This window comes from Spirosoma arboris, assembly GCF_009754945.1.
GTDB lineage: Bacteria > Bacteroidota > Bacteroidia > Cytophagales > Spirosomataceae > Spirosoma > Spirosoma arboris.
Map to the genome: position 1 here is coordinate 115,344 of NZ_WPIN01000019.1, position 41,376 is coordinate 156,719.

Sequence of the window (41,376 nt, forward strand, 5' to 3'; positions counted from 1 at the left end):
CTGGGAAAAATTGAGCGATGCGTTATAGCCAATCTGATTGTTGATAATTCGATTATCATTCAGCCGCATCGCCGGGTAATCCGTGGTCAGTGTTTCCGCAAAAAAACTATTCCCGATGAGGGTTGAATTTTGGAGGCCACAACCCGTCGCATCGATGCCGGGAGCCAACGCCTGTCCAGGGAAAAATACGCTGTTGGAATTGATGACGGCCCCATACAATACACCACCCCCGGTCAACTGAACCAGTTGATGCGTTTGGCGAAAGCAACCATTGCCCGTTATCGTAACGCCCCGCGCTGAGGTACTCAGCCGACAAAACAGCGGCACGTTCCGGGTTGTATTGCCCACAACCGTTAGGCCCTGTATCGATCCATCCCCCGCGTCGATAAACGTCGTGGATAAATTGTTGCCATCATTATCCCATACGTTGTTATCGGCGATGACCAAGCCTTCGACGCCCAGCACTTGAATGCAGTTCAAGGCAACCTGAAAAAAGGTGCACCCCCGGATAAGGGCATGGGTCAATCTGGTGGTCAGGGTGCCCAGCTTGATGGCGTTGAAGGGGATCACGTCGAACGTACAGTCCAGAATCTTGATGTCGCCACCCCGCCGAATGTTAATGGCGTAGTTTTCGGGCGTCCGAAACCAGACCCCTTCGATATAGGTGGATTGATTGTTGGCATCGCCCTGGGCATCATCATCACCTGCATAGATCAAGGCAATCTCCGGGTGCTGCACGGACGAGCCCTGAATGAGAATACCTCCCCAGAAAAACACGCCCGACGACGTACCATCCGTATCTTTCTTGATGTGAAATAGATGTTTACCCTCCATTTGCTGAATAATTCGCGTTCCCCCGTAGGCTGTGGCCCGATCCATTCGGATGGTTACTGAACCTGGCACAATCAATTCATCGGTAACGAGGTAGGTGCCATGGGGAATGTACACGGTATTGCTGTGGCCATTGGCGGGTGAAAAGGCCCCAAACTCAGATGGATTGTTGGCTTTACAGGCGAAATTGATGAGTTGCTGTAAGGCTACCGTATCGTCGGTTTGGCCATCTCCGGTAGCCTTGCCATGCTCCCGAGCATTCAGCTCGCCCTGATGATCCAGCATCCATCGCCCCGGCCCTTTCCCCGTGGCCGGGAAAAAGAACACGTTATCAACCACATCGGTGATAGAGGGTCCATACTTCAGCAGTTTACCCCCAACCGCTAATCGATTGGGAGCATCTGAATAGGAAGCAAGCTGGCTTACATCAGCGAGGATAAGTCGATTTTCGAGTTGCTTTTCTTTCATACTAGTAGGCTAGTTCCAATACATCGTCCGTTTCCAGGGGTACAGATGAGAGGTAGGTAAGGGTAGGCGGAAGCAGCGTATAGTCACTGGCTTGCAGCTTTAACCCATTCAAGAATACTTTCCGGCGCGTTTCGTTCGCGTCGACGGTAAAGGCTGTTTGGCCATTGGTGGTAATGGGAATAACGATATCCGGTCCATTGCTGGTGGGAACGGGCACATACACGTATTGGGTGAGCGGGGCAGGCGGTTCGGTAGGACGCTCACTAATTAGACTAGAGCCTGAAAGTGCGTTGGCTGCCTCCGGTAATCCAGCCGACGAAGTGGCTATTTTGTTGCTTACGGGTCTGAATAGCCAGTAAGCAACACCTGCCAAGCCAGCAAGCGCCAGGGCGATGAGAAGCCAACGGATAGGAGTCATAGGAAGATTAGTAAGGTATGGTTGACGTAGGCTAATTGGGTTGTTCCAGTTCGGCTAACAATTTTTCAGTGTAGCGAATGGGTGTGTATGCCGTTTTATCCTCGTCGATAAATAGGGCTAACGTATATTGAGTATTGTCAAGACTCCATCCATGTTCATTAGCTACGTTTTCTTGTCGTGCTAGCTGACGTGCGTAATTTTGCGGGAAAACCGGGCGAGTATTCCAGTATTTATGGAGTTTTTTGCCGAACATATTCTCCACAGCCTCATCTCCCTCGGTGAAGTCTCGATTGAAGCGAAACGTTATTTCTCGCCTTTCCTTTACGATAGCTTCCGTGTTGGTCACTTCAGTTATTATTACCGATAATGTACCCTCGGGCCCTTCTGAAAATAATGTATCGCCTATTTCGAGTCTCTTATTCATAATTTTATTTGTTTGAATTGTTCAGGAGTTAAGCAGCTTATGCGCTCTCCGGTCAATAATTCTCCAAATAATATTCGACGGTTTTGGTCTACAACTACCCAACTCCAATCTTCCGGCTTTGGCGTTAATGGAGTTGTTTTAATGGGTTCAATTAGTTTTACTCCATTACGCAATGGACCTATAGCCGTAAATACGGATGTTGCGAGTACGGATAAGCCAAATTTTCTACGATCCATAAACTTGATGTTTATTTACGCCAGCGTCGAAGGAGCCGTGAACGTATCTCCCGTGAACCGTCCACCAGCAACGAGCAGACTGTTATAGTAAGCCAGTTCAATCGTATCCATCTGGGTGTATGTCAAACCCGCGACGGTCAGATCGACTATGTGACCCCAACCTAATGCCCAACTTGGGGCTTGATTCGCTACAAATTCCCCCCAGTTGTTATTCGACCCCCATTTAATCAGGTTCGTCGGCGAAGCCAGGCTACCCGTTACGCCTTTGCCCGCGACATTTCGGAAGAAATAGCCCTGAGCCATAGGTAACGAAGGGCTATTTCGTACACCGGTTTGACCCGCTGCCGTCGTACCTGTCTGCTGAAACCGAACGATATTATTCACTGAATACTGCGAGTTGGTCAACCCCATATAAATATGATTGGCATTAAGGGGAGCCCGGCTTATATAACCGGCATGTGAATAATAAAAATCATGGGTAGGATTGGCCACTATATAGGCCGCAATAGCCGCTTGTGCGATTTGGTAAACCGCCGTCGCCGTGTTAGCGGTTTGACTGACAATTCCGTGAAGTAGCTTTTTGGGTGACAGCTCAAAAAGTGACACGTTCGCGCCAAAGTTGTTCGTGACAGTCGCCGATAAAGAAACTTGTGTCCCTGAGCCTAGAATAGCGGCTGCTTCTTCCCAGGCAATATTCGGAATTATACCCCCACTCGCAGGGACGGCACTCAGTCCTAAAAGACTGTGAGAAGGATCAATAAGGAGTAAAGAGCCTGCGGTTAAACGAGAGTCTTTACGAATAACGGGCCAGTTTGGATCGGGATTTTGAATCTCCGCCTGAGTCTGCATGAATAATCCAGAATTATTAGCCATTGTATGAAATAATTGGAGTTAAAATTTTTGAATGGTAAGCCAGTTTTGAACGGCAGTTGCATACAGGGTGCGAACGGTGGACAACGTGTGGATTCGGTCATAGGTGTAGGTCGTCCAAGTGCCCGACACGTTGACCACTAGATTGCCTGTTGTCGTCAGGTAATAATCGAAGTTGGAGCCTCCTGTTGGAGTCGCGTCCGAATAGCCTAGGAAATTAAGTTGCGCGGCTGTGAAGGGTGCGGCTGTCCAATCGAACCAGTACGAAAACGGAAGAACCCCATATGTACTTGCGACGGCTGCTTCGGTCATACCAGGGAATGTCGGGTCAATGGTTGTGCGGCCTACTGCACTAGATAAGAGCACCTGATAGGTACTAATCCAGCTACCCGAAACAACACTGTCCAGGTAGGTTTCAATGTTGTAAATGGCATTGGTTGAACTCTTCTGAAACCGGCCTTCCTGGGCATCAATCACGAGCCGAGTGCCGTTGTAGAGCGCATTTCGCTGACCCAAGACACCTAAGAATAGGAACCGCCGATCCCGTGCGCCGGTCATATTGATTCCTTCCTCGACGGCCTTTTTGTATTGAGCTAAATCACTCGTGTTATTCTGGCCATGATACCACAGGTGAATCCAGCCTTTATAAGGATCGCCATTGAGGATGTGGTATTTTTGCATCGAAAGAATTTGTTCCGATGTCCCGCCACCAAAGGCATTTAAAGCAAATACTCTTGGAGTGACTAACGCAGCCAATGACAGCAGATTAGCCCCCATACTGTCTGTATAGGCGACCAGCGATCCGGCACTCGCTTTCTGACTATAGGCACTCCGCCCCTGGGCCGTTACCTGAACACGAGTGGCCGAAACGTCTGCCCGGCGAACCTCATATTCATCCGCGAAGGCCGCGCAGTTAAAGCTAAAGAAAGAACCCGCAGCAATACTAGTAATTACCTCAGAGCCTACCTTATGCCAGGCACCTGCTTGGCGCACTAAAATATCCCCCCGAACGAACGATTTTCCATCATACGAGCCTGCGGTAGATGCGATGTAATAAACGTAATCCGAGGTGATTGGGCCACTTAAGGTAGCCGGGTTGAACTCCCCCGCACAGGCGTATTCCCCCGCTTTTAGCTTCGTAAAATAACGGGTGTACGGCCCTCCCTGCGAAGCGATGGCAACGCAATAAATAATGTCGCCAACGGCATACGAAATTTTGTCGAATGTTCCAGCGGTATCAACCACCCACCAATGGCCAATTAGCGCCGTTTCGGTTGGTGCCGGTGCGGCCTTTTTGACAAATTGGGTTCCATCCCAGATCGTGATATCGCCACCGACGTAGGATTGCGAATTAATAACTACCGGCGTCCCAACCAAAGCACGAATGGCATAATAATCGCCAGCAACCAGACCCGTCGAAACGGGTGAGCTGCCCGTGGTTCCTTTGTAGACTAATTCCTGAAGGGTAGCGGCTGGCGTAAATGTGCCGATAGACTTCTCTGCCTTCGTTAAAAGGCCAGACGACTTCCGAAACTCAAGCGTCTGGCCTGATGTGTTTATGCCCTGCAAAACAGGGGTACGAAACCGGGGGAACCGCATAAAGTTCGCGCCACCAATACCCGAATTGGTGGAGATATCGACAACCTTTCCTCTCAGAAGATTATCATCTTCGACCACAACGCGTTCGTTGACATTCGTACTACCCCCTGCAAGCAGTGCGTTTTGGACGTCAGTCGTCAGGTTTGCCATCCCGACGACGTTGTTACCTAACGTAAATTCGAACTTAGGGGCATAAAAGGTGCCGTCGAGTCGAACGGCCCACAGAATGCGCTTTTTAGCATCCAAAAAGCCGCCCATATAGCCCGTTTCTACAGGTAAGTCCTGCCAGATATACCCCTTCGCATCGGCCCCTAACTTGGCTAATGTGATCGTACCATCTACCAGCGCTGTACCGCCGATACTATTGACGGCATACTTGGTCGCCACGAACGAACCATCTGTTTTCGTGCCGAAATAGATCCGTTTTTTCGCATCGACCATCGCTAGATTGTAGCCTGATTCGGGCGGCATGACCTGCCAGAATAGCGATGTTGCATCGGTCCCTAACTTCGCTAGGGGTATGGATGCATCGACCAGGGCAGCCCCACCAATCGAGCCTAACCCAAACTTGGTAACAGCGAATGATCCATCGAGCTTAAAGCCAAATAGAATCCGTTTTTTTGCATCCAAAAGACCAACCAAATAGCCAGACTCAGGGGGTAGTTCCTGCCAGACGAGGGTACTAACCTTCGCATCTAATTGAGCCACTCCCACGGATAATGGACCCGGCTTGGCAGCATTGGGAATCTGAACCAGCCCGGCGGTGGTTTTCTTGATTTTATCCAGCGCTGCCCAAACAACCGGAACGCCTGTCACGCTATTGGTACCCCCAACGGTCACATCCAGTGTATCGCCAATAGTGGTCAACGTAGCAACCGCATCGGGGGTATTGGTGGCGGCATTCCAGACTCCTTTGGGGTTTTCAGTTGTGCTTTTAGCATCCCAAACGGCTCTGTCGTCTGGAGCAACCAGCGTTTTACCGGATTCCGCCGTAATTCTTTGTTCGAGTGTAGCCATGTTATTTGAAGATGAAAACTTTGTAGCGTCCGACGCGAGGGGAATAATAATAGAGTTCAGCGTCGGCACTACTCCCGTTATCGAGTTCGATGAATAATCGCCTGGGGCCCGTGGCGGCTGCGTTTACCTCATCCATCGAACTGGTTGATAGAAAGGAAATTTTACCACTGAGTAGGTTATCGGTTTGAGTGGTTGAATAGGCTCCTACATCACTGGCTACTGCCGGAATGAATGGCTTATTAGCCAGGTCCGCATAACTTCCAGATGTAGCCACCAACGAAATGCCCGCCAGTTTTTCTTTCTCGTCGGTAGTATAGTCATTGACCGATAAGCCTTTACCCGGTTCTTTATCGACTTTATTACCCGACATGGTAGATCCACTCACGGCAATCTGGGCGATCAGGCTCAATACGTTCTCCTGTCCCGACTGAGCCGCTAGTAACGGCGTTTGACTCTGGCTACCTTTCCGGTTGAGCCAAAGCCAAATAGCAAGGCCAACGCCGATTAAGGCAAAGCCAATAAATACTTTTAGCCAGGGCTTCATAATGCAGATTGTTTTTCAATGCCGACGTTTAGAAATGGCAAAATCACCAAATTATTGTTGGCGTTCGAGCGGACGGCCGACGAGTTTTTTAGATTATTAGCGGGAAAGTGCCCCGTTTCGGGGCACCCGCTTAGATGCCCCGAACGGGATTATTTCTTGCTGCGAATGGCCCAGATCAATCCGGCTACGACCACGATCCCGGCCAGGGCAATCCCACCCCAGGTCAGAATTTTACCCCAATCGGTACTAGCACTAGTACTGGTGGCTTCGGACTTGGTACCCAGCACACTGGCCGCTACAACAGGGATCGTCAGATCAATAGCGGCAGGGGTGGTAGCGGCTTTGTCGGTGGAGACCTCAATCGACTGGTCCAGTTTAAGGGCCGTCTGCGCGCCTTCCTGATTGTAGAAGGATAGGGTATAGCTGCCCGCCACGCTGCCGATGGTTAGATCGACCGTATTGCCAAACGTATAGGGAGCTGTGGCCGATAAGACGCCCAGATCAGCACTCGACAGAACTGCCGTCCAGGTGCGGGCTTTGCTCCAGACCGATGTTCCGTTAACGAGTAATTCGATGGTCGAGGCTGTCACGTGGTAAGCTACCGTATCGGTCGAAATGATGGTGTGACCAAACGCATAGGTACCCACTAAATCCCAACTGCTCTCATTGCGTACATACAGCTTGACCGAATTGGCTGACTGAATGACGAAGTTATACAGATCACGCGTCCCGCCCAGCGAGAGGGTGAAGTTGTTGGTTTTGCCCGACAGGACCGATAGATCACTCACTTCATAAGTAAAGCCACCCACTAATGGATTGGTGTTATCCCCACCGGAGGTCAGTGTAGCCGTCCCCGTTCCATCGTAGGTCATCACACCCCCATCGGCAATGGTAATGCCGGTCGTACTTCTAGCCAGCATGTGAGCCGCCGTAATGGCCGCGCCATTGACTTTGGCTTTGAAGGTGTAGCCCGAACCACCGGCCATCGTGGCAATGATGGCGAAGGATTCCAGGTAGGAAAGTGTCAGCTTGTCGAGCTGGTTGACCCGGAAGGGAACCGGGGCTGTTTGGGCGTTGGAGGGGGCAAACTGATTAGCGTAGATGCCGTTCAGGATCGTGCCGCCTTTTGAAATGCTAGGGTGTAACATGGTTAGTCTTTATTTACGAATTGATGAAGAAGAAAGGCGGTAAAGCCCACGGCCAGTACGGCCAGACCGAGTAAGGCGTAATTGCTGAGTTGGCTCAAATCGGGCAGCACCGAGGCCGATAAAATGCCACCGGTACTGCTGGTCGCTGGGGTAGTTGGCATGTTGGTCGTTACGGGCAGAGCTTCCACAACGGGCGTTACCGGATCGAGCGTCGAGGTGCTCGTAACCACTGCCAGCGGTAAGTCCGTAACCACTCGGGTCGGATCAATCGGGGTCGTAACCGCTTCGGTTAGATGCGGGTCGGATGCCAGGAAAAACGAGTTCGTCAGCGCATCGGCCCAGAGCTTGGCGGCTTTGGTTTGACCCGAATCCGACAGGTGAATATTGTCATAGCGGTCGGTAACGGCTAAACCGGTATCGTAATCAGGACCCACAAAACAATTGGGCGTAGCCGCCATTTTTTCCTGAACTCGCCGGATATGCCGCATGGGTGGATCACCCTGATAGTTGCTATCGACGGTCAGAAAAGGCGTTTGGCGATTAATGACTGCGGCCAGCGTGGCCTGGCCAATATCGGTCCGCGCCTGGTTGACCCAGATCAGGTACCGATTCAAGAGCAAGTCTTCATCGAGTTCCCGGTAATCGTTCTGGCCGTGGTCGATCAAAACAGCCCGGAGTCCCGTCACCGGCACATACTTTTGAATGACGTGCTTGAGGTTGATGTAGGGCATGTGAAAACTGGGCGGCACTGAGAACAACGCAAACTCTTCCCCCTGGGATGATTTAGCCCAGTGTTCCAGATTCGTACCGCCAAAGGCGGTTTGGTAGATGAGCACCGGCACATTAAGCCGTTGCGCGACCAGTTCCCCGAAGCGGGACCAGAAATAACAGTTGTAGCCGAAGGGAGCCGGGGAAATACCCGTACCGAACTGTACAAACTTGGTGGTGGGCATATCGGCCAGACTGCCCGTTTTGGCTCGGGGGGAATCTTCATAGCCTATTTCCATCGGGATGGTGATGACCCGATCATCAGAAGCCCCGTTAATGTAACTGACCCCACCGGCAGCCACCGAATGCCCGGCAATGACAAACACTTCGCCAATGCCTAGATGATCGACCGTTCCGACTTCCTGCGCCACGCCAATGCTGTTCAAGGCTTCTGCTTCCAGTCGGTACCAGCCCCCGCGCGCGGTCATCTTGCCCGAAAATTTCCCGGCACTAAACGTCATATCCTGCCAGTCCGTAGCCACACCCTGCCCGTCTTTGATGGGCACTAACCGGCAGTGGATTTTGACGGGGGTGGGGGTCGAGGTATAACTACCCGAAATGGCCACCACGGCAGCATTGGAATTGTTGCGCTGAATGACCTGGCGATTGAGCGGGGTAAGAAAAAGCATGGTTTTGGGTAAAATAAGTGGCTGACAGGCAAACAGGAACAGGCCCACACCGGCCCAGAATTGAGCGAGTGTGGGACGAGCCCGGAGCACCATTAGACTTTGAGTCGAACGTTTTTAACGTTCTTGGTTTTGCTGGTCGTTCTCAGGGCGTTGAAGGCTTTTTTCTTCGCTTCGGAGCGACTGACTTTGTAGACCGGTACCTGAACGAACTCACCGGTAGCTGACTTTTCGTGAATCCGATCCGCCAGTTTATCCACTTCTTTGATGAAGTTTTTACCTGTCTGCTCCTTGCCCGTTTTGACCCGAACGGACCCCGCTTTCTTTTTGGCTGTCGTCTTCCGAGCGGCCTTTTTGCCCTTTAAGCCAGTGGCCTTTTTACGGGTGGTAGCTGCCTTTTTTTTCTTGGTAGCTTTCTTCTTAGCGGTGCCCGTTCCGGTTTTCTTTTTGGTGGCTTTCTTCTTCGAAGTAGTAGCCGTTTCGGTTTTCTTCTTAGCGGCCTTCTTCTTAGCAGGTGTAGTCGATTTGGTTTTCGTACCCGTCTCTTTCTTCTTACTCGTTGTAGTCGATGTACGTTTTTTGGCGGCTTTCGCCCGACCATCAGCCATCCGTTTTGTGAAGGCTTCCTTTTCGGCAGTAGTCATTATGGTATCTGAGTTTATTGATGAAGATGCTGTGATTGGTGGGGTTGATCGCCGTGGAGGTAATGTTCGTTTTCGACTCGTTTTTAGGGCACGGCTAGCGCGTCGGCCTGGCTCAATTCGGGTCTTGTCGGGCACCGCTTTGGCTCCAAAGACGGACTTGACGGCTACCCATTTGTATTCACCGGGTGAAGCCGATTCAAACATGGTACCGGGCCGGGCATTGACTTTGGTGGCATACTGGCGAAACCGGCTGACGACTTCTTTTTGCGTACTGGATTTATGAAACAACTCCGCAATGGCCAGCTCCACCGGGGCATAGCGACTGGCGGGACTTTGGCCTTGTAAATCCAGTTGATTCTTCCAGCCAGCAAAGGACGATTGGCCCGATGCCAGATACTCCCGGTAGGCCAGAATAGCGTTACTGACTTCTTTGTTGAGCGATTTGGAACCCGTACACTTGAGCAGGTAAATCGTGCTTTTCTTGACCGCATTCTGGGTCGATACCGGCAGGAGCGTAAACACGTCGGGCGTGTTGATATCGCCTTGTCGAAACAAGGCATTCAGCAGTAGCGAGGAGACAAACTCAACCCCGGCTTCATTGATATTCCCATGTCGGGTGTAGTTTTCCAGATCATCGGGACGAATGATGTCTTCCCGAATCAACACCTTGAGCACGTTGCTTTCCCGGATCAATTCGGCCATCGATTTCTCATCGCCATCATCCAGGCGGGTGAGTTCCGATAACACTCGTTTCAGGACCGGCGCAGTCAGTAGACGGGCTTTCGACTTGATTTTAGTGGTACTCGTCGAAACCGCTTCGGTATCAGCCTGGGTAAACTGACCCAGGGCAATAGCCTCCTTATCGGTGACATGCACCAGGCGCACCAGAACTGGTTTGTTAATGCCAATCTGAGCGAGCTTGGGTTTTATGCCAACCAGGCCGATGTGCGAATTACCAGCCTCAATGGCTTTTTGGTAGCCGTTTGGGTCAGACGGAAATTGCTGGTAATAGAGCTTCAGGGCGTAGGCACGGCCATTGCCCTGAATGACTTCCCCGCGTGCGTTGACAACGGGCGAACCGGTATAGGCCGTCGAGCCATACAATACTTCCTCCGGGCGCAGGTTCCGGGCAATCCGCTCCGGGGTCAAGGCCCCCGATGCCGATGTGGCCCGGTTACGGGGTTGGGCTTCGGGAATAAAATGCAGGGAATTTTGCGACGAACCCAGATGCGAGGGTTGTAGCTCATCAGCGTCGATGATCGTATAGAGCCCCAGTACCTCTTTGTCAATCGAAAAGGCAATATGGGTAGCCTTGCCAGAGATTTTCCGTTTTAGATAATCCTGACGGGCGATGGTCCTGCCCTGGGAAAGCGTTGATCCTTTCTTTCGGGCATCGGCGTAATTGTTTCCCCTGTAATTCGACATGGTACGGTTAGGTTAAAATGTCCAGCCAGCCATTCCGACCGCAGACCTTGAGAATGTAATTTTTGGCTTCGGCAGGAACGGCATCGATCAGCTCGTCCGTGGTCAGCGTTTTGGCAATCTTGCGACTCGACAAGAGGTAATAGCCCTGGTTATAGCGCGCTTCGACATAGTCACACCGGAGTAGCCCACTGGCCGAATGTTCCCGGATGAACAGCGAAAGGGTCAGTGCTGCCAGCATGGTATTGAACTCAGGGTCTTTCAAGGCCGGTAGGATAATGGCCTGCCAGGCGGAATCTTTAAACACGCTGGTATCATCCACTTTTAAAATCTTATCTAACTGACTGCCCAGTTTCTTTCTGAAAACCGCTTTCTTCTCATCGGTCAGTAGTTTTTTAGTGTTGGCCAGAGCTAGCATATCCAGGCCCACAAAGGGCTTGATTTGACCCAAACCGACCGCTCCTTTGAAGTTGACCGAATCCGGTTTGGCATCTTCGTTTTCAGTCAATAGCGTCGCTTTCAAGAGATAATCTGGCACGGTATTGAGCCGGCACGCCTGCTCGATTTGGGTGCCGTAGGTCGCACTCAGATAATCGGCAGCCGCCTGGTGACGGGCAATGTCCGTGGGTTTAAAGTCACTATGACTCCTGGCCACCATCGGTATGTTAAGCGAAAGATTCATAGCTAATCGGAGCGTCCGGGTAGTTGACCTTGTTGACACGAAAGGACCGGTTACGTTCGTCGCGGGCCGGTTTGCGATAGTACCAGTCGTAGGCAAAAGCGGATAGGCCCACCACGAATAGAACCAGTAAGAGTTGAATGGCGGAGCGAGTCATGGTTGGTTGGCTTTTGATTCCCCGTCAGCACTGTAGCCCGTGGTCGTACTTTTCTTATTTTGCTTACTGAGCAGTTCGTCAATTTCCTTGAGCGACACAATGGTTTCCTGCTTGAGCGAAACCGATTTGCGCAACTGGGCAATTTCATTGGCAAGACTTTTTTTCTTGTCTAACAGGGCTTTCTTTTCTGATTCCAGCTCCTTGACGTTATCCACCAGGGCCGAAATTTCCTCAGTGGGCAAGACGACTTTAACGGGCGTTTCTACGGGCAAGGCGGCCTGATTGACCAGCAGGCTGTCCGACTCCTTAAGAGCCACGTCCAGGCTATCCGAAACGGATCGAAGGCCAACGCTTTGATTGACCTGACGCCAGGGGCGGAAGGCGAGTATCAGCGCTAGTCCGGCAATACAGAGTAATTTGGTGTACGTTTTCATCTGTCGAGAATTGAGTGGCGTAGACCAGTTTTCATAGGCGTGTCAGTTAAAAAAATCGATTCGATTGACCACCAGGCAATCTTTCTTGAGTCGTCGTTTGGCAAAAACGCCTTCCTCTTTGGCATTGGCGGGGTTGGACGTGTTACCCCCAATCACCCAGAAATAGTCTTCGTCGCTAGGCCAGTTTAAAATCAATTCGACGTGGCAAATGCGGCTTTGTCCGAATCGATATAAAGCCACGTCACCTGCCAGCGGAGGACGTTTGGCCACTTGACGACCCCACCGGCTAATGATGGTTTTGGCCGGAAGTCCCCAATTAGCGGCCAGGGCTGCTCCCTTGACGCCATGTTTAATCACTGCCTGGGTATAGCAGTGGTGTAGAAACAAACCGCACCACATCGTTCCCGGACCGTAGCCATAAGGCTGAATGAACAGCCGGTAGGGTTCGCCCCGATTTTCGCCCGTTTCCCGCACGCCAATGTATTGCTGGGCCACGGCCACTACCGCCCGACGTTCACCGATTCGGGGAGCCTGACCATAAGCAAGAGTATGAATAATAAGCAGTTGAGCCAGAACGCGACAAAAAAGAGCCATACCTGTTGGGTGGGAGATAAATGGTTAAGCATGAAGGTTGCTAAGTCAAATTTCTGGTTCCCATCAGGCCGATAAAACGCCCACAAGACCGGGGCCGTAATCGATAGCAGAGCCAGGACCGCCATATAGACATAAGCCATTCGATAGGTGGCCGTCCATAGTTGGATCATGGTATTGGAAAAAACGAGTTCACCCGGGTGCAAGGCACCGACCGTAAATTCGGTATAATCGGCCATCGCGTAGAAGACCAGAAAGGCCAGCAGTAACGAGCCAAAGCGTTTGTGGAGCACCGGCAGGGCTTGCCGCGCACTCCGACCCAATTCGCCCAGGTTGAGCCAGCTCCGTTCGGGCTGCGAAGGGGTGGGCCCTGGATCAGACGAGGGTGCTGGCTGATCCAGGGGCGTAGGTTCCGCAATCGGTTCCGTTTTGGGTTGATTTCGGATATTGAGTTGCATATCAGAATGTGGTTCGGAGTTGTTGCAGAGCAGTAATAGCCTGGTCAATTTCCTGACGAATCATCTGGTCAAGCAGTTTACAGGCGGCTACCTTATCCACGGTTGAAAGCCCTTCATCATTTAAGGCATTGAATATGCCTTGAGCGGCTTCCTGCGCACGATCAATAGTCGGTGTTTCGGATGGTTGGTTAGTAGGCATAGAGATTGTGGCACTAGGCCGATTTGTTGTTTTTGTAGTACTCTCGGATACTCAGGTAGTTGGCGACCAGGGAAAGACAGGTCGAGAGGACCACCACGCCCACGAAAATGAGCGACCAGGTTTTATTCGCTTTGGTATTCATGTCAGTGCTTGTTTGAATTTGGTTTTCGTGTAGGCCCACATAGCTGACCATTTACCATCAAAAGCGTAATACGCAGCAGCCCCCAGCAGACATAGGGCAAGTAGGGCCAAAACAGTGCTTCCATCCATCCAGGGTTGTTTCGTCACGGGGTCATTGGTGACCGGAAAAGCCTGCGTACGGTACTTGGCATAAGCAGCCGCCAATTTTCCGTCGTAATTATTGGCTTTGTACCCCGCTCCGTTGTAGCGGTAAGCGAATCCGGCCCAATTATGCGTCCGTAGTTCATCATCGATCTGATTGGCTTTCACGAAGGCGATAAAGGCGTTTAATTGAGCCAGTTCCCCCGTTTTCATGGCCGCTACAAATGCTTCGACCGAGCTATACCCACAGTCTTCATAATTGAAGCCCATGATTTGGTAACGGCCCCAGGAGGTTGACAGCATGGCCGCTCGGGCATTTTTTAGCACCGCCTGGTTAAAAGCGGCATTGCCGGAGCCCGTTATCGTTATGCCTGTATAGCCCTTGAATTTGGCCGACTCGAACCGAATAACGATTTGTCCAGCACTGTCAAACCCTTTCCCGTTGCTCTCGACTTCATCGACGGCCCGGATGGTCGGCACATCGGTACCTAACTCCTTGGCGGCTTGAATCAGATCGTTATTGGTCAGGCTTAACATGATTTGTCAAGGGATAGGACTAGCGGGCATTCGCGCTGCAGTAAAGACTAATTGATCTATGCTCCAGCTTTCTGTGAGTGAGCTGCGGGGTTTGCCGCTCGATCACGCACACTTGCCCGGTGAATGGCATACCGAACAAGTCTTTTTTTGGTCTGCTCCCGCTTTTTCATGTGCGTAGGGCTTTGTGAACGATCACGTCTTTTACCCCGACCAGAATAACCCCGGCGAGTACCACCAGAAAGGCCATTAAGGCGAAGTAGCTGACCGTGGGCGTATCGAGTTCGTGTTTGACGACGATGGGCACGCCCTCTTTCGAGATTTTGTCGATGCCATCGACTACTTTTCCTAAATCATCTACGAGTGCCATAATTCTTGACTTATTTGTCCATTCCTAATTCCCGCATTCGCTTCAGGATTTCGCGTTTGCGTTGTGCTGCCAGCCCAATCGGACCGAAATACTCCCCATCGATCACCGTATAGAGGGTTTGCCCCTTACCCGCCAGATAGCGTTGGTTATACTGGTTGAAGATGTAGACGAGCTGGTTATCGGTCAGAAACAGAATCTTTTCGACGGCGAGTGTCTTTTCATCGACATCCAAACTCCATCCGTCGAATGCCTGAAACAGCGCATCCAGAATGTTCGGTGCCTGCTTGCTCACAAAGTCATCCGTTACCGGGTCTTTGGTGGGCGAAGCCGGATAGCTGACCGTCACCCCTTTACCCGAATTTCGCCCGATGAAGTAGACCACCAGCAGGACCCCGGCAATCAACAGGGCGTACTGCAAAGGCCGGTAGGCCAGGGCATTCTTCACCGAATCCGGGACTCTAATTTTTGGGAGCATGACGTTGATACAGTTTTGCGATCACTAGGCCAACGATAACAGCAACTAGGCCAATGCCAACCCATTTGAGTGTACCGAGCAGCCCTGTTCCTACCGTGTTTTCAAGCGTTGTACCAACAGAAGGCTCTGGTTCTGGCCCAGTGCCGTCCGGCGTAGGTAAAGCACCTGCGGGAACTTTGCTGGTAATGTAATTACGCGACACCCAGCCCATTCCACCACTGGCTAGGCTGAATAAGGTAAATCCGTTGCTCGTTGTACCATCCGTTGTGCCAATCAAGGCATTCGGTTTTAAGACAAGCAGGATATTCTTGGACGAGGCCGACGTAGCGGTCGAGCGGACATTAACCGAGTTTGGACCAGGAATTACATAATACGTTGCCGAGTTAGCCAAGTATTCATAAACAACCTCCTGACGGATGTAGGCATACTGATAACGGACGCTGTTATACGTGAGCGGAGTTGCCAGCTTTACGTAAGCATAATCGGTCAGTAGGTAGGATTCGGTTCGCTCATAGATGCCGATCACGGTGCTCTCTTTGACAGAGCCAATTTTGGTGCCACCAGGCTTGGTGTAGAGAAAGAAAAATTCATCTACGTTCTTATCTGGTCCGGCTTTCGTTTTTAAGCTTGCTCCGATTTTCATGGTTTCTTTTTGGGCTTGTTAAACGACATGACCAGCACCACAATGAGCGTTACGATACCCAATCCCAGCACACCGTATAATCCCCAGGTGAGGTATTTTTTGGTCGTATCGGTTTCCGTAGGCGGTGTGGTCGTTGGGGTAGTCGTAGTAGGTGCAGGTACCAATACGTAGACGGTTTTACCATCCGAGGCCGTTACCGGTACACGCCCGGCTCCGGGAGTTGTGGATACATCGGAGGTATCCTTGGTAGGAGCTGAGGTACTGCCGGTCGAGCCACTGGCTACCCCGTTATAGCTTCCATCGCTATTGGGTGCGCTGGTATCTTTCGAGGCATCGTAGGCCGGATTCGTCTCTAGCGTGACATCATCGGCGAGTAGATACAATGCTGTCACCTGGGGAACACTGAGCACTAGACCAAAGGAAACGCGTAATACCTCCAGCCACGTCTTTATGCCGTCACTAAAGTTCTTGCCCGTAGCTGTACCAACCGTTTGAGGCCCATTGATGAATTCTGGCGTTATTCCTGATGACTCGGGCGAACTGTAGACTCGCACAGAATCGGGGGCCACTACCTTGACCAACTGACCACGCTGGCTAGCCTTGTATGTGTACGTACTGCTCATTTCTTTTTGCGAAGTAAAACGACAAGCAATCCAGCGAATAGGGTAAGTATGCCTACTCCAATCAGTATGTTTGTCGTGGTGAATACAGTCGATTTTGTGCTGGTAGCCGGAGTCGTTCCCGTACCATCGGTCAGGCCCGTTTTGGGCACCGTGCTCGTGGTGAGTGTTTTTTTGCTTTCTGGGGTCAGCGCCAAGAACTGCTCCCATTCCGTGGCATAGCCGTTGGGAAAGGTGAGTAGCCAACTGTCTTCCCCTTTCGCGTTGGTCTGCTTGACAATGGTGGGTGTGGGTATGCCGGGAAAGGATTTCAAGGCGGTTTCAATTTCCTGCCGTTTGTCCTCTTCCTGGGCTACCTGAGTAGCCCCTTCCCGATACGTGTCTCGTACCCAGCCGATACCTTCATCATCGATGTTGATATAAGCCTCGTGAAACTCAGGAATATCGACCCCGCCACCAAAGAGACCACCCCCCACCGTTACCCAGACAAAGTTGAGTACCTTCAGGAATTGGGGTCCCTCCGTGCTGGGATAGATCTGGTCATCCGCTACTTTGCCAATGGCTTCGCCTTTCCGGTAGTCCCGCAAGGCGTGATTGCCATTCTGGTCGTTGGTATGGGTTGGGCTGGCGTTAATACTGGGAGCCAGATAAACGCCGACGCGATCTTTTAAGGCGTAGATCATCTCGCCAACCTTGGGAGCAATATAGGCCATGATGCAGGTGAGAAAAAATAGGCCAGGATACGGGCCACATGGGACCATCCCGGCCTATTCGTTGATGAAGTGTACTGCTATTGGCTTACTTTCTGCCGCCCGACTTTTTCTTGCGGGTAGCCAGGTAGATGATGCCCCCCACCACGACCGCAGCCACGACGGCGATAATGATTTTAGTGGTCTTACTCATACCCGTGGTGGTGGTTGCCCCACTCGTTGAAGTGGTGGCCGCGTCACCCGTGACGGCAGTAGTCAGTTTGGTGAGCAGGGTTTGCTGGGTAGCAGCCGCGTCATCCGCCTTTTTCTGGGCATCCGCTGCCGATACGTAAGCTTTCACGCTACCATCCGCCGTTTGCTCGAAGGGCATCAGCTCATTCGATGCGTTGACCGGTACTAAGCCATTGTCGATCAGTCCGAGCGACTGAATTTTCGAGAGCGTTGGGGCCAAAGCAGCCAGGTCTTTCAGGGCCGGGATGTTGTTGGGCAGGGCCAGTCCAAGCAAATTGGTCAGGTACTGAGCCTGCTTGATAGCGGGTTGCTCGATCACCGTATTATCACTGGCTTTGAGAACCGAGACGACGGGAATCAGCGTGTTTTTGTAGTAACGAAGGTCAATCTTGAACTTAACGGCCTGGCCGTTATAGGAAGCTACGTCAATCGTACCGAATGAATCGCCATCCCGGAGCTGACCTGCTACGAAGCCGTTACGGGCTGTGTGGCCTGTTGCAAATGCCATGATAAACTTTGTTTGTTAGTGAAGTTGAAAAATGATCAGTGTGCCGGGGGACGCGGTAAGTTGTTGACTAGGTGACTTAACAGAGTTGTCTGCGCGGGTCGCGTATTCGTCGGTTTTTGGGCTCTACCCAGATAAGGCTCTCAGCCGGATCGTCTTTTAGGCTTCGATGAAACCGTTTACCCGTATTATCCCGAAAGACACTTGTGACCGATTGGGCAGACGTGTTTTTTACTGTCGATTGGGCCATACGTCCGCGCTGGGGTGCCGGGTGGTCATCCTGAGCCAGTAGACAAGGATTCGCCAGAATACTCGTGGCCGTGCCATTGGGCATCGACTGGTCGATCTGGATAGTTGGTTCAAATTGGACCTGAATAGCAACCGGGTAATCCAAATGCTGGACAACGGCTACACGTTGATCCGTTTGGGCTGTGAACAAATCAACGGGTTGTTGCTTGTCGGGCTTAACTTGAACAGAGGTGGCCGCTGGTGGGCTACTGGCTTGGGTTTGGCAGAGGGCCGAAACGCAAAGTAAGAGAGTAAGTGCAATCGTTTTCATCGGTTTTTATCTGGTTTTAAGACGTGAATTGCTTAGGGCAATGAGTGACAGTATCAAAAGTAAGGCAGCGGTAGCGTAAAGGGATAGACTGATCGTCCGTTGGGTTTGGACCTGTGTTTGAGTCGCTTGCAAGGCTGCATTGGCCTGTTCAGCATTAAGATTATCCAGCGTTCGGATATAGGTGGCATACTGGTCGATCTGAGCGGTCGTGTTTTTAGCCTGCTGGTCCGTGATTGCCTGTTGTCCCGCCTGCTCCAATTGATTATTCGCCTGGATTTGCGAGAAAATACCCGCTCCGGCAGAGAAGATGGATAAGGCTAACGGAATCAAAAACAACGGCATCGCCTACTTCGCTTTTCGTTTCAGGATCAAGAGCACGGATACCGTGGCAATGAGCAGTAGGCCACCAATGATGCCCACCATTACTAACGTATCGTTGCGCTTCTGATCGTTGTAGGTAGCCAGCGCCGAATCCCGATCCGCTTGCAACTTGGCTAAGCTTAGATCGAACTGCTCTTTACTGAGCGTCGCATCGTTGGTCAGTTGGGCTAATTTGACCTGGTAGTCTCCTCGAATCTGATCCCCTTCATTTTTGACCAGTCCCTGTCCGATGGAACCGGCAGAACTAATCAGGCTCGAACCCGCTCCGCCACTGCCAAACAGATTGCTCCAAAAGCTGGTACTGTTATCCATGTTGCTTGCGTTTTTTGGTGATGATGATGGCAATCACGACGCCCAGTAGGGTCACGCCCACCGCCACATACATCAGAATCGTTTGCTGCTTTTTCTTCTTGGCAGCGGCCTGCTGGGCATCAAATTCCTCCTTAGCGATCCGGGCGGCTTCTTCCTGGGCTGCGGTACTGGTATTGGTCCCCGTGTCGATGCCCCGCTTCTGGGCTTCCTTTTGGAGTATCTGTCCCAATTGCTCAATCGCCTGTTTGGCACCCGCGCGTAACACCTCATTGATTCCGTCTTTCACCTCAGGGGAAAGCGATTGTTCGGCAATGCCGTATTGGGCGAGAAACGTGCTGGATGTCATTGGTCTTGAGCAATTGAGACAAATACTAGATTCGGGTGGCTTCGTTCGATTACGACAGAGGTGGCAGGGTACTCGTCGCAGAACCAGGCATGGCGACCTTGAGCGTCAACTTTACGCGTTGACCCGCCAGCAGCTTCATTTCCAGCGAATTCATTTGGCCCGACTTGAAGGGCTCCGAGAACGTATGCAGGACTGCCGATTTGCCCGGCACCAGCGTAGCGACCGTTTCAATGTTAGTCACTGTAGCGGGCTTGAACTCGACGTAAGTCTTTTGAACGAAATTCATAGTGGCTTGCGCCAGACTATCCGAATCTACCTCAATGGCGACAATCTGAATGTTTTCCAGTTGAGAGAGGTATTCGTCAAATTCTTCGAGCGCACCGGCAGGAACGATTTCAGAAACCTGAATATCCACCTTACTGGCTTCATCTTTGAATGATTCTTCAGCAAGAAACTTACCCTTGAGCAGTTTAGCACGGCGCAACATGGCCGGAATCAGAATGGCCATTACGTCCCCATCGGAGGGGTTGACCAGGACGAACGAAATTTCGGAGTTCATATGAAAGTTTATTTTATCAGTGTAAACCGGACCTAGACCGCCGGAGTGGTTGCAATTTTTTCACCCTTTGGGGTCGCATCGACGGGTTCAGTATCCTCATCATCCTGCTCTATTACGGGTGGTCTGACGATTCGCTTTTTACCTTGATCGGCTTCGAATTTTAGGTCCGCCAACTCATTTTCGGCTTCATGAATCTGATTCTCGATCCGTTCCAGTTTGGCTAATCGGTACGTATGCGATTTGGCCAAAAAGGAACGGTAGACCACGACCAGCAAGGCTAACGCTGCCAGGCAACCAATGAAGGCCGCAATGGTAATGGTGGTGGTTTGCGTCCAGTTAATTCGACTCATGCGGGGGGCACGTACTACGGCTTGTTGGTACTCCATCTGTGTAGGGGGTTTGTTTGAATTTTCGTTGCCGGGTGGTTCGTGCGTGGGGGTAGGCTGCGTCTAGACCTACCCCGTTGCACACCAAACCCCCCGGTTTAGTCGGATCAAACATAGAAGACGTGTCAAGAAGAAATTTTGGAGTTGGCAGGTAATCAACCGCTTATCGGGGGTAAATGCCTGTAATCACCCGGTTATCAGGGGTAAATGCCCGGTTATTGGGGGTAAATTTTAGGTCCATTTTTACCAAAAAAGCCGCTGACAACTCGGTCAACGGCTTCAAATTATAGGGCTGAGGCCCTATATTGAGTCATTATAGGGTCTCAGCCCTATAATTTGAATAAGTGATGCTGACTTACAGCTAGTTAGATGTCACTTCTTGAGCAATATCTTCGCCAATTTTCACGCCCTTAGCACGTAAATACTTGTACAAAGTCCGCTTGCTGCCGATTCCCAACATCTTGCAAATCTTATTTCCCGTGTTACCGCTTTGGTACAACGTTTTAGCTGCACTGGCCTTAATATCGGCTTCTTTGCTTAAGCCTGGCTTACGCCCACCTGTTCGACCACGAGCACGGGCCGCTGATAAGCCAGCATTCGTATTTTCGACAATGGTATCCCGAACGAATTCAGAGAGTACCGAGAAGATGCCATAGATTAACCGCCCTTCGATTGTACTGGTATCCATCGAAACAGCCAGGCACTTAAATTGTACCTGCTTTTCGCGTAGTTCATTCATCAACTCAATCAGGTCGGAGAGTGACCGCCCCCAGCGGTCGAGCTTCCAAACAACGACGGTATCGCCAGCCCGGAGCTTTGCCCGGAGTTTGTTTAGCTCTGGCCGATTTTTTTTAGTGCCGGTAATTTTCTCCATAAAGATTTGCTCGCAACCGGCCTGCGTTAAAGCGTCCTCCTGTAAGTTGAGATTCTGGTCTCGTGTTGAAACCCTACCATAGCCGAAAATCATAAGCGGTTTACTTTTTAAAGCTCTAATTGCTAAAAATAAACCTTGAATTTGTAAACCACAATAGTAAACCTTTTTGATGCACTTTTGTCTGAGGGCAACAGGCTGAAATGGTGGTACACGAAAACCTTCGTTTGAGTAAACCGCTTCCCTGCTCAAAAATATTATCTGGGTTAAGTTGATCTATCTTCACCAACTCTTAGAATGTTAAGCAAATGGCTTTCATTCGGATTCGACTTCTCGTTCAAAGGCAATAAAGTTGACGACTTGTTTTTGCCGGTTTACGATGGGTAGAATGATGATCTGGCACCAATAGGGGGTTTGGTCTTTTCGGTAATTCAGTAGACGTCCACGTACTGGCTTTCGTCGATCAATAGCCTGTTTGATGCGCTGGCGAATTTGTTGGAATGTGCCCTCGCCCTGTAAAAAGCTTGGTCGACGGCCCAGAGCTTCTTGGCGGGAATAACCCGTCATTTGTTCGAACGAAAGATTCACATATTGAATAATCTGATCAGTATCCGTAATCACAATTGCCCATTTATCACTTAATAATTTGTGTCGAATTGATGCAGGCAGTTGCCACTTTTGCACTTTTGCCAACGACATCCATCCATATCCTTCGGTTGTCAAGTGCGTCTTTTGCCTGAATTCCCAGCCCACCAATAAGGGCGCTTGTAGAAATTCCTGATGGCGCTCAGTTAGGTATTTGTCGTAAGGTCCGCAGAAATCCATAGGTGGACAAAGTTAGTGTTTCTGCCAACCTATTAGTTGGTAACAGACTAAGCGTGACTATATTTATTTTCTAACTAATTTGTCTTCTATGTATGGATGCCCATCTTAAGGATTCTTATTTGTAGGTGTTACTAGATGATCGTTCAACAGTTAGTAAAGTCCAAATTGCCAAATGTCCCGTAATCAGTAAACTTGCTAAAGGCTATAGGTGGTTATATTGAAACAATCGCTTGAAGACGAAGTTGTTGTAGGCAAGTCGAGTGGCATTTCTGCTAGCCGTTTTATCATATGTTTCATTAAAACCATACGAAACCAATGGGTTTGTTATCATTTTTCAAAGGAGTAGGCGAAAAAATCTTTCATAATGATGCGCCAGCCGCACCAGCAGAGGCGGAAAAAGTTGAACCCGTTCGGGCACAAGCGCTGCTTGACCACGTGAAGCAACTAGGCCTTGCTTACAACACCTTGACGGTTAAGACCAAGGGCGATACCGTTACCATTACGGGCTCGGTGAAGTCGCAAGAAGATGCTGAAAAGATAGCTTTGGCTGTCGGTAATGTAGAGGGTGTCTCAGCGGTAGATAATCAACTGACGGTTGACGAGCCTGCTCCAGAAGGCAAATATTACACGGTAAAATCAGGTGACTCTCTGTCAAAAATTGCTCAGGAGGTCTACGGAGATCCGATGAAGTATGGGGTTATTTTTGAAGCCAATAAGCCCATGTTGAGTGATCCAGATAAAATCTATCCTGATCAAGTACTCCGGATTCCGCAGCTATAAAAGAACGAGTATAAAATTTTAGTGCTGTCGAGGTAGTAGGCTGCTATTGGATAGCGCCTACTACCTCGACAGCACTAAAATTTTATAGCTAGGCGGCCCCCCTGCCAATAATTCATAGTGAGCCTGACCACCATGCCGAGCTATCAACAGGCAAATAGTTATCAACTAACTTTGGCAGGGGAAAGAAATAACCATTTGTTAAAAAGATTTTTGATGCTTACAAACGACCGTTTTGTTATGCCCGGCGTCGGCTTTTTACCGACCACACTGATTTAGTAATGCACCTTTTTCAATTGGCAGTATTTGCGTAATTGTATCGAATACGACGGCCAAACTTGATGAAGAAGAAGTTAGTGTTATTACTGTTGATTTGGCCCCCGAAATAGGCGATGATTCCGTTGAAATGACCAACAAAACTGGATTTAAAATTGAAGTCATGGATTTTAAGAATGGTGTGAATAGGGGTTCGAGCCAGCATTGATAGTTAATGTCTCAAGAAACAGCAGGTTACCATTTAGACGGTTAAAAAAGGACTGAATATAATATCCCATAAATAATAGTCCTCTGTGCAGATTAATTCCTTGAATTAAAAAAAAGTTTTATAGAGTTATAAAAAACAATCCGGCGATTTCAATAACTATTAATTCAGTATTACCCTGGTTCTATTTACAGGCGTTTTTTGGTCCTGTTTGTAAATATGTAAATAATAGATACCCCGTGGTATATCTTTTACATTCATCTGAATGCTCGGATTATTGCCTAATTTATTGTTTTTGTATGTTTCCTTGACATTAACCACTTGAACTGGAATAAGTGAATTTTCAGGAAGTAAATCAATCTCGTCTGGAAGTGATTCCGCGGAATCAACATTTAAGAATTCAACGTTTAAATCATTTCCTGCTGGATTAGGAGAAACCTTACTCATAATACCGCAATCAGTAGCAGTAACTAAATAATTATAAGTTACACTCCCACACGCATTTATCCCTGTTGCATTCAGATAATAGCTGCCGGTAGCAAGTGCAGTTACATATGCAATTGGATTTGCGCTGTATACTGATAAATTTCCTGAGCTGGATGACCATGAAATAGTTGAGGCTTCGTAAATATTATTATTAGTTAAGTCATAAGTTTCCGGATTATTCAAACATATTGAAGATGGACCTGTAATACTATGTGCTGGAGGACCTACATATATATTTTTTGTCTGTACAATATTGGAATTTCCACAAGCATCACTAACCGATGCCTGTACATAACCTGCTCCTGGATTCGATAGGTTATAGGTCACCTGCGGACTTCCAGTGCCTTGACCACTTGAAACATATAAGTTTGAACTAGTTGACCAAGAATAAGAAGAAATATAGGAATCACTAATGGAGTAGGTATTCGTACTACAAACTAACGTGCCTCCTGTTATAGAGTAATTTGCCGCTGACCTAGAAATTGTAAAATATCGTTGGTCAGAATATTGACTGACTCCTGAACAAGATGTTGTATTTCTTAAAGAAAAGTTTCCTGCACTAGTTGCATGTGGCTGTAGAACAATTTGATAGACATAATAATCATGCCCATCATAAGTACTAATTCCTTGATAGCTTTTGGATATTGTCGACCAACCTGAGGGTAAACCGATACTATAGGTCCCATCAAAATCACCTTGAACTTGATTTCCAGCAGCCTTATTTACGTAGGCGTAGATTGTTACATTAGCTGTACTACCACACGGTACAGCTAATGAGTTTGGATCATTAAAGCCACCTGACGTAATTTTTTCAACATTGGGTATTTTGCCAGTAAAGGTACCGCTAGTCAAATAGGTAACGGTAGGACAGTACTCTTCAACTGTTATTTTATAGCCACCTGCTGGTACAACACCACTAGTCCATTGAACTGTGTGCTGAGTAATCGCAGTATTATCTATGCTAGTTGAGTTGTTCTCAGTGAAAACCCCACCGGTAACTGTCCAACGCGTGTTGGAATTTAAACAATGACGCCCATAATTAAAAACGGATAGCTCATTTACACATACGGCTCCCGAGGTATTATTTAAACCTTGAGAAAAGCTACTTAGAGTTGTTATAAATGAGACAAACGCGAGTAAAATTATTCGTTTCATAGTTACAAAGGTTTTAAATTAGTGGAAAGAATATGACAAGGACAAGTGATTTGCTCTAGTTAAATAGCGTGTACCTGGATCTGTGGTTTTTGTCGCAATATTTAGTAAACCAACATCATATCGGTAAGAGACGGATATAGAATGAGATTTATATATATTTTTTGATATTGCTATTCCCAAAGTAGCTCCTACATTCCAGTCAATAAATGTATCAATTGGACGACTCTGACCTGTTGAATTCGATTGAACTGTATGATAAAATAAGATTGGTTCTAATATTTTCCCAACAAATAGTCCACCCTGAAGTGAAATAATAGGTTTAGCTGTATTTCTACTAAAAAAGTATTCAGCAGAGCTGCTTAGTTGAAGACTTCTCAAGCGATAAGAGTTTTCTATATCAAGTCCCTTTTCTGATGCACCAAGACTCAGATAATCAATACTGGATAAAAGAGCCCATCTTTCTTTTAGAAAAAAACGTCCCTGAATACCAGAGGGGAATAATAATACATGGTTTTTATAAGTAGTTGTTGAATGAAAAGAGAAATTCGAAAAACCAATACCGCCATGTATACCAACCCCGCTATAGGATTTTTGAAGTGTCCTATTTGGCACAATGTCTTGACTATATGCTGCTTTTATCCCTATAAGGGATAAAAAGATTAGGTATAAGATATAGTTCATAGTAAATTTTAAACTTGATCGCTCCATATCCAAGTTTTAATCTTAAAAAGTATTATTCAATATGATAATTCCTGCTTTAAGACTTATTGAATTTTCCTTTGTTGTGCTTTTTCTGTGACAAGTATCCTACAAATTTCCTATTTGAAAAAATCTTACTTTGGTAATATTAGAAAGATCATAATTCTTTGAATTGGTAACTTATAGGGGTTTTATTATCGCAAGAAGAGTAATTATACCTAATATAAAAGAGTAATATTTTTTGTAATCTATACTCAAGTGGAAGTATAGCAAGGTTTTACTTCTGAGTAAATTTCAGTTTTAGAACTTAAAATTTGCAAAGAAAACTGAGCAGTTAGATTCGCTTAATTATAAAATATAACTATAAATTCTTTGAAAAATTAAACTTATCAAATAGTTTTATGAATATTTTCCTATACTAATTTATGGAGTTTTATCAACGGGAGAATCACTGTTTCTCTATGGGAAATTTCCCGTATTTAAAAATTAAAAAAAGCTAATAATTAACCGGAATATTATTCCATTTCCGGTGGTGGCTTAACTGTGTTGAAGGTCAAAAAAATAATGATTGATAAATAAGCCGATTAATGTGTCGTGTACAAACATCGTTTGGGGATACCAAAAAAATGGTCCACTACTTTTCAGAAGTGGACCGAAATTAAAAATCAATGTGGAATAGGCTCAGGAACGAAACAGCGTGAGTTGCGTCTTGATCTCCTTCGTTCGACGGTAGGATGCCTGACGTTCTTCTAGCTCCAAAGCTTTGAGTTTGCGAAATTTGCTTTTATAATACAATTTACATATAAAAAACGGCTAATTCGCGTAGGATTAGCCGTTTTTTGTGCTAAAAACAGAATTGAGTATAGAGGTAAGTGCCTGTACTCCAGATGTGAAAAACTGTGAATTGACCAGGGGTATCTAGCTGAGCTCACTCACACTTACCACTAAAGGGTATAGGCAGAAAGCTCAATTTATTTTTTATAAGTATTTTGGTTGACTTCAGAATAATATTCTGCTGCCTAACTTAATACTAGTTCTTGAGATGGCTAGGCAACACCGGACCGGGCTAGAGTCAACCGAATTGGGACCGTTTTTTTTGACGAGTTCCAAATATTCTTCTGAAAATTGGATTGCTATAATTTTTACATACAAATAGAAATGGCTCCTGAATAAGTCAGGAGCCATTTCTATTTGTATGTAAAAAACTCTTAGTTGAGTATAGCAGGAGAGGGAACCAAGACTAATTGACCATTCTTAAAATCCATCACTTCAATTTTAAATCCGGCCTTGTTGGCCATCTCAACGGAATCATCGCCTATTTCGGGGGCCAAATCAACAGTAATAACACTAACTTCTTGTTCATCAAATTTGGCCGTCGTATTCGATACAATTACGCAAATACTGCCAATTGAAAAAGGTGCATTACTAAATCAGTATAGTCGGTAAAAAGCCGACGCCGGGTCATAGCTAAAATGTGGTTAAATACGGTTAGTTAATAAATATGCTAAGATAACATTTTGTTAACTGGATTTTAATGATCGTAACCGGGAACAAACTTGTCCATTAGGTACTGAACAACAGGCGGGTTCATTTTTTTTCTGTAGGGTACCCAGCCTAATTTAATCATTTCAATCCAATCATCAGGGGTTAGGCAACACTGAAACAACGTAACGTCGTTGTAGCCCGCACGCTTCGCAATATCGGTCATAAAACAGGCTCGGTACTTGTAGAGGGCCATTGTTCATTGGTTGCGTTCACGAATCCGCTTTTCGTTTAGTTTGGCGGAAATACACCGTTTCAGTACAGCTTTGATATTGCAGGGCCAGAAATACCAATAAAATGTCCCCTCACTTTCCTTTTCGGCCTTTCGAATTCGGTACAGCGTCGATAAGGACAAGGTGGACAGGTTTGGCTCTTTATAGTAGTCGATACTCCTTTTCTTTGCCATTGCTCACTTCATGTATCGAAAACAGATATAACCAATGGCGAGCACAGTTAAGATACCTGTGACGAATCCTAGTAGTAAGCCAGCTAAAAAAAGGTCGTCCATACTCAATCGGCGGAGGTTATATCAATCACGCGAAAAGCTAATTTAGGTTGTTCCGGCAGGGGATAAAGCCGGGCATTTTCAGCTTTTATTTCAGCCATTGCCCGCTCAATTTTATGGGGCACCGGCACTTTAACCGGTAGTTTTATATCTGACGTTTTGCGTAAGATGATATACTCCGAATGGCGAAACAGAAACGGCGCTGGTTCAGCCAGGCTATGCAGATTAAACAGGTAATCATTGCATAGATTTCGACTGTTGAGAATCAACTTGCGCACGGGTTCCGAGAGATTTCCGGCCATGTACGAAGTGGCATCCTCAAATACCACAAATGAATTTTTCACCCATTGATTGACCAGCGTAAAAAACAGGTCGATGTCTTCACATTCCCGGCAAACAAAGAAAGGATACGGCTCTTTACTGGCTAGTCGATTGAACCGGCTGATGTCATCGATAGCAATGCCAATATAGTCGTCATATTCAGACTGGCAACCCACATCAAACACCAGAACGGGTTTACCTTGGCGTTTGAACATTTCCACTTGAATATTGATACTGCCCTGCGTTTTACCCGTTTTCTTGGCGCCTACAGCCAAAAAAATAGACGACGCTCGTTTCTTATTTTGCAGTTCTGGAAGGAGAATCTTACTCATAGACGGGAGGGTTCTAAGCAAAAGGGTTTGGTATTCCTACCCTGCCAATTGACGCCCATTTCGGCCCGTTCGCTATCCAGATGAATCCCGTAGAATTCCGGTATAAGATGCCGTTTGCCAATGGGGAAGGCTTTGGCGAAAACAACGTCCGTATGGTCCGCACCGTGGCTATTTTCGGGGTAGCGCGTTACCCCCGATTCCGATGGATTCCAGAGCTGAAAGAAGCCAATCGGAAACCAACCATCCGGCTGATTGTAGTGAGCCACCCGGCTCCCCATCGGAAAGGCGCGGGCTTGTACCAAATAATACAGTTCGTGCATAGCCACGGGCTTAGCCAGATAGTTGACCCAATCCCGGTAGCTATGACACATCAATCGATCAATGCCGTAGATGCTTTCAGAGTCCAAATGAGCCAGCTCTAGAATCGTTCGCGTCCACGGTGGCAGATAAATGTCTGAATCCAGGTGCACCACCCAATCCGTTTGCCCCAGTGCTGCCAATCCGACATTGATACCACGGGCTTTGTTGAACGTTGCCCCATCGTCATAAAAGCAATCAGTCTGAATGCACTCTACTCGGTAATACGCGCAGACCTGCTTGGTAAACTGGTCGGCTTTACTGGTAACGACAATGTACCGATCAAATAAATGCCGATTATGGGCAAGGGTTTGAACCAGAAAGTCGCCATAGTTGACGCAAACGCTGACGGCATCAATGCGTCGATTGGATAGAGAATTCATGTAGTCGTGAGGGGTGGTATTACCAGCGTACATTTTAGCGCATTGTTTTGTCTACCATCTTATTTACGGTCATCATACCTACCTGCATCAGGGGAGCCATTGCCTTGATAATCATGATCTCGGCTAACGTTTCGGTAATACTGCCCGTTTTGAGGGTTCCCCGTTTGTTTTTGGCCTTTAGATCGGCTTCAATAGACTTTCTTAGCAACGTGAGCTGCGCATCGCTGAGCCTGGCTTCTTCGTCGGCTTCGGCCAGGGCTTCTTCAAAATCATTCCAGCGTTCACGAGCCGCGAAATAGGGATGGTCATTACTGTAAGCCGGAATTTCCTTCGTCAGCGTCACATACTGTTCATACTCACGGACTAACTGCTTATCCCCTTCCCTGAGTTTTTTATAGGCGGTGTACCGATGAATGAAGCCAAAACACAGCGCAATAATGGCTCCCCACATTTCGGCTTTGGACTCCGCTTTCGTTTTGATCTCTTCAGCCGTCAGGGGAATATAAGGTTCCTCTTCCAACTCGGGATCAATGGTTGAGGAGGGGACCGTTGCCGGTTTTGGTCCAAACAAATTAGGCAGACTGAATACGGGTGTTTCAGGAAGCGCTTCGGCCACCGACTCCACCAAGCGGGGAGCTTCGGTAAGCACCTCCGACAAGGCAGAACCGGACCGATTTTCGACCAATTGAGCAAGTGGATTCATATAACTTATTGAGCAGTGCTAGTAGGGGAGCTTTCCGAAGCCGTTGACTCCGTGGCAACGGGGAAATATTGCCGAATGACGGGCATCATAATGGCCGAACGTTCGGGCGTTTTAAGCATCTGATGCAGTACCGCTTCGGTCATGGGGCCAGCATGGGCGGTAATGTCTTCCCAATTAATGACAATATCCTTTCCTTTCTTGATGGTCTTAGCGCCCGTTTTGACTGCTTGCATGACCGTCAGGCCTAACATACTATCCCGAAAATCTTCGGGAAATATTTGTTTGTTGGCTAGTAGGAACCGGCAGATACTGCCTGGTGTATATTCGGAAACGTGTAATCCGGTTTCGTCAATCAGCTCCGATTTGGTCAGAATCTGAAACAGGTTTTCGCAAAACTGGTCCCACTGTTTTTTTGCGAGAACACCTTCATTCCAGTCATGAATGAAGGTATCCGCTATGATCTGGGGAATTAGCTGAATACCTGTCAAAGCGACATTGGCCTCTTTTGTTGGGCCAAAGTCGTCGTCGGTTTCAACGAGGGCAAGAAATCGTTTCATTGAAAAATAATTAAAGGTGATTAGTTAGTCGCCAGGTAGGGAGCCAATAGTTCCTGAAAAAACTGGGAGTAATACGCGGCTGAATTCCAGCTATTTCGTTCCGCTTCTAAATAGAGCTGCTCCAATAACTCGGGTAGTACTTTAAAGAGACTATACAAGGGCTCTGCGGCACGTTTATCAATCGCATGGGCTTCGAGTGCCTTTTCCAATTTGTGCTGAATGTCCAGAAAGCGTAGTCGCCAGGCATCGTCGGTAGGAGGTGTTACCGGTTCGGGCTGGGGAGTGGGTGGCGGTGTGACCTTGGGTAACTTGGCCTGCTCAAGCAGTGTCGCCATTACTTGGATTTGCTGAGTCTTATTGGCACTTTCTTGTTGAAGATGTAAAATCGTCCTATTGGACTCTTCGATTTTTTCCAGTAGCCCATTGTAGGCTGTGGAAATCGCCATCAATTCCTTGTGCTTGGAGAGTAGGTTTACTCCGTAGTTGTGCGTGGTATTACCCGGTGTTACCTTATTAAGCTCTTCGACTGTCCGTTCAATTGAACGCATGACCACTATGGGCAATTTGAACGTCTTGGCTATGGTACCATCGGTAATACCTTCTGCTTCGGTTGACGGTAAACCGGCCATATTACCACTGTTTACCGGGTTTACCGGTTCAGAGGAGGGTGTACTCTCTATGGGTAATACCGGTAATACCTGGTTGCTAGTATTAGCTAAAATTGGAATGGGGGGAACAATTAGAAGGGGTGATGGAAGGGGTTGTTCACCTGCTTGGGTACTACTACCAAAGTTTTCAGGTAATACTGTGCTGTGAGCTAAGGGCGTCATTTACCTTTTTCGTTTCGTCGAAGGTAATACTCACCCATAGAGGTATATTTACTTAAATAACTTTATAGTATTTTTTGGTATATTGTATCACTTTTTATCACTTCTTTTCTACCGTAACTAGGTACACCTCCTTTGTATGAGTAACAAAACCAATCCTCGTGAGCGTGTGATGGCCAAAGACGCTCAGAATATTATGGGCTATAAATCCTGCAAAGCGTTCTCGCTCTTACGACAAATTAAACTAGCCAAAATGGCCGCAGCTACGCAGTTTAAACATAAGGCCGTTGTTTCGTTCGTGTCCGTCGATGACTTTGCTCAGTATACGGGCCTGAGTCGGGAAGCAGTCAAGGCGGGTCTGGTAGACTAGCTGAGTTTTTGCCCAGGCCTGAATCATTTCAGCCGCAATTAGTTCACCTAAAATGGTGCGTAAGTGCATACCCTTATCGTTGACATCCCGAATTAATGACAAGCAAATTCTTCTGTCGGTAAGTGACATATCGGTATTAACCAACCTCTGCCCAAACAATCGATTTTAATCTTGTATGGCCTGCCTGAGTTGATCACGTACGGCTTGCTCGATGGTCATTGGTCGGCGGGCTTTTTGATGCCTTTCTCTTCGAGTAATTGCTCATAATCTTACAGAAACTGGCGATAATTCTCTAGCCGATTTCGGTAATCACCTGTCACGAACATCATACCTCGGAAGTAACGGACACTATAAGCCGTTACCGCAACAATACCCATCCAATAGATGCTGTTGCGAGAAAATATTCCAGGAGAAGGCTAGTGGTGCTAAGGTCAGAAGACCTGAACTTAGTAAACTATTGGAGCACATCCGCGAAGGCGATACCGTGGGAGTCTGGAAGCTTGACCGGCTGGGCAGGTCACTTGACCATTTAGTTGATCTAGTAACAACGCTCGAAAGAAGGAGCGTGGGCCTAATTAGTCTGAATGATACGATAGACACCACTACAGTTCAGGGGAGATTCATATTCCGGATCTTCGCTATTTTAGCCTAGTTCGAACGGGAAATAATTCGGGAACGCACTGAAGCTGGGCCGAAAGAAAGGGCTATCCAAAGAAGCCGAGAATAAATCCCGGATTGCTGAGAGTCTTTATAAGGAAGGCCAATTATCGTCCAATGTTATTGCCAGGCAGTTGGGTATTGCCAAGCCTACATTGTATGTGTATTTGAAGTATCGAGGAGTTGCAATCGGAAAATCAACTAAATAAATTAGCAATATGGCAACTTTCATTCGAGTGAATATAACCAATACAGAGCAGCTGATCAATGTTGAAAAAATCCAACGAGTTCGACCCATTGGCGAAGAAAAGACCAGAATTTACCTGGACCCTTTCTCGGATAGTGTAAGCTCAGCATTAATCTATTTCGTCGATGTGAACGAGCCGTATTCAGATGTGGTAAAAAAATAGGCCCAGCCAGTAATGGAATTATAGGAAAGCCTGGCTTATGAGAGAAGCCATTATCGTAGATGCCGAAATAAATAGAACGAACGGCCCCAGTCAGTCTTGGCTGGGGCCGTTCGGGTTTATACGTCAACGAAAAGACGCTTCGCTAAGATAATTTGTATTTCCTCCGGCGCTGAGCCCGTTTCAGCTCGTGCCACAGACTAATTAGGATAACAGCTATAATGAGTAGCCCATAGCCAGCGGGCATCAGCCAGAGCGGCAGGCTCACCCACCACCAACTCCAATCCAGCACCTGGGTTTGTTTGAATAATACCAGAACAAAAAAGGCGCTGATCAGCGCAGTGGACAGGCCTACTTTAGAGCGGGTAGGTTGCTCTTGGCGGGCAGGTCGTTTGGCATCGTAGATTAAGATCGGCGGTTCAGCATACCAGTCAGGTGCATAGCGGGGTAGGCCTTGTTCAGGAGTTAACTTAGCGGGCGAGATAGACATTGATTTAGTAGGTAATTGGGATGGATGGATAGTCATAGTGATTCATAGTAGGGTTAGGGTTCTATTTCGAAGTTATTGACTCATACTCAAATCTTTAATGGGAATAATTCTTTATTTATTATCCGGCGAAAAAGGACGACTAGAAGCCTCAAAAATTCAGGAAAGGGGGTAAAAAAACAACCCGAACGGCCCCTGGAGTGGGGTCATTCGGGTTTATACGTAAATTAATAGAGACGTAACGCCCCTACTTCTTCATAACGTGCAAAGCGCGTCTAAACGGGGCAATCAAATAGTTTCTTCCCCACCCAATGGGTATGAGCCAGAGCGGCAGGCTAATCCACCACCAGGACAAAGCCAGCCCATCAACTAATTTGAACAGGGCTAAAAACAAGAACATTACAATCAGAACGGCCGAGAGTCTTACTTTCGGATTGACGGGTAGTTTCCGAGGGGGGTCCAGTTCCGGATCATAAGATTCGGACTCGTTTGGGTAGTCGGATCGGGTCATACATTTTTTAAGTTGGGTTAGATGAATTTTACCACGGAGCCAACTTCCTGGCCTACATTAAAATTAATGAAAATAGCTATATATAAGGAAGTTACCCCGTTATTTATGAGGCGTTTGTATTCTTAAAAACAATTCTCTTTCTCCCATTGGGCACAAATAAAAGCAGGCCACATCAAGTTGATGTAGCCTGCTTGAAATAGCTCACTACTACTACATATTAGAAGCTAAACCCGCTGGGCACAGGTAAAGTGAACATATAGTAAGCAAACGGTCCACCTACGTAGGTGGACCGTTCGTGTTTATACGCAAAAAAGTTTCACTTAGCTAGCTGGCTCATCTACTTGTGTTTTCGTCGATTCTCCAGCTAATGCATTCATGTCCGCCTGTCCAGCTACTTTCATCAGGGCGTAGTCAAATAGGCTAATTCTACATCAGAATGCGTGGCCAAGGTCAGTAAAAAACTCAAATCCATACCCTCATTCTTGAGCAGATAAGGCGAGTTACTACTTCCAGATCTAGTCATAAAAAGTTCACTTATAAGTGAACTTATATCGTTTCTGAAACCTCATCCAGAACATACCCCCACTCCTTAATTTGCTGGAATAATTTGCTTATCTCCTCAGGTTCGGGATCAGTTGACAAATAATTATGCCAGAACGTGTGAAAATTGGCTAAGTTATCGCACTCTCCTAGGTAAGTATCCCTCAAGCTATCCAGATGAGCTTGGCTCATATCTTCAATGGGCTTCGCCCAGGGGTTCTCGCCGGTTTCAGCGATAAAAATGGCTTTCAGTTCAGCCACTAAATCAGGTCGTTTCAACTCTTGGGCCTCCAGGGTATTGGCCAGTTGGCCGATGCGTAAAACGTTTTGAGTTTTCATTTTTGAGTGTTTAATTAGAAATGGGTTAGCCCTCATAGCAGCAAATAGTAATCCGTAAAGACCGGGCTATTTTGCCAAGAAGAGCAGCCAATTAATTTACCTAATCATAATCAAGCCATTATAAATCAAAAATGCTGTATTTATTATACGGCGAAATGAAGACCGCAATGCAGGTTAGACAAGTGAATAAAGCAATGCCAGAAGCCACAAAGCTGAAATTAGGAACAACAGTGTCCAGGGACCCGGCAGCATTTTCTTTAGCAGCCGGATCAGGCCGGCCCGCAGGTTAGTAAAGCTGAAGCGAAAAGGCCACACCAGCGTACGGTTTCGGAGAATTGATAATCGCATGGTCAAGTTTGTCTAAGAATGATTGCTGCTGGTGGCCCAGAAAAGCGGTTTGCATGTCCTTGTAGAGCGCCAGCGCCACGGGCAGGGGAAGCGATAGCGAGTATTCCTTGTCAGTCCGGCGCTGTTGCCAAACGGCCAGGCGCTGCGGAGTCCATTTGGCCAGGTATTGGCCCATCACCAGGACGCTAACGGCTTGCGAGTCGAGCGGAAGCTGCTCATAGCCGGCGGTGTTCCGATGCAGGAATTTGAGCATGCCGATAAGTTCACCGGGGTAGAGTTTCAGCTGGAGCATGATTAGTTAGAGTTTAGAGCCGGTTAGTTTGGCAAAATGCTGCACACCATTCAGACAGACGAGTTCGATGCTCTTAAAATCCGGATAGACAATCGTACTGAACGTAGTGATACTGATTCGTCGGCGAAAGGGGCAGCTGCAATGCCTGTATTCGCAGGGGATCGTACCGCCATTTTTAAATCCTTCCATTCGTTTGTAAACAGCCTGCTGGGAGGCTTTTAGAACTACTTCTTGGGCTGGTGTCATTTGCGTTTAGGACTAGAAGGGTGACGGTTATATAAGGCCTGTAGGGAGTTTTGGGCTGCCTGGGCGCTATCACTATTGGGGGCAATATCTTTGGCATGTTGAAGGTTATCAGCCAACTGTGGCCCGTTTTCGAAGAGTTCAGGTTGATACTGCGCATGGATGTAATACCACTTCTCCATGCACGTTGCTGAGTGTTTAGCAATTCGACTAGGCTGATAGCAAAAGTTATGTAACTCTTCTAAGGACGCGAACGAATGCCGGGTGTGATCGAGCTCAGCATGATAGAACGCCTGGCGTGCGTTTTTTCGCCGGTCCTCGGTAGGTGGCATGGTACCACTATAAATAAACTCGTTGTAATACCGATCCAGAAAATGAGTAATGGGTGTGGTTTGTCCGACCCAGTCATACGCAAAATATTGGCGCGGTAACAACTCCAGGACTACGGGGTGTAAATGCTTGGGCAGGCCAGGGTCTTGTTGATAGATGACAATCGTGTCACTTTTATGGAGATAAGGTAGAATCGGGTTGATCAATTTTTTATAGAGCAGATCCACCCGGCTGGTATTCTCATAGCCCATGCCTTTCGAATAGCCATCTAGGATAGGCACTTTATTGCCATGCTGGCCCTGGGTTAAATAAATCTCCCATCGAAACGTGGAGTTCATCGGATCAGCTTCAAACTTGGGCGTTCCGGTATTGGGCTTACGGGGAATGTTTCCAGTTATTGCGGTCATGATGTTGGTGATTAGTGGCACCTTACCAGGTGCGCAGTAAGACAATTGGTGAGGTTTTTGGGCGCGAATACGGGGGGAGTCGTCGAAAATTTTTTCGTGCCCTAACGAGTTAACTTGTTAACCTGTTAACCAAGGTTGATCAACTTTAGAAAACCCCAGATTAACCGATTAACTTTTTACATATACGCTACCCTAACCGAATAACTGCATAGTCGGGCCCAAAAAAAAGGCAGGTCGGAAAGGGCATAATTTTTCTGATCAACACCCGAATTCCAATTTTTTCGGGGGTATAGCAGGTACGGGATGCGCGTAGCAAGTCAGGCCAGATCGATTTGCAACTCGATTTGGGCATCCAGGGGCGATATGATCGTCTACCCAGTTACGGAGGGGTATAGAAGTACCAGGCGAGTGATTTTCGCATGATCATTTTTTAGTTTATACATCCAGCACTGTCCTGTCGTGCTGTGGTGGTCTGGCCAGGATTCGAACCTGGATCAACGGTTTTAAAGACCGCTACTCTACCCTTGAGCTACCGAACCCAATAAATTAAGGGACCAGGTATGAGCTAATCTGCTCATGGGTCATCTGGTTGATCTCGTCCAGGGCACGCTGAAATTGTTCGTAACTGCGCGTATTTATGTACTCCTGAGAGCCAAGCTGGACGATGTACACATGCCCACCCGCTGCATGCGAGGATAGCTCCACCACGGTGTGTTCATTGAATTGCCACCAGGCATAGGTGCGGCCGGTATCCGGGTCTTTTTTCCAGTCGACCGAATCAATAAATTCAGCTTCAGTTTGATTCAGCATATTAGTTGACTGGACTAAAGCGTCGTACCAAAGCATAGACAATCGCTAGACCGAACGCTCCAGCCATCAAAAAAACAGCCAGAGCAACGCTAACCTGTTGATCTGGCTGAAAGGAAGGAACTGACTGCACCATTGAATACGTCTGAGGCCGAGAGACAGTCGTGCTATGCGGAGCGGTGGTCGTGGGCGAAACGGGCGCTGGTGCCGGCGCGGTCGCTGTATGCGAAACGGGTGCCGGAGCGGTGGCCGTTGCCGTTTGGGGTGAAGTGGCGGTCGAGGAGACCGCTGTGGTCGATGTTGGATGCATGATCAATCAGTTTAAAAGTTTACTTATAAAATCATCTCCGAATACCACGTTATAGGCATCCAGTTGGGTGATCAGTTTGCGGGCGTTGAAAGAAAGAGCACGGTCTTCCTGATCCATGACGAGCACTAATCCAGTGGGATCTAAAAAGATGCTTCTGTCATCGAAGCGGATTGTTAGGGCTCCATTCGAAAACGTGTACAGACGCTCCAGGGGAGGAGCATAGCCAAAGGCCAGGGCAAACAGGGTTTGGCATGCCTCTTTAGTGAGGCTGGTCAGGGGCAGTTTTGAACTCGATATACGTTCCATTCTAAAAATTCGGTCAAAGAATCCGGGAGCAAATGCCCCCGGATTAACCCACCTAACCCTTATTTCTACAATCTACCGGGCCTTCCGGTATTGTCAGGATGGCGGGAATCGAACCCGCTGGGCAGAACTTCCCCCACCCGGCCCCAAACTATGGCCGCACCCCAAACCATACGCTCCGCTTCGTGCACCATTCCTCAATACGGACCAGTGAACTGGCCGGTGGCGATCTTGGCAGGCCGTTCCGTGGCAAGGCATAGCGTTTCAAATCACAACCGGCGTAACTCGGCCATGAAGGTTGCCAGGACTTATCCGATTTGATGCTATCTCCCGGGCCTGTTGCCGATTCAACGGCTGCGTGTCAGCTTTCCCCTTGCTCAGCCAACCCACTCCTATCACGGACGGCCTCTTTTTGGCTGCTTCTATATGGTTGTAGCGGGAGCGGGCTTCGAACCCGCGACCTCTGGCTTATGAAACCAGCGCTCTACCCCTGAGCTATCCCGCCAAAAGGCTCCCAGGCACACAGGCGGCCTGGGAGCACCGCTTCTATCCACACCATGAGTGGCCCTTAATCCCTAATACCCATATTGCGGGCCACCCCCGTTCGGCAGCTGAAAAGCTGCTGTCAGGCTCGTTACTCGAACAGACGGGTCTGCTGAGCGATATTGTTTTTTAGGGCGATAATGCCCGGCGAAAGCTATTTTTTTGTATACTTGTACTATGGCCCCCTGGCCAGCACTAATGTAGATCAGATTATCGACAGCCCGCCCTTCTTTGATGGCAGGCTGTTTCCTTATAGGCCCAGCTACCAAATGCGGGCAGGTCGGCCAAGCAGTCCCTTGCGATGTCCATGACTTTTTTTGTATACTTTCAGCCTGTGGTGCCGGTAACGGCATTTATCATGTGAAAAAACTATCTGACAGCCCGCCCTCACCTGAAGGTGGGCTGTTTTTTTAAGCAGTAGCCGCCGGTGCGGCCACAAAAGGTCCCGGAAATGGCCAGCGATGAGCGCGTTCTAAAAACTGCTGAGCTAGTTCCTTCGAAAAACCCTTGATATACGCCCTGGCCTGCTCGGGGTCAGAGAAGTTGATCCACTCGTCATACCGCTTTTTGATCGTGACATACGTGGAGGTGATCACCTGCCAGCCCAACTCCGGCTCGAGGAGTTCCAGTCGATCCAGTAGAACAACAGCTTTGCCGATGAAGATTAGTCTATGATCCATAGTCAGTTAATGAGCGGGGTCATACCATCCAGGCCACGACGCTGGTTCAAAACTTGCTGAAGACGATGTTGCAGAGCTTGATCCATGTACAGCCAGTGAGCCTGCATGAGCACCTAAGGATAAGTTAGCGGAACGATCTTTGACTGCCCGTAGGCTGGCCTTTAAGGGCGTAGACGGGATTAACATAGTATTAACATAGGGTTATAGAGTTGAAAAAATTAACATGGGTTGCTATTTTTGGTCAGCTTCACACCTGGAGTACTCTCATGCGCGACGATGAGTTACTAGCTTTTGCCAAGGCCTATGGTCAGCTGATCACCCTGGGCCTTGGTCCCCGCTTTAGCCACCAGGGTAAGGGTCTCGGCCTGCTCCTTATAGACCAGCGAGCTGGGTACAGCGGCCACAAGAGGCTTACCAGGGTAAAAAATCTGCTAATTCGCGCCCTAACCTTGCTTCTCCGTACGGCCCGGTACAAGGCGTTCCAGCCGCAACTACCCGATTGGCAGCAAACCATACTCGAGGCTTCGTCCAGCCAGGAGCTGGGCCAGTGCTGCGTGAACCTAACCCGTTTCCTGTTTCCCCCTGGGGAAACAGAACCTAGGTTTACAGAGGAAAAATAAAGGGGTTGCATGTGGCTATTTATCTAGGTGAAAACTAGGGAATGCACGGCTTGATAGCTTCCTGCTGGGCGGGAGTAAGGGGGGTAATAGGCACGGTTTAGAATGGATTGTTGACTTTTCAGGTGCCGGATGTAAAGGCTTTAAGTATCATATATTCAGGCATTTATCAATTTTTCTTCGACTTATCCCCGTTCAATAAACTTGTCAATAATTCTTGCTGACCAATGGGTAAGGGCATAGGTTTTGTCCACTGTTTCTTGTAAACGGGCAAGCTTATGAACAACGATGACCTCCGTCGCTATGCCAGCGCCTATAAGCAAATTGTCGTTATCAGCCTGGGACCTAAAGGCCTCCGGCAGGCAGCCAGCTTTGAGCGGCTTCTCCAGATTGAGCTGGGGCTGATCCGTGGCTACAAAAACCTGTCTACGGTTAAGCTGCTGCTGGCCCGGTCGCTGATCCGGTTGACCCGCTCGGGCGAGTTTAAGCACCTGTATCCCTTTTTGACCACCTGGCTGCAACGCGTTATCGAAGTCTCGACGCCCACCCAGCTTGGCCAGTTCTGCGTGCACTTGGCCAGTATTCTGTTTCCTCCCGTGGAGACGGGAGAGTCGAGCCAAGTAGGTTGAGCAGGTACGCTGGCTAGGGTACTGGGATTAAAAATTTGACCGTTCATCGGATAATTCAGTCTAAAGGGTTACGCCAAACAAGTGTGCTGTTTCCGGCATGTGTTTCAAAAAGATTTGAATCAGTTTCCCCTTCGCATTAGGCAAGTCATAGCCCTCCTTACTGGCTACCACAAGCCAGTGGCGATGCAGACCAGCTTCTTTGAGTTCAAGCAAGATTTGATAATGTTTCAACGGCCCAGCGTCTTTGTAGGCCGTCCACAACTCGTTTTTGCCAACTGTTAAATTCTGGACCGTAGACATGATAAAGTTTGCTTTTGTAATAGCCGATTACCTATTTTGTAAGAGCTATTTACATTTTTGACATTGCAATAGTAAATTCTTTTAGAAATAATTCAAAATAAGTTTCAATAAAAATCCAAATAATTTTCTAGTCACAATCATTAAACACTGATTTTCAATGGAATATAATTTCGGAGAAAAAGTTGAGCAACTGCTTATTGACAAGGGAAAGACTAAGAAAAGTCTATATGACTATCTTAAAATGACAGCCAACGGCCTTGATGCTATGATTAAGAACAATAGCATTTCAGCTGTTAGGCTTGGCCAGATCGCAAATTATTTCGAAGTGCCAGTACACTATTTTTATGGAGATATTCAGGCATCATCCAAAAAAATAGCGAATGAGTCGTCATTAGAGAGGGAGGAAATTCTTAAAATCTCCGATGATATCGGCCAATTAAGAAATTTCTTTGAAGAGGAAATTCGCGTCAAGAACCAGCAGATTGCTGGCCTCCAGAGAACAGTTGACGTTCTAGTGGGAAAGTCTAAGGGTGTATCCAAGAAAAGCCGGATTGCTCCTCGTGAAGTGTCGAATCATCCATCTACTAATCTTATGAAGAAAGAGATTAACCCGGCACTAGCCTAATTTTTTTAGGTCTGAGGAACAATTTGGGGTGCACCTGCCGTATATAAGCGGTCAGGCTTAATCTAAAAAGTATTTTTGTAATCACTTGTGAATCCCTACGAGTGCACTTGAATACTTCTCTATTAGGTCAAAAACCCGCTTTAAAGCGGGTTTTTTTGTTTTAGCCCATACTTACTTATTGGTCAGCAACATACGAGCGGGTACTTTCTGGGGTACACCTCCCAAACTCATGGGTACACCATTATTATCCGATTTCAGATTAAAAAGATATTAATTTGGTCACATAATTGCTAATAGTGCCTATTTTTAGTACCCACTATTACAATTTTAGTATGTTTCGTAAAAAAATGCGCATCATATTTAC

Annotated in this window: 61 protein-coding genes and 1 tRNA gene (1 of these 62 cut by a window edge); 6 read left to right on the forward strand and 56 right to left on the reverse strand. The window is 47.9% G+C overall.

The window, feature by feature from the left end; translation table 11 throughout:
* From GO755_RS33370 to GO755_RS33520, 32 genes are all read right to left on the reverse strand, one after another.
* Window positions 1-1,299, reverse strand: partial view of a right-handed parallel beta-helix repeat-containing protein gene (locus GO755_RS33370; RefSeq protein WP_157589778.1) — the 5' portion only. Its footprint begins 165 nt before the window's first position; 1,299 of the gene's 1,464 nt are visible here — the first part of the coding sequence; its start codon is at window positions 1,297-1,299; its stop codon lies off the left edge, out of view.
* Between the two features lies 1 nt (window position 1,300).
* Window positions 1,301-1,717, reverse strand: coding sequence for a hypothetical protein (locus GO755_RS33375; protein WP_157589779.1), 417 nt, complete (start codon window positions 1,715-1,717; stop codon window positions 1,301-1,303).
* 31 nt (window positions 1,718-1,748) lie between these two features.
* Window positions 1,749-2,141: a hypothetical protein gene (locus GO755_RS33380; RefSeq protein ID WP_157589780.1), complete on the reverse strand. Its 393-nt coding sequence runs from the start codon at window positions 2,139-2,141 to the stop codon at window positions 1,749-1,751.
* The gene (locus GO755_RS33385) at window positions 2,138-2,377 is read right to left on the reverse strand and encodes a hypothetical protein (RefSeq protein ID WP_157589781.1); all 240 of its coding nucleotides are present in this window, start codon (window positions 2,375-2,377) and stop codon (window positions 2,138-2,140) included. Before GO755_RS33385 ends, GO755_RS33380 begins: the two co-directional genes overlap by 4 nt.
* Window positions 2,378-2,392: 15 nt before the next feature.
* On the reverse strand, window positions 2,393-3,250 hold the full coding sequence (locus GO755_RS33390; RefSeq protein ID WP_157589782.1) for a hypothetical protein: 858 nt from the start codon (window positions 3,248-3,250) through the stop codon (window positions 2,393-2,395).
* An 18-nt stretch (window positions 3,251-3,268) separates the two neighbouring features.
* Window positions 3,269-5,863 carry a hypothetical protein gene (locus GO755_RS33395; protein WP_157589783.1) on the reverse strand — a complete coding sequence of 865 codons (2,595 nt, stop codon included), beginning with the start codon at window positions 5,861-5,863 and terminating at the stop codon, window positions 3,269-3,271.
* 1 nt (window position 5,864) lies between these two features.
* On the reverse strand, window positions 5,865-6,407 hold the full coding sequence (locus GO755_RS33400) for a hypothetical protein (RefSeq protein ID WP_157589784.1): 543 nt from the start codon (window positions 6,405-6,407) through the stop codon (window positions 5,865-5,867).
* A gap of 149 nt (window positions 6,408-6,556) precedes the next feature.
* Window positions 6,557-7,555, reverse strand: a complete 999-nt coding sequence (locus tag GO755_RS33405) for a hypothetical protein (RefSeq protein ID WP_157589785.1) — start codon at window positions 7,553-7,555, stop codon at window positions 6,557-6,559.
* A gap of 2 nt (window positions 7,556-7,557) precedes the next feature.
* Window positions 7,558-9,045, reverse strand: a complete 1,488-nt coding sequence (locus tag GO755_RS33410; protein WP_157589786.1) for a hypothetical protein — start codon at window positions 9,043-9,045, stop codon at window positions 7,558-7,560.
* Window positions 9,045-11,018, reverse strand: a complete 1,974-nt coding sequence (locus tag GO755_RS33415; protein ID WP_157589787.1) for a hypothetical protein — start codon at window positions 11,016-11,018, stop codon at window positions 9,045-9,047. The genes GO755_RS33410 and GO755_RS33415 overlap by 1 nt, the downstream gene beginning before the upstream one ends.
* Before the next feature lie 7 nt (window positions 11,019-11,025).
* Window positions 11,026-11,697, reverse strand: a complete 672-nt coding sequence (locus GO755_RS33420; RefSeq protein WP_157589788.1) for a hypothetical protein — start codon at window positions 11,695-11,697, stop codon at window positions 11,026-11,028.
* Window positions 11,681-11,851 carry a hypothetical protein gene (locus tag GO755_RS33425; RefSeq protein WP_157589789.1) on the reverse strand — a complete coding sequence of 57 codons (171 nt, stop codon included), beginning with the start codon at window positions 11,849-11,851 and terminating at the stop codon, window positions 11,681-11,683. The genes GO755_RS33420 and GO755_RS33425 overlap by 17 nt, the downstream gene beginning before the upstream one ends.
* A complete protein-coding gene (locus tag GO755_RS33430) occupies window positions 11,848-12,285 on the reverse strand; it encodes a protein kinase family protein (protein WP_157589790.1) in 438 nt (145 codons plus the stop codon). The genes GO755_RS33425 and GO755_RS33430 overlap by 4 nt, the downstream gene beginning before the upstream one ends.
* Window positions 12,286-12,327: 42 nt before the next feature.
* Window positions 12,328-12,879 carry a C40 family peptidase gene (locus tag GO755_RS33435; protein WP_157589791.1) on the reverse strand — a complete coding sequence of 184 codons (552 nt, stop codon included), beginning with the start codon at window positions 12,877-12,879 and terminating at the stop codon, window positions 12,328-12,330.
* Window positions 12,786-13,334, reverse strand: a complete 549-nt coding sequence (locus GO755_RS33440) for a hypothetical protein (RefSeq protein ID WP_157589792.1) — start codon at window positions 13,332-13,334, stop codon at window positions 12,786-12,788. The genes GO755_RS33435 and GO755_RS33440 overlap by 94 nt, the downstream gene beginning before the upstream one ends.
* Before the next feature lies 1 nt (window position 13,335).
* Window positions 13,336-13,533 (reverse strand): hypothetical protein, encoded by a 198-nt coding sequence (locus GO755_RS33445; RefSeq protein WP_157589793.1) that lies wholly within the window; start codon window positions 13,531-13,533, stop codon window positions 13,336-13,338.
* A gap of 13 nt (window positions 13,534-13,546) precedes the next feature.
* A complete protein-coding gene (locus GO755_RS41925) occupies window positions 13,547-13,675 on the reverse strand; it encodes a hypothetical protein (RefSeq protein ID WP_262887038.1) in 129 nt (42 codons plus the stop codon).
* A complete protein-coding gene (locus GO755_RS33450) occupies window positions 13,672-14,352 on the reverse strand; it encodes an N-acetylmuramidase family protein (protein WP_157589794.1) in 681 nt (226 codons plus the stop codon). The genes GO755_RS41925 and GO755_RS33450 overlap by 4 nt, the downstream gene beginning before the upstream one ends.
* Window positions 14,353-14,518: 166 nt before the next feature.
* Window positions 14,519-14,719, reverse strand: a complete 201-nt coding sequence (locus tag GO755_RS33455; RefSeq protein ID WP_157589795.1) for a hypothetical protein — start codon at window positions 14,717-14,719, stop codon at window positions 14,519-14,521.
* Between the two features lie 10 nt (window positions 14,720-14,729).
* Window positions 14,730-15,194, reverse strand: coding sequence for a hypothetical protein (locus tag GO755_RS33460; RefSeq protein ID WP_157589796.1), 465 nt, complete (start codon window positions 15,192-15,194; stop codon window positions 14,730-14,732).
* A complete protein-coding gene (locus tag GO755_RS33465) occupies window positions 15,178-15,837 on the reverse strand; it encodes a hypothetical protein (protein ID WP_157589797.1) in 660 nt (219 codons plus the stop codon). Before GO755_RS33465 ends, GO755_RS33460 begins: the two co-directional genes overlap by 17 nt.
* On the reverse strand, window positions 15,834-16,460 hold the full coding sequence (locus GO755_RS33470; RefSeq protein WP_157589798.1) for a hypothetical protein: 627 nt from the start codon (window positions 16,458-16,460) through the stop codon (window positions 15,834-15,836). Before GO755_RS33470 ends, GO755_RS33465 begins: the two co-directional genes overlap by 4 nt.
* Window positions 16,457-17,170 (reverse strand): hypothetical protein, encoded by a 714-nt coding sequence (locus GO755_RS33475; RefSeq protein ID WP_157589799.1) that lies wholly within the window; start codon window positions 17,168-17,170, stop codon window positions 16,457-16,459. Before GO755_RS33475 ends, GO755_RS33470 begins: the two co-directional genes overlap by 4 nt.
* A gap of 85 nt (window positions 17,171-17,255) precedes the next feature.
* On the reverse strand, window positions 17,256-17,906 hold the full coding sequence (locus tag GO755_RS33480; protein WP_157589800.1) for a hypothetical protein: 651 nt from the start codon (window positions 17,904-17,906) through the stop codon (window positions 17,256-17,258).
* 76 nt (window positions 17,907-17,982) lie between these two features.
* Window positions 17,983-18,462: a hypothetical protein gene (locus tag GO755_RS33485; protein ID WP_157589801.1), complete on the reverse strand. Its 480-nt coding sequence runs from the start codon at window positions 18,460-18,462 to the stop codon at window positions 17,983-17,985.
* Window positions 18,463-18,468: 6 nt separating this feature from the next.
* Window positions 18,469-18,804, reverse strand: coding sequence for a hypothetical protein (locus GO755_RS33490; protein ID WP_157589802.1), 336 nt, complete (start codon window positions 18,802-18,804; stop codon window positions 18,469-18,471).
* Between the two features lie 3 nt (window positions 18,805-18,807).
* Window positions 18,808-19,155 (reverse strand): hypothetical protein, encoded by a 348-nt coding sequence (locus GO755_RS33495; protein ID WP_157589803.1) that lies wholly within the window; start codon window positions 19,153-19,155, stop codon window positions 18,808-18,810.
* Entirely contained in the window at window positions 19,148-19,501 is a 354-nt protein-coding gene (locus GO755_RS33500; RefSeq protein WP_157589804.1) for a hypothetical protein, read from the reverse strand. The genes GO755_RS33495 and GO755_RS33500 overlap by 8 nt, the downstream gene beginning before the upstream one ends.
* A 49-nt stretch (window positions 19,502-19,550) precedes the next feature.
* Window positions 19,551-20,060, reverse strand: coding sequence for a hypothetical protein (locus GO755_RS33505; RefSeq protein ID WP_157589805.1), 510 nt, complete (start codon window positions 20,058-20,060; stop codon window positions 19,551-19,553).
* Window positions 20,061-20,092: 32 nt separating this feature from the next.
* A complete protein-coding gene (locus tag GO755_RS33510; protein WP_157589806.1) occupies window positions 20,093-20,446 on the reverse strand; it encodes a hypothetical protein in 354 nt (117 codons plus the stop codon).
* Between the two features lie 361 nt (window positions 20,447-20,807).
* A complete protein-coding gene (locus GO755_RS33515) occupies window positions 20,808-21,413 on the reverse strand; it encodes a recombinase family protein (protein ID WP_157589807.1) in 606 nt (201 codons plus the stop codon).
* Window positions 21,414-21,632: 219 nt separating this feature from the next.
* Window positions 21,633-22,142 (reverse strand): PAS domain-containing protein, encoded by a 510-nt coding sequence (locus GO755_RS33520; protein WP_157589808.1) that lies wholly within the window; start codon window positions 22,140-22,142, stop codon window positions 21,633-21,635.
* Window positions 22,143-22,457: 315 nt separating this feature from the next.
* Between GO755_RS33520 and lysM the strand changes: the two genes are divergently transcribed.
* Complete coding sequence (lysM, locus tag GO755_RS33525; protein WP_157589809.1) at window positions 22,458-22,922, forward strand: peptidoglycan-binding protein LysM; 465 nt, start codon at window positions 22,458-22,460, stop codon at window positions 22,920-22,922.
* Window positions 22,923-23,177: 255 nt separating this feature from the next.
* Here the strand turns inward: lysM and GO755_RS33530 are convergent, their stop codons facing one another.
* From GO755_RS33530 to GO755_RS33575, 10 genes are all read right to left on the reverse strand, one after another.
* Window positions 23,178-23,360: a hypothetical protein gene (locus tag GO755_RS33530; protein ID WP_157589810.1), complete on the reverse strand. Its 183-nt coding sequence runs from the start codon at window positions 23,358-23,360 to the stop codon at window positions 23,178-23,180.
* A 202-nt stretch (window positions 23,361-23,562) separates the two neighbouring features.
* Window positions 23,563-25,041, reverse strand: coding sequence for a T9SS type A sorting domain-containing protein (locus GO755_RS33535; protein WP_157589811.1), 1,479 nt, complete (start codon window positions 25,039-25,041; stop codon window positions 23,563-23,565).
* A gap of 18 nt (window positions 25,042-25,059) precedes the next feature.
* On the reverse strand, window positions 25,060-25,722 hold the full coding sequence (locus GO755_RS33540) for a porin family protein (RefSeq protein ID WP_198175005.1): 663 nt from the start codon (window positions 25,720-25,722) through the stop codon (window positions 25,060-25,062).
* A 1,549-nt stretch (window positions 25,723-27,271) separates the two neighbouring features.
* Window positions 27,272-27,478 carry a hypothetical protein gene (locus GO755_RS33545; RefSeq protein WP_157589813.1) on the reverse strand — a complete coding sequence of 69 codons (207 nt, stop codon included), beginning with the start codon at window positions 27,476-27,478 and terminating at the stop codon, window positions 27,272-27,274.
* A gap of 3 nt (window positions 27,479-27,481) precedes the next feature.
* The gene (locus GO755_RS33550) at window positions 27,482-27,688 is read right to left on the reverse strand and encodes a hypothetical protein (RefSeq protein ID WP_157589814.1); all 207 of its coding nucleotides are present in this window, start codon (window positions 27,686-27,688) and stop codon (window positions 27,482-27,484) included.
* 104 nt (window positions 27,689-27,792) lie between these two features.
* Window positions 27,793-28,440, reverse strand: a complete 648-nt coding sequence (locus GO755_RS33555) for a hypothetical protein (protein ID WP_157589815.1) — start codon at window positions 28,438-28,440, stop codon at window positions 27,793-27,795.
* On the reverse strand, window positions 28,437-29,180 hold the full coding sequence (locus tag GO755_RS33560) for a hypothetical protein (protein WP_157589816.1): 744 nt from the start codon (window positions 29,178-29,180) through the stop codon (window positions 28,437-28,439). The genes GO755_RS33555 and GO755_RS33560 overlap by 4 nt, the downstream gene beginning before the upstream one ends.
* Window positions 29,181-29,214: 34 nt before the next feature.
* The gene (locus GO755_RS33565) at window positions 29,215-29,883 is read right to left on the reverse strand and encodes a hypothetical protein (protein ID WP_157589817.1); all 669 of its coding nucleotides are present in this window, start codon (window positions 29,881-29,883) and stop codon (window positions 29,215-29,217) included.
* Between the two features lie 5 nt (window positions 29,884-29,888).
* Window positions 29,889-30,440, reverse strand: coding sequence for a hypothetical protein (locus GO755_RS33570; protein WP_157589818.1), 552 nt, complete (start codon window positions 30,438-30,440; stop codon window positions 29,889-29,891).
* A 20-nt stretch (window positions 30,441-30,460) separates the two neighbouring features.
* Window positions 30,461-31,270 carry a hypothetical protein gene (locus GO755_RS33575; protein WP_157589819.1) on the reverse strand — a complete coding sequence of 270 codons (810 nt, stop codon included), beginning with the start codon at window positions 31,268-31,270 and terminating at the stop codon, window positions 30,461-30,463.
* Window positions 31,271-31,406: 136 nt separating this feature from the next.
* Here GO755_RS33575 and GO755_RS33580 point away from each other — a divergent pair, with 136 nt between their 5' ends.
* The 3 genes from GO755_RS33580 (at window position 31,407) to GO755_RS33590 (ending at window position 32,704) form a co-directional block, all read left to right on the forward strand.
* Window positions 31,407-31,637: a hypothetical protein gene (locus tag GO755_RS33580; protein WP_157589820.1), complete on the forward strand. Its 231-nt coding sequence runs from the start codon at window positions 31,407-31,409 to the stop codon at window positions 31,635-31,637.
* A gap of 400 nt (window positions 31,638-32,037) precedes the next feature.
* Complete coding sequence (locus GO755_RS41645; RefSeq protein ID WP_317166012.1) at window positions 32,038-32,289, forward strand: recombinase family protein; 252 nt, start codon at window positions 32,038-32,040, stop codon at window positions 32,287-32,289.
* 223 nt (window positions 32,290-32,512) lie between these two features.
* Entirely contained in the window at window positions 32,513-32,704 is a 192-nt protein-coding gene (locus GO755_RS33590; protein ID WP_157589821.1) for a hypothetical protein, read from the forward strand.
* A gap of 142 nt (window positions 32,705-32,846) precedes the next feature.
* On the opposite strand, the gene GO755_RS33595 is transcribed toward GO755_RS33590, so the two are convergent.
* The 12 genes from GO755_RS33595 to GO755_RS33645 form a co-directional block, all read right to left on the reverse strand.
* Window positions 32,847-33,227, reverse strand: a complete 381-nt coding sequence (locus tag GO755_RS33595; protein ID WP_157589822.1) for a hypothetical protein — start codon at window positions 33,225-33,227, stop codon at window positions 32,847-32,849.
* 208 nt (window positions 33,228-33,435) lie between these two features.
* Window positions 33,436-33,699 (reverse strand): hypothetical protein, encoded by a 264-nt coding sequence (locus tag GO755_RS33600; RefSeq protein ID WP_157589823.1) that lies wholly within the window; start codon window positions 33,697-33,699, stop codon window positions 33,436-33,438.
* A gap of 400 nt (window positions 33,700-34,099) precedes the next feature.
* Entirely contained in the window at window positions 34,100-34,222 is a 123-nt protein-coding gene (locus GO755_RS41930; protein WP_262887039.1) for a hypothetical protein, read from the reverse strand.
* A 23-nt stretch (window positions 34,223-34,245) separates the two neighbouring features.
* A complete protein-coding gene (locus GO755_RS33605) occupies window positions 34,246-34,578 on the reverse strand; it encodes a hypothetical protein (RefSeq protein ID WP_157589824.1) in 333 nt (110 codons plus the stop codon).
* 286 nt (window positions 34,579-34,864) lie between these two features.
* The gene (locus GO755_RS33610; RefSeq protein WP_157589825.1) at window positions 34,865-35,218 is read right to left on the reverse strand and encodes a hypothetical protein; all 354 of its coding nucleotides are present in this window, start codon (window positions 35,216-35,218) and stop codon (window positions 34,865-34,867) included.
* Between the two features lie 6 nt (window positions 35,219-35,224).
* Window positions 35,225-35,464 (reverse strand): hypothetical protein, encoded by a 240-nt coding sequence (locus tag GO755_RS33615; RefSeq protein WP_157589826.1) that lies wholly within the window; start codon window positions 35,462-35,464, stop codon window positions 35,225-35,227.
* On the reverse strand, window positions 35,461-36,198 hold the full coding sequence (locus GO755_RS33620) for a hypothetical protein (RefSeq protein ID WP_157589827.1): 738 nt from the start codon (window positions 36,196-36,198) through the stop codon (window positions 35,461-35,463). The genes GO755_RS33615 and GO755_RS33620 overlap by 4 nt, the downstream gene beginning before the upstream one ends.
* A 546-nt stretch (window positions 36,199-36,744) precedes the next feature.
* Entirely contained in the window at window positions 36,745-37,008 is a 264-nt protein-coding gene (locus GO755_RS33625; protein WP_157589828.1) for a hypothetical protein, read from the reverse strand.
* 1 nt (window position 37,009) lies between these two features.
* Window positions 37,010-37,315, reverse strand: a complete 306-nt coding sequence (locus GO755_RS33630; protein ID WP_157589829.1) for a hypothetical protein — start codon at window positions 37,313-37,315, stop codon at window positions 37,010-37,012.
* 6 nt (window positions 37,316-37,321) lie between these two features.
* Complete coding sequence (locus GO755_RS33635; RefSeq protein WP_157589830.1) at window positions 37,322-37,621, reverse strand: hypothetical protein; 300 nt, start codon at window positions 37,619-37,621, stop codon at window positions 37,322-37,324.
* 430 nt (window positions 37,622-38,051) lie between these two features.
* Window positions 38,052-38,123 (reverse strand) — tRNA-Met (locus GO755_RS33640).
* Window positions 38,124-38,571: 448 nt separating this feature from the next.
* Window positions 38,572-38,841: a hypothetical protein gene (locus tag GO755_RS33645; RefSeq protein WP_157589831.1), complete on the reverse strand. Its 270-nt coding sequence runs from the start codon at window positions 38,839-38,841 to the stop codon at window positions 38,572-38,574.
* Window positions 38,842-39,050: 209 nt separating this feature from the next.
* Between GO755_RS33645 and GO755_RS33650 the strand changes: the two genes are divergently transcribed.
* Window positions 39,051-39,461 (forward strand): hypothetical protein, encoded by a 411-nt coding sequence (locus tag GO755_RS33650; RefSeq protein ID WP_157589832.1) that lies wholly within the window; start codon window positions 39,051-39,053, stop codon window positions 39,459-39,461.
* A 182-nt stretch (window positions 39,462-39,643) separates the two neighbouring features.
* On the opposite strand, the gene GO755_RS33655 is transcribed toward GO755_RS33650, so the two are convergent.
* Together GO755_RS33655 and GO755_RS33660 are read right to left on the reverse strand one after the other, a co-directional pair.
* The gene (locus tag GO755_RS33655) at window positions 39,644-40,078 is read right to left on the reverse strand and encodes a hypothetical protein (protein ID WP_157589833.1); all 435 of its coding nucleotides are present in this window, start codon (window positions 40,076-40,078) and stop codon (window positions 39,644-39,646) included.
* 69 nt (window positions 40,079-40,147) lie between these two features.
* Window positions 40,148-40,387: a hypothetical protein gene (locus GO755_RS33660; RefSeq protein WP_157589834.1), complete on the reverse strand. Its 240-nt coding sequence runs from the start codon at window positions 40,385-40,387 to the stop codon at window positions 40,148-40,150.
* A gap of 157 nt (window positions 40,388-40,544) precedes the next feature.
* Between GO755_RS33660 and GO755_RS33665 the strand changes: the two genes are divergently transcribed.
* Window positions 40,545-41,012, forward strand: a complete 468-nt coding sequence (locus GO755_RS33665; RefSeq protein WP_157589835.1) for a hypothetical protein — start codon at window positions 40,545-40,547, stop codon at window positions 41,010-41,012.
* The last annotated feature ends 364 nt before the right edge of the window (window positions 41,013-41,376 follow it).

Bases quoted from the DNA above. Each gene is read 5' to 3' on its own strand.
- GO755_RS33375 (WP_157589779.1), bottom strand. From the start codon at position 1,717: ATGACTCCTATCCGTTGGCTTCTCATCGCCCTGGCGCTTGCTGGCTTG.
- GO755_RS33380 (WP_157589780.1), bottom strand. From the start codon at position 2,141: ATGAATAAGAGACTCGAAATAGGCGATACATTATTTTCAGAAGGGCCC.
- GO755_RS33385 (WP_157589781.1), bottom strand. From the start codon at position 2,377: ATGGATCGTAGAAAATTTGGCTTATCCGTACTCGCAACATCCGTATTT.
- GO755_RS33390 (WP_157589782.1), bottom strand. From the start codon at position 3,250: ATGGCTAATAATTCTGGATTATTCATGCAGACTCAGGCGGAGATTCAA.
- GO755_RS33395 (WP_157589783.1), bottom strand. From the start codon at position 5,863: ATGGCTACACTCGAACAAAGAATTACGGCGGAATCCGGTAAAACGCTG.
- GO755_RS33400 (WP_157589784.1), bottom strand. From the start codon at position 6,407: ATGAAGCCCTGGCTAAAAGTATTTATTGGCTTTGCCTTAATCGGCGTT.
- GO755_RS33405 (WP_157589785.1), bottom strand. From the start codon at position 7,555: ATGTTACACCCTAGCATTTCAAAAGGCGGCACGATCCTGAACGGCATC.
- GO755_RS33410 (WP_157589786.1), bottom strand. From the start codon at position 9,045: ATGGTGCTCCGGGCTCGTCCCACACTCGCTCAATTCTGGGCCGGTGTG.
- GO755_RS33415 (WP_157589787.1), bottom strand. From the start codon at position 11,018: ATGTCGAATTACAGGGGAAACAATTACGCCGATGCCCGAAAGAAAGGA.
- GO755_RS33420 (WP_157589788.1), bottom strand. From the start codon at position 11,697: ATGAATCTTTCGCTTAACATACCGATGGTGGCCAGGAGTCATAGTGAC.
- GO755_RS33425 (WP_157589789.1), bottom strand. From the start codon at position 11,851: ATGACTCGCTCCGCCATTCAACTCTTACTGGTTCTATTCGTGGTGGGC.
- GO755_RS33430 (WP_157589790.1), bottom strand. From the start codon at position 12,285: ATGAAAACGTACACCAAATTACTCTGTATTGCCGGACTAGCGCTGATA.
- GO755_RS33435 (WP_157589791.1), bottom strand. From the start codon at position 12,879: ATGGCTCTTTTTTGTCGCGTTCTGGCTCAACTGCTTATTATTCATACT.
- GO755_RS33440 (WP_157589792.1), bottom strand. From the start codon at position 13,334: ATGCAACTCAATATCCGAAATCAACCCAAAACGGAACCGATTGCGGAA.
- GO755_RS33445 (WP_157589793.1), bottom strand. From the start codon at position 13,533: ATGCCTACTAACCAACCATCCGAAACACCGACTATTGATCGTGCGCAG.
- GO755_RS41925 (WP_262887038.1), bottom strand. From the start codon at position 13,675: ATGAATACCAAAGCGAATAAAACCTGGTCGCTCATTTTCGTGGGCGTG.
- GO755_RS33450 (WP_157589794.1), bottom strand. From the start codon at position 14,352: ATGTTAAGCCTGACCAATAACGATCTGATTCAAGCCGCCAAGGAGTTA.
- GO755_RS33455 (WP_157589795.1), bottom strand. From the start codon at position 14,719: ATGGCACTCGTAGATGATTTAGGAAAAGTAGTCGATGGCATCGACAAA.
- GO755_RS33460 (WP_157589796.1), bottom strand. From the start codon at position 15,194: ATGCTCCCAAAAATTAGAGTCCCGGATTCGGTGAAGAATGCCCTGGCC.
- GO755_RS33465 (WP_157589797.1), bottom strand. From the start codon at position 15,837: ATGAAAATCGGAGCAAGCTTAAAAACGAAAGCCGGACCAGATAAGAAC.
- GO755_RS33470 (WP_157589798.1), bottom strand. From the start codon at position 16,460: ATGAGCAGTACGTACACATACAAGGCTAGCCAGCGTGGTCAGTTGGTC.
- GO755_RS33475 (WP_157589799.1), bottom strand. From the start codon at position 17,170: ATGGCCTATATTGCTCCCAAGGTTGGCGAGATGATCTACGCCTTAAAA.
- GO755_RS33480 (WP_157589800.1), bottom strand. From the start codon at position 17,906: ATGGCATTTGCAACAGGCCACACAGCCCGTAACGGCTTCGTAGCAGGT.
- GO755_RS33485 (WP_157589801.1), bottom strand. From the start codon at position 18,462: ATGAAAACGATTGCACTTACTCTCTTACTTTGCGTTTCGGCCCTCTGC.
- GO755_RS33490 (WP_157589802.1), bottom strand. From the start codon at position 18,804: ATGCCGTTGTTTTTGATTCCGTTAGCCTTATCCATCTTCTCTGCCGGA.
- GO755_RS33495 (WP_157589803.1), bottom strand. From the start codon at position 19,155: ATGGATAACAGTACCAGCTTTTGGAGCAATCTGTTTGGCAGTGGCGGA.
- GO755_RS33500 (WP_157589804.1), bottom strand. From the start codon at position 19,501: ATGACATCCAGCACGTTTCTCGCCCAATACGGCATTGCCGAACAATCG.
- GO755_RS33505 (WP_157589805.1), bottom strand. From the start codon at position 20,060: ATGAACTCCGAAATTTCGTTCGTCCTGGTCAACCCCTCCGATGGGGAC.
- GO755_RS33510 (WP_157589806.1), bottom strand. From the start codon at position 20,446: ATGGAGTACCAACAAGCCGTAGTACGTGCCCCCCGCATGAGTCGAATT.
- GO755_RS33515 (WP_157589807.1), bottom strand. From the start codon at position 21,413: ATGATTTTCGGCTATGGTAGGGTTTCAACACGAGACCAGAATCTCAAC.
- GO755_RS33520 (WP_157589808.1), bottom strand. From the start codon at position 22,142: ATGGATTTCTGCGGACCTTACGACAAATACCTAACTGAGCGCCATCAG.
- lysM (WP_157589809.1), top strand. From the start codon at position 22,458: ATGGGTTTGTTATCATTTTTCAAAGGAGTAGGCGAAAAAATCTTTCAT.
- GO755_RS33530 (WP_157589810.1), bottom strand. From the start codon at position 23,360: ATGACTTCAATTTTAAATCCAGTTTTGTTGGTCATTTCAACGGAATCA.
- GO755_RS33535 (WP_157589811.1), bottom strand. From the start codon at position 25,041: ATGAAACGAATAATTTTACTCGCGTTTGTCTCATTTATAACAACTCTA.
- GO755_RS33540 (WP_198175005.1), bottom strand. From the start codon at position 25,722: ATGAACTATATCTTATACCTAATCTTTTTATCCCTTATAGGGATAAAA.
- GO755_RS33545 (WP_157589813.1), bottom strand. From the start codon at position 27,478: ATGGCCCTCTACAAGTACCGAGCCTGTTTTATGACCGATATTGCGAAG.
- GO755_RS33550 (WP_157589814.1), bottom strand. From the start codon at position 27,688: ATGGCAAAGAAAAGGAGTATCGACTACTATAAAGAGCCAAACCTGTCC.
- GO755_RS33555 (WP_157589815.1), bottom strand. From the start codon at position 28,440: ATGAGTAAGATTCTCCTTCCAGAACTGCAAAATAAGAAACGAGCGTCG.
- GO755_RS33560 (WP_157589816.1), bottom strand. From the start codon at position 29,180: ATGAATTCTCTATCCAATCGACGCATTGATGCCGTCAGCGTTTGCGTC.
- GO755_RS33565 (WP_157589817.1), bottom strand. From the start codon at position 29,883: ATGAATCCACTTGCTCAATTGGTCGAAAATCGGTCCGGTTCTGCCTTG.
- GO755_RS33570 (WP_157589818.1), bottom strand. From the start codon at position 30,440: ATGAAACGATTTCTTGCCCTCGTTGAAACCGACGACGACTTTGGCCCA.
- GO755_RS33575 (WP_157589819.1), bottom strand. From the start codon at position 31,270: ATGACGCCCTTAGCTCACAGCACAGTATTACCTGAAAACTTTGGTAGT.
- GO755_RS33580 (WP_157589820.1), top strand. From the start codon at position 31,407: ATGAGTAACAAAACCAATCCTCGTGAGCGTGTGATGGCCAAAGACGCT.
- GO755_RS33590 (WP_157589821.1), top strand. From the start codon at position 32,513: ATGGCAACTTTCATTCGAGTGAATATAACCAATACAGAGCAGCTGATC.
- GO755_RS33595 (WP_157589822.1), bottom strand. From the start codon at position 33,227: ATGACTATCCATCCATCCCAATTACCTACTAAATCAATGTCTATCTCG.
- GO755_RS33600 (WP_157589823.1), bottom strand. From the start codon at position 33,699: ATGACCCGATCCGACTACCCAAACGAGTCCGAATCTTATGATCCGGAA.
- GO755_RS41930 (WP_262887039.1), bottom strand. From the start codon at position 34,222: ATGACTAGATCTGGAAGTAGTAACTCGCCTTATCTGCTCAAGAATGAG.
- GO755_RS33605 (WP_157589824.1), bottom strand. From the start codon at position 34,578: ATGAAAACTCAAAACGTTTTACGCATCGGCCAACTGGCCAATACCCTG.
- GO755_RS33610 (WP_157589825.1), bottom strand. From the start codon at position 35,218: ATGCTCCAGCTGAAACTCTACCCCGGTGAACTTATCGGCATGCTCAAA.
- GO755_RS33615 (WP_157589826.1), bottom strand. From the start codon at position 35,464: ATGACACCAGCCCAAGAAGTAGTTCTAAAAGCCTCCCAGCAGGCTGTT.
- GO755_RS33620 (WP_157589827.1), bottom strand. From the start codon at position 36,198: ATGACCGCAATAACTGGAAACATTCCCCGTAAGCCCAATACCGGAACG.
- GO755_RS33625 (WP_157589828.1), bottom strand. From the start codon at position 37,008: ATGCTGAATCAAACTGAAGCTGAATTTATTGATTCGGTCGACTGGAAA.
- GO755_RS33630 (WP_157589829.1), bottom strand. From the start codon at position 37,315: ATGCATCCAACATCGACCACAGCGGTCTCCTCGACCGCCACTTCACCC.
- GO755_RS33635 (WP_157589830.1), bottom strand. From the start codon at position 37,621: ATGGAACGTATATCGAGTTCAAAACTGCCCCTGACCAGCCTCACTAAA.
- GO755_RS33645 (WP_157589831.1), bottom strand. From the start codon at position 38,841: ATGGATCATAGACTAATCTTCATCGGCAAAGCTGTTGTTCTACTGGAT.
- GO755_RS33660 (WP_157589834.1), bottom strand. From the start codon at position 40,387: ATGTCTACGGTCCAGAATTTAACAGTTGGCAAAAACGAGTTGTGGACG.
- GO755_RS33665 (WP_157589835.1), top strand. From the start codon at position 40,545: ATGGAATATAATTTCGGAGAAAAAGTTGAGCAACTGCTTATTGACAAG.